The sequence below is a fragment of the Alteripontixanthobacter muriae genome (assembly GCF_013336795.1).
GTDB lineage: Bacteria > Pseudomonadota > Alphaproteobacteria > Sphingomonadales > Sphingomonadaceae > Pseudopontixanthobacter > Pseudopontixanthobacter muriae.
Genome location: NZ_JAAFZT010000035.1, coordinates 236413 through 293569, shown reverse-complemented (window position 1 = coordinate 293569; position 57157 = coordinate 236413). Strand labels below are relative to the sequence as shown.

General features: G+C 62.0%; 53 protein-coding genes and 3 pseudogenes (1 of these 56 cut by a window edge). 25 read left to right on the top strand and 31 right to left on the bottom strand.

Features of this window, described 5'->3' with window-relative positions:
- From spt to G7A66_RS11370, 5 genes are all read left to right on the top strand, one after another.
- Positions 1-845: the 3' portion of a serine palmitoyltransferase gene (spt, locus tag G7A66_RS11390; RefSeq protein ID WP_174295768.1), read on the top strand. The gene continues 409 nt to the left of window position 1, outside the view; the window shows 845 of its 1254 coding nt (coding positions 410-1254); the start codon falls outside the window, past its left edge; its stop codon occupies positions 843-845.
- Between the two features lie 402 nt (positions 846-1247).
- A complete protein-coding gene (locus G7A66_RS11385; protein ID WP_174295767.1) occupies positions 1248-1721 on the top strand; it encodes a hypothetical protein in 474 nt (157 codons plus the stop codon).
- Between the two features lie 53 nt (positions 1722-1774).
- On the top strand, positions 1775-2431 hold the full coding sequence (locus G7A66_RS11380; protein ID WP_174295766.1) for a YsnF/AvaK domain-containing protein: 657 nt from the start codon (positions 1775-1777) through the stop codon (positions 2429-2431).
- A gap of 88 nt (positions 2432-2519) precedes the next feature.
- Complete coding sequence (locus G7A66_RS11375; protein ID WP_174295765.1) at positions 2520-2921, top strand: YsnF/AvaK domain-containing protein; 402 nt, start codon at positions 2520-2522, stop codon at positions 2919-2921.
- A gap of 65 nt (positions 2922-2986) precedes the next feature.
- A complete protein-coding gene (locus tag G7A66_RS11370; protein ID WP_174295764.1) occupies positions 2987-3418 on the top strand; it encodes an OsmC family protein in 432 nt (143 codons plus the stop codon).
- 3 nt (positions 3419-3421) lie between these two features.
- Here G7A66_RS11370 and G7A66_RS11365 read toward each other — a convergent pair whose 3' ends face one another.
- Positions 3422-4063, bottom strand: a complete 642-nt coding sequence (locus G7A66_RS11365) for a YqaA family protein (protein ID WP_174295763.1) — start codon at positions 4061-4063, stop codon at positions 3422-3424.
- 249 nt (positions 4064-4312) lie between these two features.
- On the opposite strand from G7A66_RS11365, the gene G7A66_RS11360 reads away from it, so the two are divergent.
- The 5 genes from G7A66_RS11360 (at position 4313) to G7A66_RS11340 (ending at position 7625) form a co-directional block, all read left to right on the top strand.
- On the top strand, positions 4313-4831 hold the full coding sequence (locus tag G7A66_RS11360) for a hypothetical protein (protein WP_174295762.1): 519 nt from the start codon (positions 4313-4315) through the stop codon (positions 4829-4831).
- Positions 4828-5316, top strand: coding sequence for a terminase large subunit domain-containing protein (locus G7A66_RS11355; RefSeq protein ID WP_332310545.1), 489 nt, complete (start codon positions 4828-4830; stop codon positions 5314-5316). The genes G7A66_RS11360 and G7A66_RS11355 overlap by 4 nt, the downstream gene beginning before the upstream one ends.
- Positions 5279-5695 carry a DUF2793 domain-containing protein gene (locus G7A66_RS11350; RefSeq protein ID WP_174295761.1) on the top strand — a complete coding sequence of 139 codons (417 nt, stop codon included), beginning with the start codon at positions 5279-5281 and terminating at the stop codon, positions 5693-5695. The genes G7A66_RS11355 and G7A66_RS11350 overlap by 38 nt, the downstream gene beginning before the upstream one ends.
- A 182-nt stretch (positions 5696-5877) precedes the next feature.
- Entirely contained in the window at positions 5878-6999 is a 1122-nt protein-coding gene (locus tag G7A66_RS11345) for an OmpA family protein (protein WP_174295760.1), read from the top strand.
- A gap of 95 nt (positions 7000-7094) precedes the next feature.
- The gene (locus G7A66_RS11340) at positions 7095-7625 is read left to right on the top strand and encodes a superoxide dismutase family protein (RefSeq protein WP_174295759.1); all 531 of its coding nucleotides are present in this window, start codon (positions 7095-7097) and stop codon (positions 7623-7625) included.
- Here the strand turns inward: G7A66_RS11340 and G7A66_RS11335 are convergent.
- The 7 genes from G7A66_RS11335 to G7A66_RS14415 all read right to left on the bottom strand — a co-directional run bounded on the left by G7A66_RS11335 (position 7612) and on the right by G7A66_RS14415 (position 14592).
- The gene (locus tag G7A66_RS11335; RefSeq protein WP_174295758.1) at positions 7612-9198 is read right to left on the bottom strand and encodes an MFS transporter; all 1587 of its coding nucleotides are present in this window, start codon (positions 9196-9198) and stop codon (positions 7612-7614) included. The genes G7A66_RS11340 and G7A66_RS11335 overlap by 14 nt on opposite strands.
- Positions 9199-9229: 31 nt before the next feature.
- Positions 9230-9919, bottom strand: a complete 690-nt coding sequence (gene queC, locus G7A66_RS11330) for a 7-cyano-7-deazaguanine synthase QueC (RefSeq protein WP_174295757.1) — start codon at positions 9917-9919, stop codon at positions 9230-9232.
- Positions 9920-9979: 60 nt separating this feature from the next.
- Positions 9980-10429, bottom strand: coding sequence for a DUF3617 domain-containing protein (locus G7A66_RS11325; RefSeq protein WP_232366823.1), 450 nt, complete (start codon positions 10427-10429; stop codon positions 9980-9982).
- Positions 10430-10483: 54 nt separating this feature from the next.
- Positions 10484-11398: an Hsp33 family molecular chaperone HslO gene (gene hslO, locus G7A66_RS11320; RefSeq protein WP_174295756.1), complete on the bottom strand. Its 915-nt coding sequence runs from the start codon at positions 11396-11398 to the stop codon at positions 10484-10486.
- Between the two features lie 55 nt (positions 11399-11453).
- Entirely contained in the window at positions 11454-12383 is a 930-nt protein-coding gene (gene argF / locus G7A66_RS11315; RefSeq protein WP_174295755.1) for an ornithine carbamoyltransferase, read from the bottom strand.
- Positions 12383-13573: an aspartate aminotransferase family protein gene (locus G7A66_RS11310; protein WP_174295754.1), complete on the bottom strand. Its 1191-nt coding sequence runs from the start codon at positions 13571-13573 to the stop codon at positions 12383-12385. The genes argF and G7A66_RS11310 overlap by 1 nt, the downstream gene beginning before the upstream one ends.
- 188 nt (positions 13574-13761) lie before the next feature.
- Positions 13762-14592, bottom strand: coding sequence for a cold-shock protein (locus G7A66_RS14415; protein ID WP_174295753.1), 831 nt, complete (start codon positions 14590-14592; stop codon positions 13762-13764).
- Between the two features lie 248 nt (positions 14593-14840).
- Between G7A66_RS14415 and G7A66_RS11300 the strand changes: the two genes are divergently transcribed.
- Positions 14841-15662 (top strand): TerC family protein, encoded by an 822-nt coding sequence (locus tag G7A66_RS11300; protein ID WP_174295752.1) that lies wholly within the window; start codon positions 14841-14843, stop codon positions 15660-15662.
- The gene (locus G7A66_RS11295) at positions 15659-16099 is read left to right on the top strand and encodes a TIGR01244 family sulfur transferase (RefSeq protein WP_174295751.1); all 441 of its coding nucleotides are present in this window, start codon (positions 15659-15661) and stop codon (positions 16097-16099) included. Before G7A66_RS11300 ends, G7A66_RS11295 begins: the two co-directional genes overlap by 4 nt.
- Before the next feature lie 4 nt (positions 16100-16103).
- Here G7A66_RS11295 and G7A66_RS14660 read toward each other — a convergent pair.
- Positions 16104-17558: pseudogene (locus G7A66_RS14660) on the bottom strand (amidohydrolase).
- 78 nt (positions 17559-17636) lie between these two features.
- Here G7A66_RS14660 and G7A66_RS11285 point away from each other — a divergent pair.
- The 3 genes from G7A66_RS11285 to G7A66_RS11275 all read left to right on the top strand — a co-directional run bounded on the left by G7A66_RS11285 (position 17637) and on the right by G7A66_RS11275 (position 20660).
- Entirely contained in the window at positions 17637-18035 is a 399-nt protein-coding gene (locus G7A66_RS11285) for a hypothetical protein (protein WP_174295750.1), read from the top strand.
- Between the two features lie 5 nt (positions 18036-18040).
- On the top strand, positions 18041-18964 hold the full coding sequence (locus G7A66_RS11280; RefSeq protein WP_174295749.1) for a sterol desaturase family protein: 924 nt from the start codon (positions 18041-18043) through the stop codon (positions 18962-18964).
- A 106-nt stretch (positions 18965-19070) separates the two neighbouring features.
- The gene (locus tag G7A66_RS11275) at positions 19071-20660 is read left to right on the top strand and encodes a GMC family oxidoreductase (protein ID WP_174295748.1); all 1590 of its coding nucleotides are present in this window, start codon (positions 19071-19073) and stop codon (positions 20658-20660) included.
- Positions 20661-20765: 105 nt separating this feature from the next.
- Here G7A66_RS11275 and G7A66_RS11270 read toward each other — a convergent pair whose 3' ends face one another.
- The 9 genes from G7A66_RS11270 to G7A66_RS11230 form a co-directional block, all read right to left on the bottom strand.
- Positions 20766-22196 (bottom strand): ammonium transporter, encoded by a 1431-nt coding sequence (locus G7A66_RS11270; RefSeq protein ID WP_232366820.1) that lies wholly within the window; start codon positions 22194-22196, stop codon positions 20766-20768.
- Positions 22193-22531, bottom strand: coding sequence for a P-II family nitrogen regulator (locus tag G7A66_RS11265; RefSeq protein WP_174296020.1), 339 nt, complete (start codon positions 22529-22531; stop codon positions 22193-22195). The genes G7A66_RS11270 and G7A66_RS11265 overlap by 4 nt, the downstream gene beginning before the upstream one ends.
- Positions 22532-22680: 149 nt before the next feature.
- Entirely contained in the window at positions 22681-23379 is a 699-nt protein-coding gene (locus tag G7A66_RS11260) for an endonuclease/exonuclease/phosphatase family protein (RefSeq protein WP_206675176.1), read from the bottom strand.
- 23 nt (positions 23380-23402) lie between these two features.
- Positions 23403-23984, bottom strand: a complete 582-nt coding sequence (locus G7A66_RS11255; protein WP_174295746.1) for a pyridoxamine 5'-phosphate oxidase family protein — start codon at positions 23982-23984, stop codon at positions 23403-23405.
- Positions 23985-24026: 42 nt separating this feature from the next.
- The gene (locus tag G7A66_RS11250) at positions 24027-25601 is read right to left on the bottom strand and encodes a peptide chain release factor 3 (protein ID WP_174295745.1); all 1575 of its coding nucleotides are present in this window, start codon (positions 25599-25601) and stop codon (positions 24027-24029) included.
- A 74-nt stretch (positions 25602-25675) separates the two neighbouring features.
- Positions 25676-28078 carry a phenylalanine--tRNA ligase subunit beta gene (pheT, locus tag G7A66_RS11245; protein ID WP_174295744.1) on the bottom strand — a complete coding sequence of 801 codons (2403 nt, stop codon included), beginning with the start codon at positions 28076-28078 and terminating at the stop codon, positions 25676-25678.
- On the bottom strand, positions 28075-29202 hold the full coding sequence (gene pheS, locus G7A66_RS11240) for a phenylalanine--tRNA ligase subunit alpha (protein ID WP_174296019.1): 1128 nt from the start codon (positions 29200-29202) through the stop codon (positions 28075-28077). The genes pheT and pheS overlap by 4 nt, the downstream gene beginning before the upstream one ends.
- A 98-nt stretch (positions 29203-29300) precedes the next feature.
- Complete coding sequence (locus G7A66_RS11235) at positions 29301-30566, bottom strand: spinster family MFS transporter (protein WP_174295743.1); 1266 nt, start codon at positions 30564-30566, stop codon at positions 29301-29303.
- A gap of 58 nt (positions 30567-30624) precedes the next feature.
- The gene (locus tag G7A66_RS11230; protein WP_174295742.1) at positions 30625-33024 is read right to left on the bottom strand and encodes a TonB-dependent receptor; all 2400 of its coding nucleotides are present in this window, start codon (positions 33022-33024) and stop codon (positions 30625-30627) included.
- 165 nt (positions 33025-33189) lie between these two features.
- On the opposite strand from G7A66_RS11230, the gene G7A66_RS11225 reads away from it, so the two are divergent.
- Complete coding sequence (locus tag G7A66_RS11225) at positions 33190-33816, top strand: TetR/AcrR family transcriptional regulator (protein WP_174295741.1); 627 nt, start codon at positions 33190-33192, stop codon at positions 33814-33816.
- 64 nt (positions 33817-33880) lie between these two features.
- Here the strand turns inward: G7A66_RS11225 and G7A66_RS11220 are convergent, their stop codons facing one another.
- From G7A66_RS11220 to G7A66_RS11180, 9 genes are all read right to left on the bottom strand, one after another.
- Positions 33881-35737, bottom strand: a complete 1857-nt coding sequence (locus G7A66_RS11220) for a DUF885 domain-containing protein (protein WP_332310544.1) — start codon at positions 35735-35737, stop codon at positions 33881-33883.
- A 143-nt stretch (positions 35738-35880) separates the two neighbouring features.
- Positions 35881-36438, bottom strand: a complete 558-nt coding sequence (locus G7A66_RS11215) for a hypothetical protein (protein ID WP_174295740.1) — start codon at positions 36436-36438, stop codon at positions 35881-35883.
- Positions 36439-36570: 132 nt separating this feature from the next.
- Positions 36571-37149 (bottom strand): uracil-DNA glycosylase family protein, encoded by a 579-nt coding sequence (locus G7A66_RS11210; RefSeq protein WP_174296017.1) that lies wholly within the window; start codon positions 37147-37149, stop codon positions 36571-36573.
- A 69-nt stretch (positions 37150-37218) separates the two neighbouring features.
- Positions 37219-38208, bottom strand: a complete 990-nt coding sequence (locus G7A66_RS11205) for a Gfo/Idh/MocA family protein (RefSeq protein WP_174295739.1) — start codon at positions 38206-38208, stop codon at positions 37219-37221.
- A 2-nt stretch (positions 38209-38210) separates the two neighbouring features.
- Positions 38211-39176, bottom strand: coding sequence for an MDR/zinc-dependent alcohol dehydrogenase-like family protein (locus G7A66_RS11200; RefSeq protein WP_206675175.1), 966 nt, complete (start codon positions 39174-39176; stop codon positions 38211-38213).
- A gap of 4 nt (positions 39177-39180) precedes the next feature.
- Positions 39181-40287, bottom strand: a complete 1107-nt coding sequence (locus G7A66_RS11195; protein WP_174295738.1) for an inositol-3-phosphate synthase — start codon at positions 40285-40287, stop codon at positions 39181-39183.
- A gap of 22 nt (positions 40288-40309) precedes the next feature.
- A complete protein-coding gene (locus G7A66_RS11190; protein ID WP_174295737.1) occupies positions 40310-41227 on the bottom strand; it encodes a beta-xylosidase in 918 nt (305 codons plus the stop codon).
- Positions 41224-42042, bottom strand: a complete 819-nt coding sequence (locus G7A66_RS11185) for a TIGR04290 family methyltransferase (RefSeq protein WP_174295736.1) — start codon at positions 42040-42042, stop codon at positions 41224-41226. Before G7A66_RS11185 ends, G7A66_RS11190 begins: the two co-directional genes overlap by 4 nt.
- The gene (locus G7A66_RS11180; RefSeq protein ID WP_174295735.1) at positions 42039-42617 is read right to left on the bottom strand and encodes a histidine phosphatase family protein; all 579 of its coding nucleotides are present in this window, start codon (positions 42615-42617) and stop codon (positions 42039-42041) included. The genes G7A66_RS11185 and G7A66_RS11180 overlap by 4 nt, the downstream gene beginning before the upstream one ends.
- A 295-nt stretch (positions 42618-42912) precedes the next feature.
- Here G7A66_RS11180 and G7A66_RS11175 point away from each other — a divergent pair, with 295 nt between their 5' ends.
- The 9 genes from G7A66_RS11175 to G7A66_RS11135 all read left to right on the top strand — a co-directional run bounded on the left by G7A66_RS11175 (position 42913) and on the right by G7A66_RS11135 (position 51636).
- Positions 42913-44028, top strand: a complete 1116-nt coding sequence (locus G7A66_RS11175; protein ID WP_174295734.1) for an SDR family NAD(P)-dependent oxidoreductase — start codon at positions 42913-42915, stop codon at positions 44026-44028.
- Entirely contained in the window at positions 44025-45107 is a 1083-nt protein-coding gene (locus G7A66_RS11170; RefSeq protein ID WP_206675174.1) for an NAD-dependent epimerase/dehydratase family protein, read from the top strand. The genes G7A66_RS11175 and G7A66_RS11170 overlap by 4 nt, the downstream gene beginning before the upstream one ends.
- The gene (locus G7A66_RS11165) at positions 45104-46204 is read left to right on the top strand and encodes a glycosyltransferase family 4 protein (RefSeq protein WP_174295732.1); all 1101 of its coding nucleotides are present in this window, start codon (positions 45104-45106) and stop codon (positions 46202-46204) included. Before G7A66_RS11170 ends, G7A66_RS11165 begins: the two co-directional genes overlap by 4 nt.
- Positions 46201-47313 (top strand): CgeB family protein, encoded by a 1113-nt coding sequence (locus G7A66_RS11160; protein ID WP_174295731.1) that lies wholly within the window; start codon positions 46201-46203, stop codon positions 47311-47313. The genes G7A66_RS11165 and G7A66_RS11160 overlap by 4 nt, the downstream gene beginning before the upstream one ends.
- The gene (locus tag G7A66_RS11155) at positions 47310-48413 is read left to right on the top strand and encodes a CgeB family protein (protein WP_174295730.1); all 1104 of its coding nucleotides are present in this window, start codon (positions 47310-47312) and stop codon (positions 48411-48413) included. Before G7A66_RS11160 ends, G7A66_RS11155 begins: the two co-directional genes overlap by 4 nt.
- Positions 48410-49492: a CgeB family protein gene (locus G7A66_RS11150; RefSeq protein ID WP_174295729.1), complete on the top strand. Its 1083-nt coding sequence runs from the start codon at positions 48410-48412 to the stop codon at positions 49490-49492. Before G7A66_RS11155 ends, G7A66_RS11150 begins: the two co-directional genes overlap by 4 nt.
- A 159-nt stretch (positions 49493-49651) precedes the next feature.
- Positions 49652-50626 carry a helix-turn-helix transcriptional regulator gene (locus G7A66_RS11145; RefSeq protein WP_174296015.1) on the top strand — a complete coding sequence of 325 codons (975 nt, stop codon included), beginning with the start codon at positions 49652-49654 and terminating at the stop codon, positions 50624-50626.
- On the top strand, positions 50623-51243 hold the full coding sequence (locus G7A66_RS11140; protein ID WP_232366819.1) for an HD domain-containing protein: 621 nt from the start codon (positions 50623-50625) through the stop codon (positions 51241-51243). The genes G7A66_RS11145 and G7A66_RS11140 overlap by 4 nt, the downstream gene beginning before the upstream one ends.
- A gap of 123 nt (positions 51244-51366) precedes the next feature.
- Positions 51367-51636, top strand: coding sequence for a DUF2061 domain-containing protein (locus tag G7A66_RS11135; RefSeq protein ID WP_174295728.1), 270 nt, complete (start codon positions 51367-51369; stop codon positions 51634-51636).
- Here G7A66_RS11135 and G7A66_RS11130 read toward each other — a convergent pair.
- The 4 genes and pseudogenes from G7A66_RS11130 to G7A66_RS11115 all read right to left on the bottom strand — a co-directional run.
- Complete coding sequence (locus G7A66_RS11130) at positions 51611-52657, bottom strand: glycerophosphodiester phosphodiesterase (RefSeq protein ID WP_174295727.1); 1047 nt, start codon at positions 52655-52657, stop codon at positions 51611-51613. The two genes, G7A66_RS11135 and G7A66_RS11130, sit on opposite strands and share 26 nt — an antisense overlap.
- A 36-nt stretch (positions 52658-52693) precedes the next feature.
- Positions 52694-54379 (bottom strand): alkaline phosphatase D family protein, encoded by a 1686-nt coding sequence (locus tag G7A66_RS11125; RefSeq protein WP_232366818.1) that lies wholly within the window; start codon positions 54377-54379, stop codon positions 52694-52696.
- A 13-nt stretch (positions 54380-54392) separates the two neighbouring features.
- A pseudogene (locus G7A66_RS14655) lies at positions 54393-56554 on the bottom strand (TonB-dependent receptor).
- Between the two features lie 92 nt (positions 56555-56646).
- A pseudogene (locus tag G7A66_RS11115) lies at positions 56647-57157 on the bottom strand (hypothetical protein); the annotation flags it as partial.

Here is a 57157-nt window from a genome sequence, read left to right as displayed (position 1 = left end):
TGGGGATCATCTCCACCATCGCTGGCAAGGGCGATTACATCATCCTCGACATCGACAGCCATGCCAGCATCTGGGATGGCTGCGCGCTCGGCAATGCCGAGGTGGTGCCCTTCAGGCACAACGATATCGATGCCATGGAAAAGCGCCTCAAGCGCATCCCCGAAGGCGCGGGCAAGCTGGTGATCCTGGAAGGCGTCTATTCCATGCTGGGCGACATCGCTCCGCTCAAGGAGATGGTCGCCGTCGCCAAGAAGCACGGCGCGATGGTCCTGGTGGACGAGGCCCATTCCATGGGCTTCATCGGCGAGAACGGACGCGGTGTTGCCGAGGATGCCGGCGTCATGGACGATGTCGATTTCATCATCGGCACTTTTTCGAAGAGCGTCGGCACGGTCGGCGGTTTCTGCGTTTCCAATCACCCGAAGTTCGAGATCATGCGGCTGGTCTGCCGCCCCTATGTCTTCACTGCCAGCCTGCCGCCTTCAGTCGTGGCGACTGCGTCGGCCAGCATCCGCAAGCTGATGGCCGGCGCGGAAAAGCGGGCACACCTGTGGAAGAACTCGCGCCGACTGCATGGCGGGCTGAAAGCACTCGGGTTCGAACTCGGCACGGGTGAGGCCCAGAGTGCGATCGTCGCGGTCATCATGCCGGATCTCGAGAAGGGTGCCGCCATGTGGCAGGCATTGCTGCATGAGGGGCTCTACGTGAATTTGGCGCGGCCCCCGGCAACCCCTGCGAACATGACGCTGCTGCGCTGTTCGCTTTGTGCAGAGCATAGCGATGAAGAGGTGGAGACGATCCTCGGCATGTTCGAGCGGGCCGGGAAGACCGTCGGGATCATCTGAAACGCTTTCCGTAGCGGAAAGCAACAAGACACGACAGGTCGGCAAAATCTGCGCAAACGATTTGCGTTCATGCACGGTTCACTCGAATATTACGGCGTGAGAGCGGCTGTGATTGCGGATCAATGAAGAACGATGAAAGCATAAGCTGCGCTCTCAACTAAAATTATCAAGCTGCAGCCCTTATTTCGTATACAGAACAGGCGCAGATCGCTATATCTGTACTGTACTATGAAACAGCCGTTCGAAGATCTTCGGCTTTAACTCTTTTGCTGAGAGCTTCTTCTATAAGGAAGCTCTTTTCTAACATAAATTTGCCTTTCGGCGCTTGGAACCATCGTGTCGTCTGCTGCTTCTGTCTGTGTAGGATAAATAAATCCACAGGCAAAAACAGGTGAAAGACATATGGCTGAAATTCCGGTAGAAAAGAAATCCAGCATGGGATGGCTTTGGGTATTGCTTGCCCTGCTCATCCTCGCGCTCCTCGCATGGTGGCTGCTCGACAGTGACGACGAAGCCGTCGAATACGCTGAAACCGACGCCGTCGTGGCCGCACCGGTCGAGCCCGTAGCGGCAGGCGCAGGCATGCTGGCGGTTGGCGAAAGCGTCGATCTGGACAACATCCGCGTAACATCGCTTGCTGGCGACATGGCGTTCAATGCCGACGTGAACGGGCAGAACATGCTCGTCCTGTTCGACCAGACGCCCACCCCCGGTGACGCGACCGAAGGCGAATATGACATCAACCCGGGTTCGATGCTGAACATCGAAGGTTCGGTACGTTCGGCCAGCGATCCGCTTCCCGAAGGTGTGATGGCGGAAATTCCGGCCGGAACCGACCGCTATATCTATGCCGACAGCATCGAAATGGTGAGCTGATCTTTCCACGCTGAAAGACACTCCACCCGAAACAAATCAGAAGGAATATTTTTATGCGACACGACTCACGCTATGACGATCTCGACACGCTCGATCACTATGAACTCGAGCACAAATCGCAGGACATCCGCGGCCGGCCTCTGGTAAGCCCCGAAGGCAAGAAGTTCGGCATCATCAAGGACCTGCTGGTCGATAAGAGCCACAACCGCGTCACCGCCATTCGTCTTGACGATGGCCGTGCCTGTGCCGTCGAACCGCTGGTCATCCATGACAATTCGGTTGTCTATGGCGAAGCAGCGGTTGCCCATGCTAAGACCGGCGGATCCGCGGTTTCGGAAGAAGTCGTCCCCGTCGTCGAGGAACAGGTTGCCATCGGCAAGCGCGTCGCCGACCATGGCCGCGACATCACTGTCACCTCGCATGTCGTGAAGGACAAGGTGAGCGAAGACGTGCACCTGCGTGACGAACACGTCTCGGTCGACAAGCGCCCGGTGAACCGTGACGTGACCGGCAAGGAAGCCGACGCCCTGCTGAAGGGCAAGACCGTCTCCATGACCGAACGCGACGAAGAAGTCGTCGTCGGCAAGAAGGCCGTGGTCACAGACGAAGTGGTGGTCAAGAAGACCGCCGACGACCGGGTGGAACATGTGGACGAAACCGTTCGCCGCACCGAAGTCGACGTCGACAGGGACGGCAAGACCCGCCGCTGATCGGCAGGTAACTCGCTGACACTATCGGGGGCCGGTTGCCATTGCGTGACCGGCCCCTTTTGTATTCAACATTCAAGGAACACAGATCATGGCAGACAGAAAAGACCCCCGGAACGAACCGGGCGGCAAGCTGGTCGAGGAAGTGGCCATCCCTGTCGTCGAAGAACGGGTGGCAATCGACAAGCGGATCATCGAAGGGCAGACCGTCACCGTCACCACGCGGCCAGTAAGCAGCAATGAAACCGTCTCCGAGCAAGTCACGAAGGAAACGGTCTCCGTCGAACGTGTGCCGGTAAATACCGTCGTCGATGCCATTCCCGAGATCCGGCGCGAGGGCGATCTGACAGTCATTCCGGTGGTCGAAGAACGTCTCGTCGTCACCAAGCATCTTGTGCTCAGTGAAGAGATTCACCTGCGCAAGACAAGCGAAACTGTTACGGATGAAAAGACTGTCGAACTGCGGCGTACCGAGGTGGATATCGGCAAATGAGGCGGAACAGGCAGCGCGCCTGACCGTCCTTATGTCGAGAAAGACCCTGATCTGGAGTAATCAAGATGGCAACGATCCGCAGCGGTAGCGCAAAATACGATGGGCTCGGCAAGGATGGCAAAGGCCATGTGTCGACCGAGAGCGGAGTGCTGAACAGCCAGCCCTACGGCTTCAACACCCGTTTCGAAGATGCCCCAGGCACCAATCCCGAGGAACTGATCGCGGCGGCCCATGCGAGCTGTTTCACCATGGCGCTGTCCTTTGCCCTGGCGAAGGCTGGCCATGAGAAAGGCAATCTGGAAACAAGTGCGAAGGTCAGTCTCGAAAAGGACGGCGACGGGTTCAAGATCACGAGATCGGCCCTGACGCTGACCGGCAAAGTCAACGGCATGGACAAGAGCAAGTTCGAGGAGCTGGCCAGGGAAGCCAAGGCAAACTGCCCGGTATCGAAGCTGCTGGACGCCGAGATCACTCTCGACACAAGCTTCACCAGCTGAAACCTACAACCGGCCGTCGGGGCTGGTTACAGTATCGCATGGGGACGGCTCTGCGCTGTCCCCATCGCCCAATTGGGTCAGAACCAGGAAGCCGCCCACCACCAGCAGCACGAAAGCGGCCGTGACCATTCCGAGATACCGGTCGATGAAGCGCTTGATCGGCGCCCCGAACAAGCGGAACAGCAGGCCGACCGTGATGAAAATCATGCCCCGCCCCGCTATGCTGGCCAGGATGAAGGGGATCAGCGCCATTTCGATGAAGCCGGCGGTGATTGTCAGAAGTTTGAACGGCACCGGAGTCGCACCGGCAATGAGAATGACCTCCACGTCATATTCGCGCAGGTAACAGGCAGCGACCGGGAAGCTTTCCGTCAGACCCAGAAATGTGATGATTTGCGCTCCAAGGGCATCGTACAACCCATAGCCGATCGCATATCCCAACAACGCCCCGGCCACGGATGCAGCCGTGGCGATGATGCCGAAGCGCAGCGCCTTCTTCGGTTCCGCCAGGCACATCAACCCCAGCAGCGGATGCGGAGGAATGGGGAAGAAGCTCGATTCGATGAAGCAGATGAAGGCAAGCCACCAGACCGCATGGCGATGCGCGGCCTTTTCCATCGTCCAGTTGTAAAGGCTGCGTAGCATGTCGGCTCGATCGGTTAGCGGGAAAGGCGCTGCTTAGACGCGGGACCAATCCGCCGCAACGCTCATTATTTAACCTCTATGGTTATTTTATGTTGACACCGTGACGCTCTTTGGTTAGGGAAAAGGAACATCGCGATAGTCCGAATCGAAACGGCCCCTCGGCAGCAGGCTTGAAGCCGCGCTCTCGGCCCAGACTTCGGTATGCTCTCGCGACGCTAATCGACAATCAGCAACAGGGATGGGTGGCCGATGGTCAAGAAATCCGCTGCCGGTGCAGCGCGCCGGCGGCCCGGTCCGCAGTGGCGCAAGGGCTTCCTCGATGCGCTGGCCCAGACATCGAATGTGGCCGCCGCCGCACGGCGCGCCAAGGTCGATGTCAGCATGCCGTATCGCCTTCGCAGGCAGGATCCGGAATTCGCCGCCGCCTGGTTCGACGCCTTGTGCGAGGGTTATGATAACCTTGAGATGGACCTGCTGCACCGGCTGCGGGTCGGAGAACTGGAGGGCGGCGACAAGGCAAAGGCACGCGCCAAGCGCAAGTTCGACAACGGAACCGCCTTCCGTCTGCTTGCCGCTCACCGCGAGACGGTGAAGCGGCAACGCGCCATTCGGGAGATCGAGGACGAGGAGGCGATCTTCGCTTCGATAAATGCCAAGCTCGACGCGATGCAGGCGCGCGAGCAGACCATCACCGCCCTTGTCGAGGAAGACGGGGTATACCGGGTGAGCGGCGGTGAACAGCCGGACGGCAGCGAGCCTTTATCGTGAATGCGACCGGGCGGCTGCGCTTCTTGCTGACCCTGCCGCACGAGGAACGCATGATCTTCCTATCCGGACTGTCGGACAAGGAACGGGACGATCTGCGCTGGCACTGGAGCTTGTGGGCCCGGCCCGAGCAGTTGCCGCCACCGGGCGACTGGAGCATCTGGCTGATCTGCGCCGGGCGAGGCTTCGGCAAGACGCGCGCAGGCGCTGAATGGGTGCAGCAGGTCGCCCGGCGCAATCCGGACGCGCGGATCGCGCTGATCGGAGCCTCGATCGGCGAGGTGCGGCAGGTGCTGGTCGAGGGCGAAAGCGGCATACTCGCCGCCTGCGCGCCGCATCGCCAGCCGGAGTTCGAACCTTCGCGCAAGCGGATCGTCTGGGCCAATGGGGCACAGGCAACCATCTATTCTGCCGCCGAACCGGAGAGCCTTCGCGGGCCGCAACATAGCCATGCTCGCCGGGCAGGCGCAGAAAGAATTCTTTGTTAACGAGGCGCATGCGCTGGCGGATATTCTCCTGCATGCTTGCGTCGAAGGTGAAAGCGCCCTTCCGCCCGCCGAGCCACGCGAAGGCGAGTGCTGGATCGTCGGGGCTTCCGCCAGCGGTTCATGGCACGGGCATGACGGCGAAATTGCAGGGTATCAGGCAGCTAACTGGCTCTTCATCAAGCCCGCCCCCGGCATGCAGATCCACGATCACGCCGCGTCACAGAACCTGTTTTATTCGAACGGGTGGCGACGGGTTCCGGCAATACCGCCAGTAGAGGGCGGCACCACCATTGATCTTGAGGCTCGGAATACTATCGCCAGGCTCATCGAAGCACTGGAAACAGCGAAACTACTGCCCCCGCCCGCCGGGAACAATTGACAATCCGCTTCGTTACGGCGCCACAGGAGGGTTTATTCACGGCACCTTTTTTGCAGCGGCTTCGCCATTCGATGCTTTCTTGCAACAGTTCTCGAAGAATGCCCGCTTGCCACCCTCCGGTGGAGAAGTTAGAAAACACGCCACTCGGTGGAATTAGTTTCGCTATAAAGGGGATTTATCTAATGCGGAAACTCGTCATAGGAATGGCGATGGCTTCGACGGCCCTTGCGTCGCCAGCCCTCGCGCGCGACGGACAATGGTACGTCGAGCTCGATGGTGGCGCAATGATCGTCGAAGACATCGATCTTGATGTCGATGGTGGTGCAGACACCATCACGGCTGACACGGACTACGGCTACGACGCCGGCGGTATCGTCGGTTACGACTTCGGTCCCGTTCGTCTCGAAGCTGAAGCCAGCTATCGCGATGCGGATATCGACAATCTGATCGTCGGCCCCGGTGGCGTTCTCGTCGGCAACGGGACCTCCGGCGCAGGCACCTTCGCCTCGGACGGTTCGGTCAACGCCCTCAGCTTCATGCTGAACGGCCTTGCTGATTTCGGCGATGATGACAGCCTTCAGGGCTTCGTGGGTGGCGGTGTGGGCGTTGCCCGTACCGATCTGGATTCTTCTATCCAGGTTTCGGCTCCGGATGCGTTCAATGATTCCGACACCGGCTTCGCCTGGCAGATTCTTGCAGGCGTTCGCGCTCCTCTGAATGACAGTGTGGATGTCGGCCTCAAGTATCGCATGTTCACGGCGGAAGATGTTCAGCTCATCGACGCTCTGGGCCGGGATATCGACGGTAAGCTGCGTACGCATTCCATTCTGGGAACGCTGACGTTCAACTTCGGTGGCGAAGAGATCCTTCCCCCGCCGCCCCCGCCGCCGCCGCCGCCCCCGCCGCCGCCTCCCCCGCCGCCGCCTCCCCCGCCGCCCCCGGCTGCGGTGCAGTGCAACACGGGTCCGTATATCGTCTTCTTCAACTGGGACGAATCGACGATCACGCCGGAAGCGGCTTCGATCCTCGACAATGCGGCAACGGCATATCGTAATTGCGGTAATGCATCGGTCATGCTGGCTGGTTACACCGATCGTTCGGGTACCGTCGCTTATAACCTCGGCCTTGCTGAGCGTCGTAACGACTCGGTCCGCGCTTACCTTACCGGTCGCGGTCTCCCGACAAGCAACATCAACAGCGAAGCTCTTGGTGAAGCAAACCCCCGCGTTCCGACCGCCGATGGTGTTCGCGAACTCCAGAACCGTCGTGTGGAAATCACATACGGTCCGGGCTCGGGCATGTAATTTTCGCGGCAAGCGAAAAGAAAAAGGAAAGGGGCCGGAGAAATCCGGCCCCTTTTTCGTTGGTCATATAGTTCCGATTATAATCAGGAGAGATCATGACCCGTAATCTAGCGACAAGCCTCGCCGCTGCGACACTGATGTTGGCAGGCTGCTCTACCTTCAGCGACATGACTGAGCAGACGATCGCAACAGCCGACCTCATCAACGCAGACGGTACACAGGTAGGCACCGCGCGACTGCTGGAGCGAGGCGAAACAATGTCAATCGCCGTGACTACCACTGCCGTTCCCGCTGGCGTGCACGGCTTCCACCTGCACACGACTGGACAGTGCGCCCGCCCGGACTTCACATCAGCCGGCGGGCACCTGAACCCGACTGATCAGGAGCATGGAACGCTCAATCCCGCTGGCGCGCACCTTGGAGACCTTCCAAATCTCCGCGTGGAGCCGTCCGGCAGGGCTTCCTTGACCGCCGATCTTACCGGAACTCGTGCGCAAGTGCTGAATTGGATCTTCGATGCAGATGGCACTGCAGTGATGATTCACAGCGGCCCCGATGACTATCGTACCGAACCGGCTGGTGACGCAGGCCCACGTATTGCGTGCGGGGTCCTTACCCGTTCGTAATGTCTTCTTCCCCGGCGTCGCGTGCAATCCGGACCATGTTTGCACTCGCCGCCGGGACTAGCCTGATAGCTGCCAACAGCAATACGAAGCCGATTGGAGCAGCCCACAACGTTGCGAGCACTCCTTTGCCAAGATCATCACCGTTCAAAGCCGACACATAGCCAGCCGTGAACGGTCCGAGAGCGAGTCCCACCAAGGTTGTCGCCAGAAAGAACGTCGCGGTGGCAATGCCGCGCATCCTCGGCAGGACCAGTGCCTGGCTTGTAGCGGCAGCAGCGCCCAGCGCCGATGCCGACAACATCTGGGCCATGAAAGCAAGAATGTAGAAGAGCGTCAGATCGTCAGTATTAAACATCAGATATGCTACGGGCACCGGCGTGAGCAGCCCGAACATGATGACGAAGACGCGGCCTGAAGCATACCGCTCGAACAGGTAATCGGCGACACGGCCGCCGAGAATAACCCCGAGGAAACCGGCCACAGCTGCCGGAGCGCCGATCGCCAGGCCCAGTTCGGTTTTGGGAACCAGGAAAACACGTTCAGCATAAGGAGCGGTCCAGTACGACATCGTATAGGCCGTGAACGCCACCATGCCATAGCCGAGGATCGTGCACAGAAAGGCCGGCGATGCCCACGTAAGGCGGAACGTGGGCAGGTCGCGCGAGTGCAGGGCGACGACCCAGCTGAAGATTGCATAATACCCCACGCCGAGGAAGACCCACTGGTCTCGAACTCCGGTGAGCACAATCAGTGCCCAAGCGACACATGCAATTGCAATCCCGCCGGCTATGTTGATTGCCAGAGCGCCCATTCCTCGCATGCCAGCACCGATCAGGGTGAAAGGCGGAATGATCTGCAGCAATTCCTGAAAAAATCCGCGAAATGGGTGCGGGTCGTGCTTGGTCGGCAATCCGTCTATTGCTCCGCGGATAGGCTCGCGCAGCGTAAGAACCCATATGGCCAGCAGCAGGCCTGGCAGACCCACAGCGATGAAGGCGACCTGCCAACCGGCCAGATCGAACGGTCCACCTCCCGGATAGCTCTCGTTCCACTTCTCGACGATCAGACCGCCGATCAGCAGGGAAATGCCGCCGCCGATGTAAAGCCCTGAGGAGTAGATGGCGAGAGCCGTCGCCCGTAGCCTTGCCGGGAACCAGTCGGAAATCAGTGAGTAGGCAGAGGGGCTTGCCGTGGCCTCGCCGATCCCCACCCCTGCGCGGGCAAAGGTCAGCACTGCGCCATTCTTCGCAAAGCCAGACAGCGCCGTCATCGTCGACCACAGCGCCAGTCCGATGCTCATCAGTCGAACCCGTTTCCAGCTATCCGCCAATTTACCCAGGGGAATACCGAAAAGCGCATAGAATACGGCGAATGCCGTGCCGTAAAGGAAGCCGAGGTAGTCATCCTCCACTCCCAGATCGGCCTTGATGTCATTCGCGAGTATCGAAAGTATCTGGCGATCGATGAAATTTAGAACGTAGACCAGGACCAGGACGCTGAGGGCATACCAGCTATAGGCCGCTACCGGTTGGTTTGCATCCGCTGTGACCGGTGGAGCCTGCTCTGCGTTCAATCGATCTCTCCCGTCCGCCCTAGTTCGCCGGCTATTCTTCGGCGTAGGCAGTATTGTCCATCAATCCCGCTTCGGTAAAGCCCTTTCGGCGCAGGCGACAACTGTCGCATGTGCCGCAGGCCAAGCCCTCGGGCGCGGGATCGTAGCAGGACCAGCTCCAGGCAGGATCAAGCGAGAGGCGCGCCGCTTCGCGGGCGATGTCCGCCTTGCTCATATGCTGCAACGGAGCGTGGATGCGAAACCCTTCACCTTCGACCCCCGCTCTGGTCGCCAGGCGTGCCGTTTTCTCGAAAGAAGCGATGAATTCCGGCCGGCAATCGGGATAACCGGAATAGTCCAGAGCGTTCACCCCGATGAATATGTCCGAAGACCTGCTCGCTTCCGCGAACGCAGTGGTCAGCGCAAGAAACACGAGGTTCCGTGCCGGAACATAGGTGACAGGGATCCCCTCCGCCACACCGGATTTCGGAACGGCGATGTCAGCCGTCAGGGCAGAGCCGCCGAAGGGCCGCATATCCAGCGGCATCACGATATGGCGCGCGGCGCCCAATTTTTCCGCTATGAGTTTTGCAGCTTCGATCTCGCAGGCATGGCGCTGCCCGTAATTCACCGTGAGAGCATGGATCGCGAAACCCTGCTCCGCGGCGAGTGCAGCCGAAACCATGGAGTCCAGGCCGCCCGAAAGCAGCACGACCGCGATGCTGTCCTGTGTTGACTTCATGTCACTTGCGCTAGGGTGAAGGCCTGCAGCCTACAACGCATTTCTTCCGCGCAGCTATCTCTAGCGGCACGCCCCTGTCCGGCGAGCTTCCGCCGAAAGCTCGAACGGCATGCCGCCTGATATGCCCTGGCTATCGATCTGTACGAGACTTGCTGTCTCCTTACGGATGCTGGTCCGCCCGTATCCATTCCCCTGGCATGTATACTGAACGGTCACCTGCTTCGCCCCATTCTCGACCACGAACCGGCTGCAATCGCTTCCGCCATGCTTCAGCTTGATCAATTCCTGCCCGCTTCTCACGCAAACGTTTCTCGGACCAGAACCGCTACGGTACCGCAGCTGCCAGAGTCCGCGCTCGACACTGCTCAACATCGGCAATTCGGGTGCCTGCGCAATCGCTGGATACCCGGAGATCGCCACGGGTAGGGCGAGCAGTGCTGCCAATAAACGCATCATGCCGAAAGAGCCGACACGCTCCGATAAATCACGGATCATCATCTTCTTTTCCATTCCTAAGCAGTGGCTGGCGTTCGGACGAGAGGCGACCGGGCATAAGCTGGCGCGTCAGGTAATCTCGAACGTCTTCGAGCAGAACGCACAGTCCACCATTATTTTCCCGTCGTCGTCCCTCATCTCATCCTGTTCCGCTGCAGGGAAGCGAGAGATGATGGATCGGTAATGCTCAACCGAGCAACGGCACCCTCGTTCCAGCCTGGTGCCCGTCTGTATCCTTACTTCATCCTCCTCGTGAAACAGTCGCCAGACGAGAGCTTCAAGAGAAAGATCCGCATCTGCCAATTCGTCATGCCGGATACTGCCCGCCATGACCGCAACGTGATCCCACTCGGGATGGTCGAGGCGTACGTGCAGCCGTTCCCGGCCTTCTTCGCCGTCTGCAAGGTGCTGTACGAGAAGACCGCCAGCGACGCAGCCGTTCGGTCCGGCCTGCACGGCTACTCGTATCAGCGTCGGAACCTGCTCGGATTGGACGAAATAGGACTCGCAAGCCTCCCCCAGAGTTTCACCCTCAAGCGGTACGATACCTTGATAGCGGCCTTTCCCCCCCGAACGATCGAAGGTCATGGCCAGATAACCCTCGCCAAACAGAGATTTCAGCGAAGGGTTGGCACCCAATTCGTTCAGCCGATCCGCATCAAAATCTATGTAGCCGCGCAATTCGCCGCCCTTATAGTCGCAGGCGAGCAGCCGGATTACGCCACCCTGTGTCTGGGCCTGCATCGTCATCTGACTGCCTTCTTCCTTGAGAAGGCTGCCGATCAGTGCGGACAGAACCAGTGCTTCGGCCAGGCAGTGGGTGATTGCCGGCGGATAATCGTGCGCCGCAAGGATCGCATCTATGGATCTGTCGAGTCTAACGGCACGACCGCGTGCGTTTCGCGACGCGATCGTGAACCCCATTACCTGGTCTGCATAGGTTTCTTCGGAACTGCGGGAAGGCGTGCGGATAGCTTGTGTCATCCGCACTCATATGGGTAAGCGTGTCCCAATTCAAAGACCTTGGGACTGCTGCGGTTCAGAGCTTTCCGAAACACCAGAGCAGAATCGATTTCTGTGCATGCACGCGATTTTCGGCTTCGTCGAACACCAGCGATTGCGAGCCTTCGAAGACTGTTTCGCTGACTTCCTCGCCGACATGCGCGGGAAGGCAGTGCAGGAACACCGCATCCGGTCTGGCTTTCGCCAGCAGGGTGTTGTCGACCTGATACGGAGCCATGGCCGCCAGTTTCGGCGCGGCGTGGTCCTGCCCCATCGAGACCCATGTATCGGTCACGATCACATCGGCATCGCTGGCCGCTTCGACCGGATCGCGCGTGACTGTCACACGCGCGCCGTTCTTGCGAGCTGCCGTTACGAACTCCGCGTCCGGATCGTACCCTTCCGGAACGGCTATCCGGACGTTGAACTTCAGCAAACCGGCAGCTTCCAGAATGGAATTCAGAACATTGTTCCCATCGCCCAGCCAGGCGAGTTCAAGACCCTGAAGCGTCTTGCCATGTTCCACCAGGGTCAGCAGGTCGGCCATGATCTGACACGGATGCGACCTATCCGTTAGGCCGTTGATTATCGGCACCGTGGCGTAATGTGCCAGTTCCTCGATCTTGGCGTGATCGTCGGTGCGGATCATGATGGCATCGACCATCCGGCTCAGGACGCGCGCCGTATCTGCAACGCTCTCCCCTCTGCCGATCTGCGTCGATCCAGCCTCCATGATAAGCGCGCTGCCACCCAATTGCCGCATGGCGACGTCGAAACTGACCCGCGTACGTGTCGAGTTCTTTTCGAAGATCATCGCCAGCAGATTGCCATCGAGCGGCCCATCAGGATCCCGTGCTCCCTTCGGCAGGTTTGCGCGCGCTGATTTGCGAGTAACGGCATCGTCGATCATTGCCGCCAGAGCATCGGAGCCGGCGGCGGATAGATCGAGGAAATGCCGGATGCTCATCAGGCCGCGTCCGGGATGACGTAGTCGTCGGCTCCGGCGGAGAGCTTGGCGAAAAACTCTTCGATTTCGGCATCGTCCAGGACCAAAGGCGGCAGCAATCGCAAGGTGTTGTCCCCGGCAGCAACGGTCAAAAGCTGGTGATTGTCACGCAGGTGGACGAAGAATGGACGGCTTTCCACCTTCATCTTCAGTCCCAGCATCAGACCCGCACCGCGTACGGATTCGAACAGGTCCGGATAATTCCCAATGAACTGTTCGAGCCCGCTGCGTAGCCGTTCGCCTTTGTCCCGGACACTTGCCAGAAATTCCTCATTCGCGACCGCTTCCATGACGGCGCTGCCGGCAGCCATTGCGAGGGGGTTGCCGCCATAAGTCGATCCATGGGTGCCGTAAGTCATTCCGCGCGCGGCCTTTTCCGTTGCGAGGCAGGCGCCCAGCGGAAAACCGCCGCCTATGCCCTTTGCAGTCGCCATGATGTCGGGAGTGACCCCGTACAATTCGTGGGCATAAAGTCTGCCGGTGCGGGCGACGCCGCATTGCACTTCATCCATGACCAGCATGAGATCGTGCTCATCGGCCAAAGCTCTTAGCCCGGACAGGAACTCCTGGCTTGCAGGGCGGATGCCGCCCTCTCCCTGGATCGGCTCGACAAGAAAGCCAGCGGTATTCGGACCCATCAGCGCCTTGGCCGATTCCAGATCGTTCCACTCAGCATAGCGGAAGCCCGGCAACAGCGGCTGGAATCCCTTATGCATTTTTTCCTGATTGGACGCGCTGATCGTGGCCATCGTGCGTCCGTGGAATGCGTTGGAAAAGGTGATCAGCTCCGTTCGGTTCTCGTCACCCCCGGACTGGTGATAGGCGCGCGCCGTCTTGATGGCGGTTTCGACCGCCTCGGCACCAGAATTGGTGAAGAAGACCGTGTCGGCGAAAGTGTTGTCGACCAGTTGCCGAGCAAGCCGCTCGCCTTGCGGGCTGCCATAGAGGTTGGAAACGTGCATGAGCGTTTCCGCCTGGCGCTGAATGGCGCCAATCAGGCCGGGATGGGAATGGCCGAGCAGATTGACTGCAATGCCGCTGGCGAAATCCAGATAGCGGGTGCCGTCTTCATCGATCAGGTGACAGTTCTCGCCACGTACCGGCCGCACATCGCAACGGGGGTAAACGGGCATCAGCGGGGTGATCGTCATGCAGGGTCATCCTTCGGACATTAGGTGCTTTGAACGCCGCGGTTAACGATGAATTCGGCGAGGTAGACCACCGCCTAAAACGACAAATGGCGGCTACCGTCAAGGAAGCCGCCATTGTCAGCGCGCATTGTAAGCGGCGTTGTTCAGACGAGATGGCAGGTCAGAAACCCCCGCACCTGCCCAATTTATCAACTCTGGATCGGCACCAGATTTACTGCGGAATGCTTGCCGCGGCGATCAACTTCAAGGTCGAACTCGAACTTGTCGCCTTCATTGATCTCGCGCAGACCCGAACGTTCTACCGCGCTGATATGTACGAAAGCATCAGGCTGACCGTCGTCACGAACGATGAAGCCGAAACCCTTCATGGCGTTGAAGAACTTGACCGTGCCGGTTGCCTTCTCACCGGTCAATTCGCGCTGCGGGGCTCCGCGCTCGGGGCGATCGCCGCCTGCGTTGCCACCACCGCCGCCGGAGACAGGAATCACATCGCCCACGACCTGCAGGTCCTGAGCGGAGATCTTGCCGCCGCGATCAACGAGGTTGAATTCGAGTTCCTGCCCTTCGGCAAGCCCTTCGAGACCCGCACGTTCGACAGCGCTGATGTGAACGAAAACGTCCTCGCCGCCGCCTTCCTGCGCAACGAAGCCGAAGCCTTTCTGCGAGTTGAAGAATTTGACGGTTCCCTTGCCGGTCCCGACGACCTGCGCCGGCATGCGGTTGAACCCGCCGCCTCCAGCACCGCCGCCCGGGCGTCCACCGCCAGCGCCGCCACCGAAGCCGCCGCCGCGATTGCCGCCACCGCCGAAACGGTCACCGCCGCCTCCGCCGCCGAAGCGATCACCACCGCCTCCGCCACCGAAACGGTCACCGCCGCCGAAGCGATCGCCGCCTCCGCCGAAACGGTCACCGCCGCCACCGAAATTATCACCGCCGCCACCGAAGGGGTCGAAGCTGTCTTCCCCGAATCCGTCGCGCTTGTCCCTGCCGCGGCCACGGCGGCCTTTATCGTAACCCATAGTCCAGAACGTACCTTCGTCTCGCCGTCCTCTTCCCCGAACCGGCTGCGTGGACGGACCGCGCCGGAGCTGGTGCGACACGAATTATTTCGCATCCCCACCTTTCAAACCAGTATCATAGCGCAAAATACTTGGTCACGCGAATGATTTAAGGGTTTCGCCCCTACTGAAACGAAAATGTGACATTTTAGCATGGCGGTTGCACCATGCTCTTGCGCCATGATGCGCGACTGGGCAGGAGCAGCAGCATGGATATACTCGCACTTTTTTCGGACCCAGCTGCGTGGGCGGCCCTTCTCACGTTGATCGTTCTGGAAGTGGTTCTGGGTATCGACAATCTCATCTTCATCGCGATCCTGTCGAACAAACTGCCTGCGCATCAGCAGGAAAAAGCCCGCCGTATCGGTCTGCTCCTCGCACTTGTCATGCGAATCGGTATGCTGATGCTCATCGGCTGGCTGGTCACCCTGCAGACGCCGTTATTCGATCTTGGCATCGAAGGAACGCCTAACGAATATGGCGCGCCGACGTTCGAGACGGCTTTCTCGGGTCGCGACCTCATCCTGCTTGTCGGCGGACTGTTCCTGCTGTGGAAGGCGACCAAGGAAATCCATCACTCGATGGAGCCGGAGGACAAATCCGGTGACCTGCTGGACAAGACCAGCGGCGCTGCCGAAATCACCTTCACCGCAGCCATCGCGCAGATCATCGCCATCGACATGGTCTTCTCCATCGATTCGATCCTGACGGCGGTCGGCATGACGGACGAAATTCCCATCATGGTAATAGCCGTCGTCATCACCGTTGGTATCATGCTGGTGGCCGCCAATCCGCTGTCCCGCTTCATCGACCGTAACCCGACGCTGGTCATGCTGGCGCTGGCCTTCCTGGTCATGATCGGCCTCGTGCTGATTGCGGATGGCTTCGGCTTTCACGTTCCCAAGGGCTATATCTATGCGGCGATGGGTTTCTCGGTGGGGGTCGAGCTGCTCAACATGGTGCAGCGCGACAGGCGCGCCAAGCAGCGCGCGCTGGCCGAGGCCGAGCCGTTCGAGGCTCCCTCGACATGAGCGACTTCAGGAAATTGTCGGACCGGGTCCTGGCGAGTCCGCAAATCGATGCGGCTGCAATCGTGGAGGCGGTGGAGCAGGGCGTGACCCTGATCGTCAACAATCGCCCTGACGGGGAAGAGGCCGGCCAGCCGGCAGGCGCGGCGATCGCCCAGGCCGCGCGTGCCGCGGGCCTAGAGTATTTAGCCATCCCGATCGGGCAGGCAGGTTTCGGACCCGAGGCAGTCGAAGCGATGGCTGCGGCTCTGAAGCAGGCCGAAGGCAAAATCCTGGCCTATTGCCGCAGCGGCACACGCTCGACGTTGTTATGGGCGCTGGCCCGCGCGTCCGAGGGAGATGACCCAGCCGCCATTGCAGAAAGTGCGGCGGCGGCTGGATACGACATTGCGCCGGTCCGCCCGGCCATGGAAGCCCTCGCCGCCCGCAGCGCTGGCTAATTCGTCAGTCCCGGTAGTCGAGCGGCGGATCACGGTCGCCGAGAAGCGACTTGTACTCGTAATCCGCACCTCTGGCCGCTTCGAACTCCGCTTTCGCCGCTGCGCGCAACTGCGGGTTCGTGAAGAGTTCGACCGCCGCCAGGGTCAAGGTCTTGGCGGCAACCTGCGCGCCCTTGAAGCCGATGGACGAACCGCTCGCCGCCGCCGATTGCCAGCTATGCGCGCTGGTGCCCGGAACCCAAGTGGCGGTGCGCAGCCCGACCGTCGGCGCGGCATAGGAAACATCGCCCACATCGGTCGATCCATAGCCCAGCGACGAGGTATAAGGTTCGATCCGCTGCGCCTGCTCAAGCGGCTGCGCTGCATCGCCAAGGCTCACGGCCAGACGTTCGGCGAAGGCGCGTTCTTCCGGCGTATATTCGACGCCGCCCACTTGCCGCAGTTTCCCGTCCATCATCCGTGCCAGCGCCTCGTTCACCAGCAGCGGATTGTTGCCGTGGATCACCTCCCAATCGACTTCGACACCGGTTCCCATCGCGGCGCCGCGCGCGGCCTGTTCCAACCGGCTCCAGATCGCCTCCACCCCGGCGGGATCGGGATGGCGAACATAATAGAACACTTCGGCAAAGTCGGGCACCACGTTCGGCGCGTTGCCGCCTTCCGTTATGACCTAGTGGATGCGCGAGTCCTGCGGGACATGTTCCCGCATCATGTTTACCATCATGTTGAAGGCTTCGACTCCGTCCAGCGCCGACCGCCCGCGATCCGGTGCGCCGGCAGCATGAGCGGACTGGCCGCGGAAGCGAAACTTGGCGCTGCGATTTGCGAGAGTCGTGCGGGCAGCGGCGCTGTTCTCGTCGTCGGCGTGCCAGTGCAGGGCCACGTCCACATCGTCGAACAGGCCTTCGCGCACCATGTAGACCTTGCCCGAACCGCCTTCCTCGGCCGGAGCGCCGTAGAGCCTGACGCGGCCCGGCGTGCCCGTCGCTTCCAACCATTGGCCCACGGCAATCGCAGCCGTTAGCGATCCAGCACCGAAAAGATTGTGTCCGCAGGCGTGGGCGGCGTGCCGTCCGGCAACTTCGGTCCGGACCGGATCGTCCGACTGGCTGAGGCCCGGGAGCGCGTCGAATTCCGCGAGAATGGCGATGACCGGGCCGCCGCTGCCATATTCCGCGACGAAGGCGGTGGGAATGCCTGCTACGCCCTTGCGGATGGAGAAGCCTTCTTCAGTCAACTGGCTTTGCAGCAAGGCACTCGAACGCTCTTCCTGATAACCGACCTCGGCGAATTCCCAGATATCGCGCGCGACCTGCGCCGTGCGGTCGGCCTGCGCCTCTACGGCGGCAATCGGATCGAACGCGGTGGTCTGGGCTTGTACACTTGCAGAACCGGCGGCGAGCGCAAGCGCCGACACGAGCACTGCAAATGACGAAGTTGCTCGGCTAGCTGTTTTCATGGCAATTCCCCTCATCTGAGCGCTAATAGGCTCAGCCCGGCACGAAACGCCAGTGCGAGATTGAAGGAAAGCCGCGCAATGCCCGACCAGCTTCTGCAATTCGGCGGATCGCTGATGGCGGTCGCGATGCTGATCTGGCTTGTGCGCAAGCTGGAATTAGGCCCCGAGCGTGAAATCCGCGACGAAGCCGAGGCACGACGCCTTGCACAGGAAGCCGACCATTCCTTCCAGCCTGTAGAGGTAGCGCTGGACACGAGCGGCCATGCGGCCCTTCTTGCCGACAAGCGCGGCAGAACCATGCTGCTGCGGGTTCATGGTACGCATCATGCTGCGCGAATACTTACCTTCGGAGCAGTTGTAGGCAGCCATGAAGGACGGCTCACGATAGATGCGGCGGACAGGCAATTCGGCACGGTCACGCTCGACCTGGGTGCCGAAGCCGACATCTGGGAAAAACGGATCGGAGGGAGCAACTGAGCGCCATGCCCGATTTCTCTCCCGTCGATTACGCCGTGCCCGCCTTCGTGGTGCTGGTGCTTGCCGAGATGATCTGGGCTCGGCGCCGGGCGCGGCATGCATATGAAACGCGCGATACGGCGGTCAGCCTCGCCTTCGGTCTCGGCAGCACCGTGGCGGGCGCGCTGACGGGGGGGTTGATTCTCGCCCTGCTCTTCCTCGCCTATGACATACGCCTGACCACGATCGGCTGGGCGTGGTGGGCCTGGCCGCTCTGTTTCGTGCTGGACGATCTCGCTTATTACTATTTCCACCGCAGCGCCCATCGCATCCGCTGGTTCTGGGCCAGTCATGTCAACCACCATTCCAGCCAGCACTACAATCTGTCGACCGCGCTCAGGCAAAGCTGGACCGGCTTCATCGCGATGAGCTTCGTCTTTCGCCTCCCGCTGGCACTGGCAGGGTTCCACCCGACCATGATCATCTTCTGCGGCGCGCTGAACCTGATCTATCAATTCTGGATTCATACCGAAGCGGTGCGCAGGATGCCCAGATGGTTCGAGGCGGTGATGAACACGCCCAGCCACCACCGGGTACATCATGCGACCAATCCCATCTATCTCGACCGGAACTTCGCCGGCACTTTCATTATCTGGGACCGGATGTTCGGCACATTCGAGCGCGAAAGCGATGTGGAGCAGCCGCGTTACGGCATCGTCAGACAGCTTGGCAGCTTTAACCTGATCTGGGCGGTGCTGCATGAATGGATCGGCATGGCACGTGACGTTTACGCAGCACCCTGGCGGCACAAATTGTCGTACCTCTGGCGCGAACCCGGCTGGAGCCACGACGGTTCGCGGAAGAGCAGCGCGGTAATCCGGCAGGAATGGCTCGCCCAGCAAGAGGCTCCGATAGAAATTCACGACAAAGATGGCGAAGGTTCGCCTTAGCGGTGCACGACCTGCCCGCCATGCAGAAGGCGATTGCAGCGCGTCCGTCGTCATCCTAACCTCACCCGCAAAGGCCAGAACAACCGGCTGCAAGGGAGAGGGACATATGGACGAATTCGACATCATCGTCGTGGGTGGCGGCAGCGCCGGCAGTGCGGCGGCAGGCCGTCTGGCCGAGGATGGCACCCGCAAGGTCTGCCTGCTCGAAGCGGGCGGGCGCAACAACGACATGCTGGTGAAGACGCCCGGTTTCATGCCGTTCCTGCGCGGCAGCCAGAACTATCGCTACGAAACCGTCCCACAAAAGGGCCTGAACGGCCGCGTCGGATATCAGCCGCGCGGCAAGGGGCTTGGCGGTTCGAGTGCGATCAACGCGATGATCTATATCCGCGGCAACAAGTGGGACTATGACAATTGGGCGGCGCTGGGTTGCACCGGCTGGTCCTATGACGATGTGCTGCCCTGGTTCCGCCGCAGCGAACATAATGAACGCGGTTCCAGCCAGTATCACGGCGGCGACGGCCCGCTCCACGTATCCGACCAGCACTGGCCGAATCCCGGCAGCCGCGAATTCGTCGAAAGCGCCGCCGCCCTGCAATTGCCGGTCACCGACGATTTCAACGATGGCGATCAGGCGGGCTTCGGCATTTTCCAGGTCACGCAGAAGGATGGCGAGCGCTGGTCGGCCAGCCGGGCCTATGTCGAACCGCTGCGCAGGCAGCGCAATCTGGACGTGCGGATCGGCGTGACGGTCGAGAAGCTTGAGATCACCGACGGGCGGGTCACCGGCGTCACCTATCGCGCGGGTAGCCGCCGCCGCACCGTGACCGCGCGCGGAGGCGTGATCCTGAGCGCGGGCGCGTTCAATTCCCCGCAATTGCTGATGCTGTCAGGCATCGGCCCCGCTGATCATTTGCGGGACCACGGGATCAGGGTCGTATCCGACCGTCCGGCAGTGGGGAGCGACCTGCAGGACCACATTGATTACGTGTCGAGCTGGGAAACCGACAGCCGCTCCTTCATCGGCAACTCGCTGGAAGGCACGCTGAACATGGTGAAATCCATGATCGAGCATCGCCGCAAGCGAACCGGCGTGATGACGACGCCTTATGCCGAGGCAGGCGGCTTCTGGACGGTGCAGCCCGACGCGCCCGCACCCGATGTACAATGGCACTTCGTTCCCGCCATGCTGGAAGACCACGGGCGCACCAGCGTGAAGGGTCATGGCTTTTCCCTCCATGCCTGCGTGCTGCGGCCGGAAAGCCGGGGCACCGTGCGGCTTGCCTCTGCGGATGCGGCAGATGCTCCTGCAATTGATCCCAACTTCCTCGATGATGACCGCGACATGGCCGTCTTGCGCTCAGGCGTGCGGCTTTCGCACAGGATCGTCGAAGCCCCGCCCCTCGCCCGGCACGAACCGCGTGACCGGCATCCCGTGAACCTCGAGAACGATGCCGAACTGGACGACATGATCCGCAGCCGCGCCGATACGGTTTATCATCCGGTCGGCACCTGCCGCATGGGAGCTGACAGCGACAGCGTCGTCGACCCTCTCCTGAAAGCACGCGGCGTGGACGGCTTGTGGGTGGCCGATGCCAGCATCATGCCGCGCCTCGTCAGCGGCAACACCAATGCGCCCAGCATCATAATCGGCGAACGCTGTGCCGACTTCGTCAAGGCTGCCCTGAACGCGTGAAAAAAGGGCCGGAGCGGCACGCCCCGGCCCCTAAAGGCGTTGTTCGCAGGAGGAACAGCATCGACGGGGCCGGAGGGAGAGATTCCGGCCCCGTCAATTCAGGTGTCAGTTATAGGCGCGCTCGCCATGCTCGCCGATATCGAGGCCTTCGCGCTCGACATCCTCGGTGACGCGCAGCCCCACGGTAGCCTTGACGATGAGGGTCGCGATGGTGGTGCCGACCGCAGCCCAGACAATCGCAACGGCAACCGCCCAGATCTGGATGCCGACCTGTTCGGCTAGAGCGACCGATCCATCGCCAGGGCCGCCGAATTGTGGCTGGTAGACGATGCCCGTGCCGATCGCGCCAACGATACCGGCGACACCGTGAATGCCGAACACGTCCAGCGCATCGTCATAGCCGAGCCGCGCCTTCAGCTTCGCCACGGCAAAATAGGCGATGACAGAGGCGATGATGCCCAGCACGATTGCTCCGAACGGCCCGCTGTTGCCAGCTGCCGGGGTCACGGCCACAAGACCCGCGATCACGCCGGAGCAGAAGCCGAGCGCGCTACCCTTATGCCCGGCGAAGCGCTCCATCAGCATCCAAGTCAGCGCACCAGCCGCAGTCGCGACGAAGGTGTTGATCATGGCCAGCCCCGCAATGCCGTCCGCCTCCAGTTCGGACCCTGCGTTAAAGCCGAACCAACCGACCCACAGCAGCCCCGTACCAACCATCGTCAGCGTCAGGCTGTGCGGCGGCATGGGTTCGGAAGGATAGCCCCGCCGCTTGCCGAGGAACATGGCGAGGATCAGCGCCGATACACCGGCATTGATGTGCACCACGGTGCCGCCTGCGAAATCCAGCGCGCCATCGTCGAACAGCAGCCCACCACCGGCCCAGACCATGTGGGCGATGGGAAAATAAACGATCGTCAGCCAGATCGCGGTGAACAGCATCAGGGCCGAAAACTTCAGCCGCTCCACCGTCGCCCCGGCAACTAGTGCTGCGGTGATCGCGGCGAAGGTCATCTGGAAACTGATGAAGACATATTCGCTGATGACCTCGTCGCTGAAGGTCGCCGCAGTGGAGTCCGGAGTCACGCCGGACAGGAACAGATTGCCCCAGCTGAAGAATGCATTGCCTTCGGGGCCGAAGGCGGTGGAATAACCCCACATCACCCAGATCAGCATGGCCAGCGTTGCAGCGCCGCCCACCTGCGTCATCGTTGAGAGCATGTTCTTGGACCTTGTCAGGCCGCCATAGAACAGGGCGAGACCGGGAAGGATCATCAACAGGACGAGGATCGTCGCCGTCATCATCCAGGCATTATTGCCCGGATTGGCGACAGCCACGATGGTCTCGACCGCAGGCGGGACCAGCGGATCGACCGTGACACCTGCAATGGGGCTTCCTTCCGCCTCATCGGTCAAAGCCTGAGCGCTGGCGCTAGCCGTGACCGCGAGGGAGACGCAGCTCGCCAGGCCAGCCGCAAGAACCCGGTCGAGCGGACCTGCAAGGCGTTTCGGAATGTGCAACTTGTGGGCCGGTATCATAGCGCGGTCTCCCCTTTTTCTCCGGTGCGGATGCGGGTCGCGTCGGCCAGCGAAAGTACGAAGATCTTGCCGTCGCCGATGCTGCCCGTGTTGCCGACCTGCTGGATCGTCTCGACGATTTGCGGCGTCATCGCCGAACTTGCGGCGATCTCCAGCTTCACCTTCGGCAGCATGTTGGTGGTATATTCCGCACCGCGGTAAATCTCGGTCTGGCCTTTCTGCCGCCCGAAACCCTTGACCTCCGTCACGGTCATGCCGGCGACGCCGACAAGGCCGAGCGCCTCGCGCACTTCGTCCAGCTTGAACGGCTTGATGATGGCGATGATGTAATCCACCGAAACCCCCTCTTTCCTGTCCGGACGTGCCGGCAGGAGGTTCAATGCAACGAGCGTGCCAGATTACCTGTCGCTGCCGTTTGACGCATCATTTCGTCCCATATCCGCTGCAGGTGCGAAGGATTGTTGCACAAGCACTGTGCCTCTGCCTAAATCTTAGGCATCTCGAGTTCCGCCCAGACCGGCAGATGGTCGGATGCGACTGCTGCCAGTGCGCTGTGATGCACGCCCTTGTCCCTGCAGTGCCATCCAGCACTGACCACGATGCGGTCCAGAGTGGCGATTGGCTGCCGACTTGGAAAGCTGCGCCCGCAATCCACCGCATGCCAGTTGTCGCCAAATTCCTTCATGGCCCCGCGCCGAGTGCCCCACTGGTTGAAGTCGCCCATGATGATAGCCGGGCAATCGCCGTCACAGCCGACCAGTTGGTCGATAATCGAGCGCACCTGTTCCCGGCGCCGCAACCCTGACAAATCGAGGTGCGTACCCACCACGCGCACAGGCATGCCCTCCACCACGATGTCGCAGCAGATCGCGCCCCTTGGCTCCAGCGTCGGCAATTCCAATGCCCTGGCCGGACCAATTTCCATGTCGCGCCGGACCAGAAGGGCATTGCCGTGCCAGCCGATGCTGCGATGACGCCGGGCGACGGGCGCGGCACGCCATTTCGTGTCGTCGAGCGCTGCCCGGGGGAGTACGCTGGCCCTGTCGCCAAGGCGCAGATCGGCTTCCTGCAAGGCGATGACGTCCGCATCAATCTCGCGCAGGACGGCGATAATCCGTTCTGGGTCTCGGCGACGGTCTGTTCCGACGGCCTTGTGGATGTTGTAGCTGGCGAATTTGATCATCACGTCACCAGCACTAACGACTTCTAGCGCGTTTCGGTCCCCGGCGGAAAAGCCCCGGCGATGAAGCGATCGGTCTGGCGGACCGGCAGGCCGTCGATGCTGGTGGCGGGCCCTGCCACCTGATCGACCCAATCGGCGGGATCTTGCTTCGCATGAAATTTAAGCAGCGTGGCGCGCTCTTTCTCCAGCGCCATGACCGGAACGCCCCAGCCGCAACTCGTCTGAACGCTCTCCACCTTGATGTCGAATATCTGCCGCGTGCCGGGCAGCAGCGTGAAATGCGTCGCCAACCCATCCCATGCATCGTCCTGCGGCAGCACGGGAATGCCCGTGCCATAGATGCGCAGGATCAACGCGGGCTGCTGGAAATTGCAGAACATGATGGTGATGCGGCCATCGGCCAGCAAATGAGCGTTCGTCTCGTTGCCCGAACCGCCGAGATCGAGATAGGCGACCCGGTCGGGTGCCAGGATACGGAACGCATCATAACCCTTGGGCGACAGGTTGATGCGACCCTCGTCAGCCGCTGTCGCGGTGAAGAAGACCGGCTGGCCTTCGATCATCGCGATGTGATCGGCACTCAAGCGTTCGGAAAAATCAGCCATGCGGCGATGCTAAGCCGCAGAACGCCACCTGTCACCGCTTCTTCAACGCTCCTTGGTGCTGCCGAACTTCAGGTCGGTATGCTTTTCCGCCTGATAACCAACGTCCCACTCGGATTTCGCCATGAACACGAGATCTCCATCGCGGTCCTTCGCGAGATTGGCGCGATTGAAGTTCTCGAAATCGCGCAAGGGTTCCTCCGGTCCGGTCACCCAACGCGCCGTGGCGAAGGGCGCAGGCTCCAGAACGGCCTCGACCTTATATTCGGCCGACAGGCGTGAGATCAGCACTTCAAGCTGCAATTGCCCGACGACGCCGACGATCCACTGGCCGCCGATCTCGGGGTAGAACACCTGAATGACGCCTTCTTCCGAAAGATCGTCCAGCGCCTTCCGCAACTGCTTGGTCTTGGTCGGATCCCGCAGGACGACCCGCCGCAATATTTCCGGTGCAAAATTGGGCAGCCCGGTGAAACGAATGCCGTTCTTTTCCGACAGAGTATCGCCCACGCGCAAGGTGCCGTGATTGGGGATGCCGATGATGTCGCCCGCTTCGGCTGTGTCGGCAATCTCGCGATCCTGGGCGAAGAACAATATGGGCGAATGGATGGCGATCGGCTTGCCAAGGCCCGATGGCGTCAGTTTCATGCCGCGCTTGAAGGTGCCCGACACCTGCCGCATGAAGGCGATGCGGTCGCGGTGGTTGGGGTCCATATTGGCCTGCACCTTGAAGATGAAGCCGGTGACCTCGTCCCGCCCCGGTGTGACCTGCTCCTCGCCCGCAGGCTGCGCGCGCGGCGGGGGCGCGAACTGCGAGATCGCCTCGATCAACTCGGTCACGCCGAAATTCTTCAATGCCGATCCGAAATATACCGGCGTCAGATCGCCATTCCGGTAGGCATCGACGTCGAATTCGGGATAGCCGACTCGTGCCAGTTCGGCTTCCTCCGCCCATTGTTCCGGCAGGGTGGCATCGGCATCGCGCTTGCCCAGGAATTCGCGGCTCGGTCCTTCGGGCCGGGCGATGGCGCCGGTTGTGAAGTCGAGAATGCCTTCGAACTGCCCGCCCATGCCGACTGGCCAGTTCTGCGGGCTGACATCCAGCGCCAGCATGTCGGCCACTTCGTCCATCAATTCAAAGCCGGGTCGCCCTTCCCGGTCCACCTTGTTGATGAATGTGATGATCGGCACCGAGCGCAATCGGCAGACCTCGAACAATTTCCGCGTCTGCGGTTCGATGCCCTTGGCGGCGTCGATCACCATGATCGCGGAATCGACCGCCGTCAGAGTGCGATAGGTGTCTTCGGAGAAATCCTCATGCCCCGGCGTATCGAGCAGGTTGAAGATGACGGATGTGCCATCGGAATCCGTGCGCTCGAACGTCATGACCGAACTGGTCACCGAAATGCCGCGCTGCTGCTCGATCTTCATCCAGTCGGACCGGGCACGCCGGGCCTGCCCGCGCGCCTTTACCTCGCCCGCCAGGTGAATGGCGCCGCCGGTCAGCAGCAGTTTCTCCGTCAGCGTGGTCTTGCCCGCATCGGGATGGGAAATGATGGCGAAGGTGCGGCGCGACGCGTTGCCGGAGGCAGCGGGCGAGTTGGACGTGTTTTCTGGCATGATGGCGGGCGATTACTATGCGCCCGCCCATGCGTCCAGCGTCAGCGACGATGCTGACCTAAGTCCATCAACGTCTAGCCGCGCAATTGCGCACCGATCTTTTCCGCCGCTTTTACCACGCGGTCCGAAATCGCCTTGATCTCGGCATCGGTGAAGCTTTTCGCTCCCGGTTGCAGGGTAATCTCCACCGCCAGCGACTTCTGTCCTTCCGGCACGCCCTGCCCGGTGAATCGATCGAAGATGCGCGCATCGACAATCGCTGCCTTGTCGGCTCCGCGTACGGCGCGCAGCAGATCGCCCGCAGCGACATCCTCCGGCAAGAGGAGGGCGAAGTCGCGAGAAATGGCCTGCAAAGCGGGCGGAGCGAAAGCGGCGCGGGCGAAAGTCGCCGCACCCTTCTGGGCAGGAATTGCCTCCAGGAAGATTTCCGCAGCCATGACCGGCCCCTGAATGTCGAACCTGTCCAGCAGACCTGGGTGGAGCGCACCGAAGCGCGCCAGCACGTTCTTTGGACCGAGGCGCAGCGTGGCGGACTGGCCAGGGTGGAACTGGCCACCCGCCTCGCACATCACCATCAGCTTGTCGACAGGCGCACCCGCTTCTGCCAGCAGGTCCAACGCAATCGCCTTGGCGTCGAAAGCATCGAATGTCTGCGCCTTGCCGGTCGCCCAGCCGCGCGATGCCTTTTCACCCGCCAGAACCACGCCCAGCGTCGCTCGTTCGTCGCTGGACCCATCGGCAGCGCGGAAGTAGCGGCGGCCAAGTTCGAAGATGCGCGTTCCCGCAGCGCCGCGATCCGCATTCCGCTTCGCCGCAGCAATCAGGCCGGGCAGGAGCGACGGGCGCATCGCCTTCAGTTCCTCGCTGATCGGATTGTCCAAAACCCAGAGAGCTTGATCGTCATCCGCGAACAAAGTCGCCTGCTCTTCGGGAAGGAAGGACCAGGTAATGGCCTCGTGCAGCCCCCTTGCAGCGGCAGCGCGGCGAAGGCGGCGTTCCATCTGCTGTTCCGGCGTGGCGACCGGTTTGGCCACGCCCTCGGCGCGCGGGAGCGCTACGCTCTCGACGCGGTCGATCCCGTGGATGCGAACCACTTCCTCGACTAGATCGGCGGGTCCTTCCACATCGTGGCGGCGCGGCGGAACCGTGACGCTCCAGCCTTCATCAGCGCGCTCAACCGCGAAATCCAGGCTTTCCAATATGGTGGCCTGCTCATCGGGAGCAAATGAGACACCGCCTAGGCGACTTGTCAGATCGGGATCGAAAGCGAGTATCATCGGCTCGGTCGGCGCTTTGCCCGCCCGCACGATCTGCGACGGCGTTCCGCCGCAGCTTTCCACGATCAGACCGGTGAGCAAAGCCAGACCATCGTCCAGAAAAGCAGGATCCACGCCGCGCTCGAACCGCGTACGCGCATCGGAGGTGAGACCCAGCCGCCGCCCGGTCCGGCCAATGGCCTCAGGATCGAAATAGGCGATTTCCAGCAGAAGATCGGTCGTGTCGGCAGAGACACCCGACTCCTCGCCGCCCATGATCCCGGCGATGTCGTGAACGGCGCGCTGGTCGGCGATGACGGTCATCGTGTTATCGAGAGTATAGGTCTTCTCGTTCAGCGCCTCGACCGTCTCACCCTCGGCAGCGCGGCGGGCGACCATGGGGCCGGAAAGCTTCGCCAGATCATAGGCGTGCGCCGGGCGCCCATAGGCGAGCATCAGGTAATTGGTGATGTCCACAACCGCGGTAATCGGGCGCTGACCGGCGGATAGCAGGCGCTGCTGCATCCATTCGGGAGACGAGGCGTTGCTGATCCCCTTGACCGTCCGCGCATACAAGGCGGGGCAGCCTTCCGGGTCCGAAACCTCGATCCCCATCTCGCAATCGCCGCTTGCCGCCACATCAGGCGTGGCAATGGGTTTCAACTTGCCCAGCCCTGCCGCCGCGAGATCTCGGGCGATGCCATGCACGCCCATGCAATCGGGGCGATTGGGCGTGATCGCAACATCGAACACCGGACTGGCGCCGCGATAATCGGCGAAGCTCGTGCCGACGACGGCATCCTGCGGCAATTCAATAATGCCGTCATGTTCGTCGCCAAGTTCCAGCTCGCGCACCGAACACATCATGCCGTTTGATTCGACACCGCGAATGGCGCTGCGGCGCAGTTCCATGCCGTTCGCGGGCACCACTGCGCCGGGGAGGCCCAGAACACCCTTCATGCCGGCCCGCGCATTGGGCGCGCCGCAGACTACCGTCAGCGGATCGCCGGAACCGGCATCCACTGTCAGCACCTGTAGCTTGTCGGCATCGGGGTGCGGAGCGGCGGTCAGAACCTCGGCCACCCGGAAGCCGGAAAGCCTTTCGGAGGGATCCTCAATCCCCTCGACCTCGATACCAATCGCGTTCAACTTTGCCGCGATGGTTCCGACATCAGCGTCGGTTTCCAGATGATCCTTGAGCCATTCGAGAGAGAACTTCATGCTCGTGCCCCCACGCCGCTGGAGAGGGTCGGCTGGTCAAAGGCGCTGAAGCCGTAATGATGTAGCCAGCGGGCATCCCCGTCGAAAAAGGCGCGCAAATCATTCATCCCGTATTTCAGCATCGCCAGGCGGTCGACGCCGGTGCCGAAGGCGAAGCCCTGCCATTGCGCCGGGTCGAGGCCCGCAGCTTCCAGCACACGGGCATTCACCATGCCGCTGCCGAGCACTTCCATCCAGCCGCTGGTGCCGCCATCGCCGCCATCGGGATCGGGCGATCCGCCAACAACGCGGCGGCCGTTCTCCATTATCCAGCCGAGATCGACCTCGACGCTGGGTTCGGTGAACGGGAAATAGGAGGGGCGCAGGCGCAGAACGATATCGTCCCGTTCGAAGAACGCCTTGAGGAAGGTCTCCAGCGTCCATTTCAGATGGCCGAGGTGGATGTCGCGGTCGATCACCAGCCCTTCGATCTGGTGGAACATGGGCGTATGCGTCGCATCGCTGTCGCTGCGATAGACCCGCCCCGGCGCGATGATGCGCAAGGGCGCGCCTTCGGCCATCATCGTGCGGATCTGTACGGGCGAGGTATGCGTGCGCAGCACCATGCGGCGGGATGTGCCGTCGCCTGCCTCCAGCCGGTCGGGGAAATAGAACGTGTCGTGCATTGCCCGCGCCGGGTGACTTTCGGGCATGTTGAGCGCGGTGAAATTATGCCAGTCATCCTCGATTTCAGGGCCGGTCTTCACGGCGAAACCAAGGTCGGCGAAGATCTCGGCCAGTTCGTCCATCACCTGCGACACGGGATGCACGCTGCCCTGCGGTGTTTCGGGTGCGGGCAGCGACAGATCCACTCGCTCGCTGGCCAGCCTGGCGTCGAGCGCCGCTGTCTCCAACGCGGCCTTTTTCGCCGCTGTCGCGTCGGTGACATCGCCGCGTAGACTATTCAGCCGTGGGCCTTCGCTTTGCCGTTCCTCAGGGCTCATCTTGCCCAGGGTCTTCATCAGCAGCGAGATGCTGCCCTGCTTGCCGAGGAACGCGACACGTGTCTGGTCTAGCGCTTCAAGGCTGTCGGATGCGGCAATCTGCGCCATGGCATCGGCGCGAAGCTGGTCGATATCGGCCATCATGTCTTTCGTTTTGTCAGCGGTCATCGGCGTTTGCTCTGTCTAGCACCGCCGCGACAAAGGGCAACACGATGGATGGTGCTGACGGATCGGCTGCCTCAATCCACCCAGTCGCCTCGCAGGTGCTTCGCCGCGATCGCCATGAACAGGGCGGCCAGAAGGTAGAAGCCCAGAGCGCCAATCATCGAATAGCGCAATGCTTCCGCCCCATATTCCGCCGTCATCGCGTCGGAAACCGCGCCAAGGATCAACGATCCGAAGCCAAGGCCGATCAGATTGTTGATGAACAGGAAGCTCGCCGAAGCCGTCGCCCGCATGGTCGCTGGCACCAGATGCTGCACGGCCGACAGGACCGGTCCGAGCCAGACATAGGCCAGCGCCTGCGGCACGAGGAACAGAGCGAGAGCGAGAGGCACCGAAGACGTCATCAGGCCCGCAGCGAACAGAGGCACCGCAAGAACGAAGGCAATCGCGGGAACCCGCGCGTAGGCTGCCTTGTCGCGCCCGCCCATCCGGTCGCCCAGCCAGCCGCCGCCGAGCACGCCGGCGCAGCCGCCGATGAGCAGCACCACTCCGATAAACTGTGAAGTCTCAATCAGGGTCAGGCCAAAACTCCGCTGCATCAGGCTGGGTAGCCAGAAGGCCAGGCCGTAGCCGCAGATGGAGCTGAACGAGGCTCCGAAGGCGAGGAGCCAGAAGCTCGGCTTGCGCGAGACGATCCGGAAGACTGTGCCAAAGGCCGGCCGCGCGAGATCGGTGCCAGCATCGCCGAACCCGCCGCGCGGTGCGTCTTTGACTATCATCTTGAAAGGAACCGCGATCAGCACGCCTGCAAGTCCCACCACGATGAAGGCGGTACGCCATTCCACCGCCGTGGCGATATAGCCGCCGAACAACACGCCCGCCGCCGACCCGAGCGGTATGCCGAGCGAATAGATCGACAGCGCCCGCGCACGCTGACTCTGCGGGAAGTAATCGGCTATCATCGCATAGCTTGGCGCGACGCCGCCCGCTTCGCCAACGCCGACGCCAAGGCGGAACAGGAACATCTGCCAGAAATTACTGGCCAGTCCGCACAGGGCGGTAAAGCCGCTCCAGACCGCGAGCGAAACCGTTATGACCCAGCTGCGGCTGGTCCGGTCCGCCAGCAGCGAGAGCGGAATGGCAAGCGTGGAATAGAGAAATGCGAAGGCGATGCCGCCCAGCGCGCCGAGTTCCGTGTCGCTCAGGCCGAGATCCGCCTTGATCGGCACTGCCAGAATGGAAAGGATCTGCCGGTCGAGGAAGTTGAAGATGTAGACGAGCAGCAGCATCGCCAGCACGCCGGCGCGGCGGCCGGACGACGGAAGGGCGGCACTGGCCATGTGAAGTTTCCTTGGAATGGGGCCGCGCCCGCTGGCTGCGGCCCCAGGGATCAGATATTCAGAACTTGACGCCTGCGGTTACGAACACCTGACGCGGGCTGCCGTAATAGGCGGTCAGGATGCCCTCTGCGCCAAGCGTGGAAGTATAGGGGCTGCCGGTCGCCGGATTGGGGATGAACTCGCCAGTGTCGGGGTTCTGCGCCAGGAAGCTGTAGCCTGAGACGATGTAGCGTTCGTCGAACAGATTGCGTCCATGCAGCCCGAGCGTGAACTGATCGCCCGGCGCATGCCAGACGATGTTGGCGTTGAACAGCGCAAAGCCCGGTTGGTCGAGCAGCGGATTGCGCAATTCGAACTGCTGCGTGCTACTGCGATAGGACACCGTCGCACTGGTGTCGACATAGCCTTCGCCCACCGGAAGAGACACAAGCGCGGTGCCGCTGGCGGTCCATTCCGGCGTGTTCTGGAAGGCCCGATTATCTGCAACGTCAATGCCGCGGGCATCGATGAACTGGAGATATTCGGCATCCAGATAGCCTGCCGTGCCTGACAGACTGAAGCGGCTCGCCGGTCCGGCGAAGTCCCGTGCTACGACCGCGTTCGCTTCCACTTCGACACCCTGAATGCGCGCCTCGCCCGCATTGGTGGTGATGCCGGCAAAGGTCTGCTGGCCGTTCACTACCGTGCCAACCGATCCGGGGATCTGCACGTCGGTATAGTCCGAACGGAACGCTGCCAGCGCGACATTGACGCGGTTGGCAAACAGCGACGCCTTGTAGCCGATTTCGTAGGAATCGACGGTTTCCGGCTCGAAAGTGAAGAACTGGTAGATATCGTCGTAATCGCCTCCGGCACCGCCAATGCCATCACCATCGAGATCGGGTGCGGCGATGCCGACACCGCGCGGATCGAAGCCGCCGCCCTTGAAGCCCTTCGAATAGCTTGCATAGAACAGATGGTCCTCTGTCGGTTCGTAGCTGAGCGATGCGCGCGGGGTGAAGCGCTTGAAATCGCGGGTGCCTTCGAAGTCGGTCTGCTGCACGAACAGGAAACCATTTCCGCCGAAGAAAGGCGATGCCCCACCAAGATAGAGAGCGCGATCGACCTGGGAGGTGCGTTCGTCCCAGGTATAACGGGCGCCTACCGACAGGCTGATCTGCGAAGTGAAATCATAGGTCGCATCGGCGAAGATCGCGTAGGTTTCGGTATCCACGTCGCCCGCCGTCAGTGCAGTGACGCCGCCCGGCAGGCGCACGTCAAACACGGTGCGTGCGTTGGCATTCAGGTAGTAAGCGCCAATCAGCCCGTTCAGCGAGCCATATTCGAACAGCGCCTGCAATTCCTGGCTGAACTGTTCGTTGTTGTAGAAGGCGGGCACGTCGACATCGATTGCGGGCAGCGCGTCGAAGTCGATTGGCGTGCCGCTGTCATCCTTGCGGAAGCCGGTGATCGAACGCAGCGACACGAAATCGCTCGCCTGAAGCTCGACGAACAGCGAACCGCCATAGGCAACGACATCCTGCTCCGGCTCCTGCAGACCGCCACGCGTGTCGTACACATCGTCGAGCGGCTGGATACCGCTGGCGAGACCCGGGATCAGGCGGTGGCCGCCGCGCGCATTGCTGTTGTCGTCCGTGTAATCACCCGACAACCGCACGAAGAGCGGTCCGCGATCATATTCGACTGTGCCGCGTACGGCGCGGATCTGCTTGTCGTAATTTTCCTCACCCGTGGTGAGATTGGTTCCGAAGCCTTCGCGCGACAGGACCGCGCCGCCGCCGCCAATCGCGAAGCCGCTGTCCCCGATGGGCAAGGCGAAGCTGGCGGTCAGATCGGCCTGATCATAGGTACCGTAGGTCGCACGCAGGTTCAGCCGGGGCGTGTCGCCCAGACGGCGACTGACATATTTGATCGCGCCGCCGATGGTATTGCGCCCGTAAAGCGTACCCTGCGGTCCGCGAAGCACTTCGATACGCTCGAGGTCGTAAATTTCGAGCACCGCGGCCTGCGGACGGTTGAGATAAACATCGTCGAGATAGATGCCGACGCCTGCCTCGAAACCGGCGACGGGATCCTGCTGGCCGACACCGCGAATGAAGGCTGTCAGCGTGGAATTGGTACCGCGCGAAGCCTCCAGCGTAACGCTCGGCGTAGTCTGCGCGATATCGGTGATGTCGAGAGCGCCGGATTGCTCCAGCTGTTCGCCGGAATAGGCGGTGATCGCAATGGGAACGTCCTGCAGCTGTTCCTCGCGGCGGCGGGCCGTGACGACGATGACGCTGCCGGCCTCGCTGGCCACGCGAACTTCCGGCGCTTCCACGGGGTCGGAGGATGCGGACACCACTTCCGTCAGCTCATCCTCGGGCAGCACCTGCGCCGCGACGGGCATAGCCGAAAGAGCAGTGATTCCCGCGCCGGTCAGCAGGACCGCGCGCCATTGTGCTGTCGAAAGAGCCATCAGAATTCCCCTCTGCAAATAGATCGGACGGATCGAAACCGTCTCTCTGACACCGGTCATAATGAAAGTTGAACCATCTTTCAACTATCGATAGGCAGGAACTTGTGGCCGGTGTGACCGGTAGGACACGAAGTCGGATCGACGGGTCCGCATCGGGGGTAAAGCATGGACGACAAACTGGACGGTGCAGAGGCCAAGCAGCCGAGAACCGACCGTGGCCGCCGTACGAAGCGCAAACTGCTGGATGCAGCCGCGCAGGAATTTGCCGAGAAAGGCTTTCACGAGGCTTCGATCAGTTCGATCACCCGCTTGGCAGGAACCGCGCTCGGCACGTTCTACACCTATTTCGACAGCAAGGACGCGATCTTCAGGGCGCTGGTCCGCGACATGTCTCGGCAGGTGGGCCGCCGGGCGGTAGCGACGATCGGCGAGGAAACCGGGGCGCTCGCGATCGAACGGCTCGCCTTGCGCAGTTTCCTGGAGTTCGCGCGGGAGCACAAGGAAATCTACCGCATCATCGACGAAGCCGAATTCGTCGATCCGACAAGCTACCGCCGGCATTACGAAACCATCGCCAGCCGAATTGAGGGTCGTCTACGGGCCGGCGCGAAATCGGGCGAACTGCGGGATGACATTGGCGAGATGCACGCCTGGGCGATCATGGGCATGAACGTGTTTCTGGGGCTGCGCTATTTCGTCTGGGGGAATGACGGCGACCCGGAAGACCTCGCAGCCCGCGCCAACCGCTTCATCGCGGCAGGCATTGCCGCGGAAGGTGCGCACCGCGCCTGAGTAATGCGCCAGGGAAGCACGGCTCGACAGCAGCAGTAAGCCGCCACCGAGCCGTTCCAATCCGCTATCTGGCCTGCGCGATATACGCGTCGACCCGCTCTTCCAGCAAATCCAGCGGAAGCGCCGCATCGGCAAGCACGACTTCATGAAAATCGCGAATGTCGAAGCGATCGCCCAGCGCCTGCTCTGCCTTCTGCCGCAGTTCCACGATCTTCAACTGCCCCATCTTGTAGCTGGTCGCCTGGCCCGGCCAATTGATGTAGCGTTCAACTTCCTTGACGATATCCCGCTCCGACAACAGCGAGTTCTCCTGGAAGTAACGGATCGCGTCCTCGCGCGACCAGCGTTTGGCGTGAAGGCCGGTATCGGTCACCAGCCGCACCGCGCGCCAGAGTTCGAGGCTGAGATGCCCGAATTCGGAATAGGGGTCCTGATAGAAGCCCATCTCGCGGCCCAGCCGTTCCGCATAGAGGCCCCAGCCTTCGGAATAGACCCCATAACCACCGAACCGGCGGAACTTCGGCAATCCTTCAAGTTCCATCGCGCGGGCGATCTGGAAGTGATGGCCCGGCGCGCCTTCGTGATAGCTGATGCCTTCGATCTGGGGCTTCAGCACCTGCGTCATGTCGGCAAGGTTCACGTAATAGATGCCGGGGCGTGACCCGTCCGGTGCCGGGCGGTTGTAGAAGGCAACCGGCGCCGTCAATTCGCGCCAGTCTTCTACGGCACGCACTTCGAGATCCGCTTCGGGCAGGCGGTGGAAATATTCCGGCGCCTTGGCCATGACCTGCGCGACGAAACCGCGCGCATCCTCCAGATATTGTTCCCGCCCGGCTTCCGTGTTCGGATATTTGAACTGCGGATCGGTCTTGATGTATTCGAAGAACTGCTGGAGCGTGCCTTTAAACCCAACCCGCTCCATGATCGCGCGCATCTCACCCTGGATCCGCTCGACCTCGTTCAACCCGATGCGGTGGATTGCGTCGGCACTTAATTCGGTTGTCGTCGAATTGCGCAGATTGTTCGCGTAATATTCGGCTCCGCGCGGCAATCGCCAAGCGCCATCATTGCTGGTCGCCAGCGGTTCGACCGCATCCATCGCGGCGAAGAAAGTGTCGTAGCCGCGCCGAAACGGTCCGGTCAGCGCCTCGCGAGCGGAAGCGATCAGGCGCGACTTTTCGGCTGGAGGTGCGGAAAGCGCCTCCACCTTGGTGGTGAAATCCTGGAGCAGGGTTCCGGCTTCGCCATCGTCAAAGGGCGCGCCCTTCAGCACGTTCTGCGCATCGGCCCGCACCGGCTCGAACACGAATTGCGGCGGCACGATGCCCATTTCGGCTTGCGTGCGGATATTCGCCGCAATTTCCGACATCACCCGCTCAACCTCGCGCAGGCGCGAGACGTACGCCTCGGCATCGGCGACGCTGTCCACGCGATGCTGGTTGATCAGGAAGGCCGGGATATCACCCGTTGGGCTGCCGTTGGTCGAGAATACGAAATCATGCCAGCGCCATTCCAGATTGCGGCGGCTGCGTTCCGCTTGCCGCTTGAACAGGTCATAGGTGAGCTGCCCATCGGTAGTGAGGGCGTCGTAATCGATCTCCGCCTGCAATCGGGCGAGATAGGCTTCCGACAGCCGGGCATCTTCAAGTCTGGCGGCATCGGTGTAATCGTCCAAACGCCCGTAATCCTGCCTTATTCCGAGGCTGGTCATGAATTCCGGGCTGCGCGCGACAGCCTCGTCGAAAGCGCTATCCACCAGCGTCAGCAGTCGGGCATCTTCCGCAGTCTGCTGCGCTGCAACCGGTGCAGGCGCGGTCGCCATGACGGGTGCAGCAGGAACGTACGACGGCTCCCTCCCGCCTTGGGCTGCGCAGCCGGCGAGTGCAGTACCGACGAGGAGCAGGACGGCCAGGTTCTTCACGTAATTCTCCCATGGATCGAGCGCTCTTTTGCAGAGGCTTTATAAGATCGTAATAGCGAAGCACGCTCGTCACGCCATCATCTTCTGCAGACAAAAAGAAGGGCGCCGTCAGGACGCCCTTCCTTGTTCGCTGCCAGCGCAGTTTAGGATTCTTCGCCGGGCCAGTAAGGCAGCGGCCGCTCGACGTTCGGCCCACGCCGTCCGGCGGCATAGGGGTTAATGCAGCTGTCGTCCTGGTCGCTGTTGCAGACCGGATATTCCGCCGGCTGGGTTGCCATCGGCGACAGATTGCCCTGTACAACCGGTCCGCTGACATATTGAATGTTGCCGCTAGCCGGATAGGAAGAGGTGGTTCGCGCGGCGGTTGTTGCAGCCGGATTGGTCATCCCCGCCATTTGCGCGTTGATCGAATTCCACGCTGCAGTCCGCTGTTGGGGCATCATCGCATAAAGCCGCATGCGCTGATCGTTGTTGAGTGCCCACCAGCCCGCCTGTTCGTTCGGCTGCAGGGTCCAGAAATAGAGCTGCATGTCGCGGTTCATGGCATCGTAAGTGCGCTGCTGTTCCGCCGGCCAGCTGTCGTAAACGGCGCGCTGTTCGCTCGCCATCGTGGCGCTCGAGCCGGTCGTGGTCTGCGCGATTGCCGCCGGAGCGAGCGCAATGCCGAGAGCGGCCATGCCGCCCAGTAGTGCCTTCTTCATCTTGTGTCTCCTTGCGATTTCAACCGCCTTATCAATGCGATGCGCAACGCAGAGTTCCGAGCGCAGATGCAGGCAGCCGTGCGGAGTGCACTGTTGAACCGTTTAAAGCGGTGCCGTTCGGGAGAGCCGCAGCTAGGTTCCTTGCAGAGCGTTGCGTACCCGGTAGCGCAAGGCCGGCAGAACGTCCGTTGCAAACCATGGATTGTCGCGCATCCAGATCGTGGACCGCCAGGAGGGATGCGGCAGCGGAAAATAGCGGGGCAGGAAGCCGCGAAAATTCCTGACCCGGTCCCGCATCCGCCCGGGGCCAAGGACGTGCTTCTGCGCATGGGTGCCGACCAGCAGGGTCAGGCCAACCTGTGGCATCTGCGCCAGAAGCTTTTCGCGCCAGAGCGGGGCGCATCGGGCGAGCGGCGGGGCGTCTCCTCCTGCCGCCTTTCCGGGATAACAGAACCCCATGGGCAGAATGGCGATATTCTCCGCATCGTAGAACTGATCGGAGGTGATCCCCATCCATTCCCGCAGCCGTTCACCCGAGGCATCCGAGAAGGGAACGCCAGAGGCATGAACCTTGCTGCCGGGTGCCTGGCTGGCAACGATCAGTCGCGCTGTGGGTGACATCTGCACGACCGGTCGCGGTTGGTGGGGCAACAGGTCATGGCAGGCCCGGCAGGCGCGCACATTTGCGAGAAGATTATCGAAGTCGTTCATTGTGGTGTCGCTGACCAAGTCGCCATACCACTTCAGCGACAATCCTTCACCGCAGCAGGCGGCACAGATCTAGCGCAAGTCGCGATAGAGTCGGTCGATCACGTCGAACACCTGCAAGTGCTTCTCCCAAGTGGGATCGAACCGGGCGCCTTCAGCCAGCCGCTCGGCGAAATGTGCCGCTTCCCGACCGCCCCAATCGTCTGGCGGTGCGCACAGATTGTCGTGCGAAGTCCCATCGTTCGCTTCCGCCTCGAAATCGTAGAAACTGCCGCCCACATTGCGGAACGCGGTTCCGCCTTCGGTCCCGTGAAACATGCCTCCGATCAGCGCATCCTGCCCGGCATGCAGATGCCATGAGCAGGTGATCTGGATGGTTCGCCCATTAGCTACATCGATGCGAGCGAGGGCGTAATCCTCCACTTCGGCATCGCTCTCGCGAAGCGGCTTACCTTTCGCGTAAAGGCGCCCGGAGGCATCCTCGATCTCAGGCCAGTCCAGCGCCCAGAGGGCGAGGTCGATCAGATGCACGCCGAGATCGATCAGGCAACCGCCGCCGGACTTCTCGGCATCGTAGAACCAGTCCTTGTCGGGGCCGTAAGCGTTGTGAAAATGCAGATCGGCGGCGAAGATGTGGCCCATCGCTCCGCTGCGGATGCGCCGGGCGAGAGCCTGCGCAAAGGCGGTGCGCCGATAGGACAGGTCCACCGCCAGCAATCGGTCGGCACGGCGCGCTGCTTCGATCGCGCCGCGCGCCTCATCCAGGTCCCGGCCGAGCGGCTTCTGGCAGAAAACCGCCATGCCGCGATCCAGCGCGACGATGGCCTGACTGGCGTGCAGGGCGCTTGGGGTAGCAATCACCACAGCGTCGAGATCGCTGTTCAGCATCGCATCGAAAGACGAGAGTACTTCCGCGTCGGGCGCGATCTGACGCGCCTCGGCCAGGCAATCTTCCGAAGGATCGACCAGCGCGGCCGCCTCGACCATGCCAGTGTCCAGCATGGCTTTCATCCGGTGGCGCCCGATCCAGCCGGTGCCGAGAAATCCGATTCTTGGGCGCATGGTCAGTAGGTCACCAGTGCCTTGACGAAACCCTGCGGCTTGTCGCGCGTGGCGTCGAGAGCTTCGTCCAGTTGGTCGAGCCTGTATGTGTGGGTGTAGAGCGGCGCAGGATCGAAAATGCCCCCTGCCACGGCATCCACCGCTTCCTGCACGCCCTGCAATTGAACGGCTTCGTCACGCTCATGCGCGTTGATGACGTCGATGCCTTTCCAGTTCCACATCTGCATGTTCACCTGGCGCGGCCCGTCCTGGTGATAGCCGGCGACAACCAGCCTGCCGCCGAAGCCGACCAGCTCTCCCGCAAGGTCGAGCGGCCATTGCTTGCCCACGCATTCCACCACGCGTTCGCACATGTCCTCGCCGGTCAGCGCCTTCACCTGTTCGATGATCGTGTAATGATCATCCATGACGATCGTCTCCGCCGCGCCGTAGTGGCGGGCGAGATCGAGCGATTCCTGCCGCCGCGAAATGGCGATGACCCGCGCGCCCGCCTTGCTGGCAAGATGCGTAACGACAGCGCCCAGAAAGCCGATCCCGATGATGGCGACGGCCTGCCCTGCCTGAATATCGCTGCGCCGAAAGATGTTGAACGCGCAGCCCAGCGGTTCGCCCGGAAAAGGCTGCCCGTCGAGCTCCGGGGGCAGCTTCACCAGCCTGCCCGCTTCGGCAATGTCCCTCTCGGCATAGGACCGGCCCGAAAGCGCCGCCACGCGGTCACCGGCGGAAAGCCCGGTCACGCCCGGTCCGACTTCCTCGATCACGCCCCAGCCTTCATGACCGAGGTCACCGGGAGGCGTCGGATATTCCATCCATTCGGGGCCATCCCAGGGGGGAACATTGGATGCGCAGACGCCGCATCCCTCCAGCTTCAGGCGCACCTCGCCTTCGCCCGGCCGGGGCACGTCCACTTCGCGTATGGCGAATTGCCGCGGGCCGATCAGTACGGCCGCCTTCATCGTCTCGGACATGACGTCAGCTCTCTTCGATGAAATTTTCGAGCGCTGCCCAGGCCGCATCATCGGTCATCTGTTCGGGCGGATGCTTGCAGAAATAGGCGGCGGCGGGAAGCACAGGTCCGCTCAGGCCCCGATCGCGAGCCAGCTTGGCGCAACGGATCATATCAATCGCCACGCCTGCCGAATTCGGGCTGTCCTCCACCGACAGGCGCATCTCGAGGTTCATGGGAACGCCGCCGAACAGCTGCCCTTCCATGCGCAGGAAGCACACCTTGTTGTCGTTCTGCCAGGCGACATAGTCGGAGGGGCCGACGTGGATGTTCTCATCCGCCATGCGCGTCGCGGCGACCGACTGGACGGCCTCGGTCTTGGATATCTTCTTGGAGGCGAGCCGCTTGCGCTCCAGCATGTTGAGGAAGTCGGTATTGCCGCCGGTGTTCAGCTGATAGGTGCGGTCCAGCTTCACGCCGCGCTTGCGGAACAGATCGGTCAGCACCCGGTGGACGATGGTGGCGCCAAGCTGCGCCTTGATGTCGTCGCCGATGATCGGCACGCCCGCCTTGCGGAAGCGGTCGGCCCATTCGGGATCGCTCGCGATGAAGACGGGAATGTTATTGACGAAGGCGACGCCTGCTTCCAGCGCGCATTCGGCGTAGAACTCGCTCGCTTCCTGCGAGCCAACGGGAAGATAGTTCATCAGAACGTCGGCTTCGCTTTCGCGCAGAGCGGTGACGACCTCGTCCTTGTCGGCCTGTGCCTGATCGGCGACGATGAAGCTGCGGCCTTCCGGATAAGCGGCCATATGCTCGGCCACCCCGTCGAGAACGCATCCCATGCGGACCTTCGCGCCTGTATTCTCCACCGTTTCGCAGAAGACGGTCGTGCAGTTCGGGGCCTCGAAGATCGCTTCCGAAATATCGCGCCCGACCTTGCGCCGGTCCACGTCCCAGGCGGCGACGAAGCGAATGTCGCCCGGAACATAGCCGCCGAGATCATGGTGCATCAGGCCGATCAGATCGTTCGTCCCGGCGCGGTAATGCGACACGCCCTGCACCAGCGAACTGGCGCAATTGCCGACCCCCACGAGCGCGACATTGATGGATCTGGAGCTGGTGGTCAGCATGCAAGCGTCCTTCCTGTATTCGTCATGCCCGCGACTTTACCGCACTGGAGGCAGGCGCATAGCGCTCCACCGCCCAGGCGCAGAAGTCGGCGAATTGCTGCGGGTCTTTCGCGCAGCTGGTGTGATGCGCCTCGACGCCGAGATGTTCGGGCGTGAAGCAGAAGGTGACCAGCACCTCGAAATCGGACAGCGCCTCCATCTGGCGGTCGAACCATTCGGTAGCGCCGGGGCGGAAGCTGTCGGCCCATGACAGGCCGGTCCGCAGCTTCTTGACGCCGAGATCCTTCATCCATTTCACCGCCTCGTCCAGGCGCGGATCGTGGAAGTGGAACCACTGCATGAGGCCCATGTCGGCAGCATGCTTCGCATAATGATCGAGCGCAGGCTTCGGCGTGCCGTCCTCACGGATGAGGCCCATGTAGAAATGGCGGAAATAGCTGGAGCCTTCCGCCTCGCGGTGGCGGGTTTCCGCGCCCCAGCTCTGCGGCAGGTCGAACAGCGAATACCAGTAGATATTGGGCACGAGGCCGACGAGCAGTTCGGCGGTCTTGTCGACGCCGAAGACCTGGACTTCCTCCGCGCCGAAACTGCCGACGCCGACCTCGGTCGCCCAGATCGGCTTGTCGGGAACGACTGCCTTCATCTCGGCTATCTTGTCGGGCCAGGCGTGGATCGGCCACAGATTCCAGTCGATGGGAAAACCGTGCACCGCCACGACATCGACCTCGTTCAGCGCGCCGTGGCCGCGCATTTTCTCGACCCAGTGCGGGTCGATCGGCGACATGCCGCCCAGCACCCTCGTCAGGTCAGGATTGACGTCCGCAATCGCCTTGCCGGTTCGGATGACCGTATCGGCATAGATCGACCAGTCGGGGTCAAGCTCAGGATTCCAGTGCGACTTGTTGTTCGGCTCGTTCCAGATCATCGCCCCTTCGATCATGCGGATTTCCCCTTTTGCGGATAGACGGCCGCGGGCCCGAGATCCGCATAGGGAACCGGCGCGACGCGGCAGAGATAGACTTCGGATTCGGGCTGCGCCACGATCGTGAAGCCCGATGCGCGCAGCATGGCCTGGCTGCAGGCGGCGTTCGGCGCCCACCAGTTCGTCCAGTCATGCGCATATTTGCGTTCGATGAAATGCATTTTCGGATAGGCCGGATCGTCGAACATCTCCGGCGGATCGAAGGTGCCGGGTTTGTGAAAGGGATGATCTTCCGGCACGTCCATCACCGCGTCGCTGCCCTGCTGCATCGTTTGGAACAGCATCAGATCGCCCGCGACATGTTCGCGGATCAGGTCGAGCGCAAGCAGCGGATGGCGTAGATGATAGAGCACGCCCATGAAGATCACGAGGTCGAACTTCTCTCCCAGCGCAGCCACGTCATAGACTGAATGATTGCGGTATTCGATATCCCCGAAACCCAGGGTTTTCGAGGCAAGCCGCGCCTGATCGAGATAGCGGTCGTCGCTGTCGATACCGAGGACGCGCCCGGCACCGCGCTTCTTCATCTCGATTGAGTAGAACCCGGCATTGCAGCCAATGTCGAGCACCGATCCGCCATTGAGATCTGCCGGCAGAGCATCCGCGAAGCGGCGGTACTTGAACGCGGGATAATCGCCCAGGAAATGATCGGGAGCAGTGCGGATGCCGTTGCCGAGATCGAGGTTCTGGAACCACGGCGCCAGTTCTTCGACTTCGGCCCGAAGGTTCTGTTCGGCGTTGTCGCTCGGCGCGTGGGCAGTATTCGTCTTCATGCAAACCTCTCGTTCAATCTCGTCAGCCTTGCGCCCCAGTCGCCGGCTTCCACGCGCGTCACCGATGCCGGCCCCACGTCGAAACGCAGGATGTTGTCGAGCGTCAGCCCGAGGATAGCGGCTACAAGAGCACGGATGATGTCGCAATGGGTGACCATCACCAATGTTTTTCCACGATAATCTCGCGCCATTGCCGCAACATGGGCGCGGACCCGGTCCTGCGCTGCCTTCATGCTTTCGCCAGACGGCGTGCTGGCCTGAGAACGATGCGTGTTCCAGAAGTCCCAGTCAGGATCGCCTTCCAGATCGTCAAAATAGCGGCCGGTCCAGTCCCCGAAATCCACTTCCTCCAGCGCGTCCGCGATGCCGACGCCATGGCCGCAAGCGTCCGCGACGGCTTCCGCAGTCTGCCTGGCCCGCAACACCGGGCTGGACTGGATCGCATCCGGCATTTCGGCGGCAATTCCGCGTGCCAGCGTCTCCGCCTCAGCCCGCCCCGCCATGCTCAAGGCAAGGTTCGGCAGGCGTCCGGAAAGCCTGCTGCCGATATCCTCATGCGACGCATGCCTGATCATAAGGATCGTTGCGCTGTCGATCGTGAAATCCCCCTTCTGTCCGTCGCCCTATGAGAGGCCGGCGGACCCTTGCAGCTACAAAGCTTGGGGGCAAACATCGTTCCATATCCGTCGCATAGGAGCACCAGGAGAGCATCAGGGGTGGAACTTAGATGATGTTCATGCATTGAAACTGCCACCGGGCTGAGGCTACAGTCCGGCGGGGCTGATCTACAGCCTTATCAAAAGTTTACAATGACCAGGGCCGTCAGGCTGGCGCTGAATCGCCAGGGCGAACTGGCAAAGGGGGATATGAATGACCGAACACGTGCTCGTCACCGGTGGCGCAGGATTCATCGGCAGATCGGTCTGCAGGGAGTTACTCGAACGGGGCAACAAGGTACGTGTGCTCGACAGCCTGATCGAGCAGGTCCACGGCGACGGGGGCCGGCCGGAGGATCTTTCATCCGAGGTTGAGTTGGTGGAAGCCGACATCCGTGATGGCGATGCTGTATCTTCTGCCCTGAACGGCATCGACAGCGTGATCCACCTGGCGGCAGAGGTCGGCGTCGGCCAGTCGATGTATGAAGTGGAGCGCTACACCTCCACCAACGATGTCGGCACGGCAGTCTTGTTCGAGAAGCTGATCCAGCAGCCGGTACGGCGCGTGGTCACGGCTTCGTCCATGAGCATTTATGGCGAAGGCCTGTACCAGACCGCCGATGGCGAGATCATGCAGGATGCGCAGCGCAGCACCCTGCGCGACGGTCAGGCGAACTGGGAGCCGAAGGACGCCGAGGGACGGCCCCTGACCCCACTGCCCACGCCCGAGTGGAAGCAGCCGAACCTGTCCTCGATCTATGCGCTCAACAAATACGTGCAGGAACGCACGACGCATATCATGGCAGCGCCCTATGGCATGGAAGGCGTCTGCCTGCGATTGTTCAACGTCTATGGGCCGGGACAGGCGCTCTCCAACCCCTATACCGGCGTGCTGGCGATCTTCGCCTCGCGTCTTTTGAACGGGCAGGCACCGATGATATTCGAAGACGGCAAGCAGCGCCGCGATTTCGTGCAGGTGCGCGATGTCGCCCGCGCCTTTGCAGAAGGACTAGTTCATCCGGATGCCGCCGGGGGCACGTTCAACATCGGTTCGGGCCAGCATCGCTCCGTCAATGATGTAGCGACCGAACTCGCCCGCGCGATGGGGCGCGAGGATATCGAGCCCGAAATCGTGGGCAAGGCGCGCACCGGCGACATTCGCCACTGCTATTGCGACCCGCGGCTTACCCGCGAGGTACTCGGCTTCGAAGCGAAGGAAGATTTTCAGGAAGGTCTTGCCGACCTTGCCGAATGGGTGTCGCGCCAAGAAGCCGACGACCGCGTCGGCAAGGCACGCAGCGAATTGGAAGCGCACGGGTTGGTGGCATGAAGGCGGTTTCGGAAAAGCCCGTTCTGGTCACCGGCGGTGCCGGCTTCATCGGCTCGAATCTGGCGGACAGGCTGGCCAGCCAGGGGCGCAAGGTGCGCATTTTCGATGCCTTGTCGCGCGCAGGCGTCGAACAGAATCTGGAATGGCTCACGCAGCGCCACGGCGACCTGATAGAGATCGAGATTGCCGATCTTCGCGACGAACAGCGCCTGCGTTCTGCCATTCGCGGCAGCGACGGGATCTTTCATTTCGCTGCGCAGGTCGCCGTGACGACCAGCATGACGGACCCGGTGCTCGACTTCGAAGTGAACGTCGCCAGCACCTTTCGCCTGCTCGAGGCCGTGCGCGAGTTGACACCGCAGGCGCCGGTGATCTTCGCCTCCACCAACAAGGTCTATGGCGATCTGGAAGACGTGACATTCCAGACGACGGATCGGGGATGCCGTCCCGCATCGGCGGAACTGGCCCGCAACGGCGTGTCGGAAAGCCAGCCTCTCGACTTCCATACACCCTATGGCTGCTCCAAGGGTGCCGCCGATCAATATGTGCTCGACTACGCGCGCAGCTACGGCGTGAAGGCCGCCGTCCTCCGCATGAGCTGCATTTATGGGCAGCGGCAGCTCGGCACCGAAGATCAGGGGTGGGTGGCACACTTCCTCATCCGTGCATTGAATGGCGAGACGATCACATTGTTCGGCGATGGCGAGCAGGTGCGCGATGTCTGCGACGTGGCCGATACCTGCGATGCCTATCTCGCTGTCTTCGACAATATCGATGCGATCTCGGGCCGCGCCTTCAACTGGGGTGGCGGGCCGGACAATGCGATCAGCCTGCTTTCGCTGCTGGAAGAGATCGGCACGATCACTGGCCACATGCCCAAAATCGAATTTGCCGCATCTCGTCCGGGCGACCAGCGCTGGTTCGTTGCCGACACGTCTGCCGCCGATCGGGCGCTCGGGCTCGCGCCGCGCAAGCCCTGGCAGCAAGGCGTACGAGACCTCGCTCACTGGCTGATGGAGAACCGCAACCTTACTCAAGGTGAAAGGGTCGACGCTGCACGCCAAGTGGCGACATTGTGACCGCACGGAACCTGCGTATATTGATGACCGCCGATGCGGTCGGCGGCGTCTGGCAGTATGCCGCGGACCTCGCCGGTGCGCTGGTGGGCTCGGGCCACGATGTCCTGCTCGCCACGCTCGGACCTGCGCCCTCGGCCGATCAGATCGAGTGCCTCCGCGAGACAGATGTCAGGATCATCGATACCGGACTCGCTCTCGACTGGCTGGCGCAGGATTCCCGGCCTGTGCGGGAATCGGCAGAGCGGATCGCTGCTCTGGCAGCCGACGAACGCGCCGATATCGTGCATTGCAATTCACCTGCATTGCTTGGCGCGGCGGGTTTCTCAAAGCCCACCCTGGCCGTGGCGCATGGCTGCCTCGCGACGTGGTGGCAGGCAGCGCGGGATGAACCGCTCGCTCCCGAATACCACTGGCACCGCCATCTGGTCGGACGCGGCCTGCAAGCCGCCGATGTCGCCGCCGCGCCATCGCACAGTTACGCATTGCTCCTGAGGCAGATCTATGGACTCAAGAACACGCCGCAAGTCGTACATAATGGCCGAAGCCCGGCAGGGTTGGTTGCGAGAAGCGAGAGACTGGCGCACCATGTGCTGACTGCAGGCCGGTTGTGGGACGATGTGAAAGGCGCGGCCATAATGGACAAGGTTGCCGGGTTGATCGACGTGCCGTTTTACGCGGCCGGAGCGGCTCGGGGCCCCCATGGTGAGGAGTTCACGCCCTCGCACCTGCAACTTCTCGGGCAACTTGCGGGCGAAGAATTGGCTGCGGAGCTTGCGTCAAGACCGGTCTATGTTTCGGCCGCGGCATTCGAACCTTTTGGCCTGTCGGTGCTGGAAGCGGCGCAGGCGGGTTGTCCGCTCGTGCTGTCCGATATCGCCACGTTCAGGGAGCTTTGGGAAGGCGCGGCGATCTTCGTCGATCCGTGTGATCCCGGACAGTTTGCAGAGGCTGTCACCCTGCTTCTGGCCGATGAGGATGCCCGCGCCAAACTCGGGCAGCTGGCGCAACAGCGCGCAGGACGTTTCACGGTTGAGCGCATGGTGCGTGAAACCGAGGCGATTTATGTGAAGCTCGGCGGGTTACGGCAAGCGGCATGAAGATCGTCTATTTTACGCATTCGCTGAAATCCTGCTGGAACCATGGGAACGCGCATTTTCTGCGCGGCGTTCTGGACGAGCTGATCGCGCGAGGTCATGAGGTCCAGGCCTTTGAGCCGGCCAATGCCTGGAGCCTTGAAAACCTGCTCAAGGATCATGGCGAAGCTGGGCTTGCTCCCTATCGCGAGAAATACCCTCGCCTGACCTCCACCACTTACGCGCCGGACGCCGACCCGGGCGCCTTGGCAGGCGGCGCGGACCTCGTCATCGTGCATGAATGGAACGAGCCGGAGCTGATCGCCCGCATCGGCGCATTGCGCAAGCGCGGTGCGCCCTTCACGCTCCTGTTTCACGATACCCATCACCGTGCGGTCAGCGCGCCCGAGGAGCTGGACGAATTCGACCTGTCCGGCTTCGATGGCGTGCTCGCCTTCGGCGAAACGCTGAGCGAGGTCTATCGCCAGCGCGGCTGGGGAGATCGCGTCTGGACCTGGCACGAAGCCGCGGACCTCACGCGCTTCCATCCGCCTGTGCAGGATACGAAGCGGGAAGGCCTCGTCTGGATAGGTAACTGGGGTGATAACGAACGGACGGAGGAACTGGAGAAATTCCTGTTCGCTCCGGCAAAGGCTGCCGGTCTTCCGCTCGACATCTTCGGTGTCCGTTACCCCGACACCGCGCGGCACATGCTGCGAAGCTATGGCGCGGACTATCGCGGCTGGGTGCCGAATGCGCAGGCGCCGGAGATCTTCGCCAGGCATCTGGCAACCGTGCATGTGCCGCGCCGCTTCTATTCCACGATCCTGCCGGGGATCCCGACCATCCGCGTCTTCGAAGCGCTGGCTTGCGGCATCCCGCTCGTTTCCGCGCCGTGGGACGACAGCGAAAATCTTTTCCGCCCGGGAACGGACTTCCTCGTCGCTCGAGACGGCGCCGAGATGGAGCGGCACCTGAAGGATCTTGCGGCCGATCCGGCCTTGAGGGACTCGCTGGCCGCACACGGTCTGGAAACGATTCGCGCCCGGCACAGCTGCGCGCACCGTGTCGACGAATTGCTGCACATTCTGGCGCAGCTCAACTGCCAAATCGAAACGGGACACGACAATTGAAGATCGCATTTTACGGGTCCAGCCTGCTCTCCTCCTACTGGAACGGAGCCGCCACCTATTACCGCGGTATCCTGCGCGCTCTCGCCGACCGGGGGCATGACGTCACCTTCTACGAGCCGGACGCCTTCGACCGGCAGCAGCACCGCGATATTGACCCGCCGGAGTGGGCACGGTCGGTCGTCTATCCGGCGACTGAAGAGGCGTTGCACGAAGTCTTGCGTGAAGCGCGGCACGCCGATCTGGTCGTGAAAGCCAATGGCGTCGGCGTGTTCGACCGCGAATTGCTGCAAGGCATCTTGCGCGAGGCGCGGCCCGATGCGCTGACCGCCTATTGGGATGTCGATGCCGCCGCCACGCTGGACGAGATGCGCAGCGACGAAGATCACCCCGTTCGCCACGCCCTGCCGCAGCTGGACCTGGTCTTTACCTATGGCGGCGGCCCCCCGGTGGTGAATGCCTATCGTGATTTCGGCGCCCGCGAATGCGTGCCCATATATAACGCGCTGGACACCAGCACCCATCACCCGGTTCCCGCCGATCCGGCTTTCAACTGCGACCTCGGCTTCCTCGCCAACCGGCTGCCCGACCGGGAGGCGCGGGTGGAGGAGTTCTTTCTGAAAGCTGCATCGCTGCTGCCGGACGCCAAGTTCCTGATTGGCGGGAATGGTTGGCACGACAAGCCCATGCCGAAGAATGTGACGCCCATCGGACATGTCGGCACGGCATCGCACAATGCCTTCAACTGCACGCCGCTTGCGGTACTGAATGTCGCCCGCGATTCCATGGCGGAAGTCGGCTTCTCCCCGGCCACGCGAGTGTTTGAGGCAGCGGGCGCCGGCGCTTGCCTGATCACCGATTACTGGGAAGGCATAGAGCAGTTCCTCGAACCGGACGAGGAGGTTCTTGTCGCGCGTGACGGACAGGATGTTGCCGACCACCTCGCCTCGCTGACCAGGGAACGCGCGGAGGCGATCGGCCAGGCTGCGCTGAAGCGTGTTCGCAAGGACCACACCTATGAACTGCGTGCCGCCGAAGTGGACGAGGTGCTGGACCGCACCCTGGCGCAAAGTGAACGGGCAGCAGGGAGCGTCGCACGATGAAGCTCGTCGTTCTCGGCCTCAGCCTGTCCTCCAGCTGGGGCAATGGTCATGCCACGACCTTTCGCGCGCTACTGTCCGCCTTCGCCGAACGGGGCCACGATATCCTGTTCCTGGAACGCGACCAGCGCTGGTATGCCGAAAATCGCGATCTGCCCGATCCCGATTTCTGCCATCTTGCCTATTACGACAGCCTTGCCGATCTGGAGCAATGGCGGGACGAGGCGAGCGAGGCCGATGCCGTGATCGTGGGCTCCTATGTGCCGGAAGGGGTGGAGGTCGGCCGCTGGGCGCAGCAGGCGGCGCCCGGCCGCACCTGCTTCTATGATATCGATACGCCGGTCACCCTGGCCAAGCTGGAGCGCGGCGATTACGAATACCTCTCGCCCGAAATCATCCCCGGCTACGCGATCTACTTTTCCTTCACCGGCGGGCCGACGCTGACCCGGCTCGAGCATCAATATGGATCGCCGAGCGCCCGGCCGCTCTATTGCTCGGTTGACACGGAGCAGTATCGCCCGCTCGACGTGGAGCAGCGTTGGGATCTCTCCTATCTCGGCACCTACAGCCCCGATCGCCAGCCCACGCTGGACAAGCTGCTGCTGGAGCCGGCGCGGCAATGCCCGGACCGCCGCTTCGTGGTTGCCGGCCCGCAATATCCGGGCGACATCGACTGGCCATCAAACGTGGAGCGTATCGATCACCTCCCGCCCGCCGAACATGCCCAATTTTACGCCGCTTCCCGCTTTACACTGAACGTCACGCGCGCGGACATGATCGCGGCAGGCTGGTCGCCATCGGTCAGGCTGTTCGAGGCAGGCGCTTGCGGCACCCCCATCATCTCGGATTGCTGGCAGGGCATCGAGGAGATCTTCGAGCCGGGCGCCGAGATCGTCCTTGCCGAGGGGACCGAAGATGTAGTGGCTGCTCTTTCCGCTTCGGCAAGCGATCTCGGCGATGCTGCCCGGCGAACCGTTCTGGCGCATCACAGCGCCCGCCGCCGCGCCGAACAGCTTGAAGCCGATTTCGGCAGCCTGAACGAAGCGTCGGAACCGAGGCAATCCAGCAGCGCAATTGCATGAGATGAAGATATGCGCCCGGTATTTCGAGGAATAGCGCGGCAGATCCGTCCGATATGAACCCAATTGAACAAGAAGACTGTCAATCGGATCAGAATTGCTTCAACATCATGACAGTACCGGTCGGGCCGACTGTACTTGGGGAGCAATCAATTGGCCAGGATGGCAAAACTCGACCGCCTGCTACGGCTGGTCAATGCACTTAACGACACTGTCGAGGGGCTGACACTGGACGAAATGGCCGCGGCAGTCGACGCCGATCGCCGCACGGCCGAGCGGCTGAGGGATGTCATCCGCGATCACTTCGATCTCGATGAGGTGCAGGGGGACGACCGCCGCAAGAAGTTCCGCATCCGCGAATCCCTCCGGCGCCATTACACGCGGCCCAATGCGGGTGAGATCGCTGCGCTTCAGGCTGCAGCCGAGGCTGCACGGCGGTCAGGTTCGGCACAGGCGCCCATGCTCGAAAACCTGCTGGCGAAGATCAAGGGGTCTCTCGACACGGTCGAAAAGAACCGCCTCGCACCCGATCTTGAACCCCTGGCTGCCCTGCAGCGCCGCTATGTGCCTGCCGGTCCCCTGCTGGACATCGACAATGATGCATTGGCGCATGTTCAGGGCGCGATCATGGCTGGCCAGTGTCTCGAATTCGAATACCGCCGCGACGGCGCGAATGCGACGAACTGGCGCCGCGTGATCCCCGTGGGCCTGATCCACGGGCCTGTAACCTACGTGATCGGCAAGCTGCCCGGCAAGGACATGGAACCCGTGCCTTACCGCCTCGACCGCATGAGCGAGATTCGTGCGAGCAACGAACCGGGCTGCGTCGATGCAGACTGGGATCTGGACAGCTGGATGGCCGGCAGTTTCGGCATCTGGCGCGAGGATGCGCAGGATATCGTCCTGCGGGTGGACGCAAGCGCCGCCCAACGCGCACGGCAATGGCGCTTTCATCCGGAGCAAGTGATGGAGGACGGCGACGATGGCCAGTTGATCGTCCGCTTTCGGTCAGGAGGCCTGCGCGAAATTGCGGAGCATCTGTTCACCTGGGGCGGAGAAGTCCGGATCGGATCGCCTCACGAATTGCGCGAGACCATGCGCCAGAGGATCGAAGCCGCAAAGGGGACGCTGCAATGACCGGTTCTGTCGCTCCGCCGGATCAGGGCTGGGACATGGAAAACCCGTCCTCGATCCTGACCGACCGATTCGACCATGCGCTCGCCTATGCGAGCCGCATACACCGCCTGCAGACCCGCAAGGGTTCGCAGGTGCCCTATGTCTCGCACCTTCTGGGTGTCTGCGCGATTGCGCTGGAGAACGGTGCGGACGAGGATCAGGCGATCGCTGCATTGCTGCACGATGCGGTGGAGGATCAAGGCGGGGCCGAGAGGCTCGCCGAGATCGAGCGGATCTATGGACCCCGCGTTGCACGTATCGTCGCCCACTGCACCGATGCCGAAACGGAACCGAAACCGCCGTGGCGCGAGCGGAAGGAAGATTATCTCGCCAGCCTCGCTGCAAAGCCGGTGGAATCCCTGCAGGTAAGCCTGGCCGACAAGACCCACAACGCAGGCGCCATCGTCGCGGATTTGCAGGTTTATGGCGAAGCGGTCTGGGAGCGCTTCACCGGTGGGCGCGAGGGAAGCCTCTGGTACTACCGCGCTTTGGCAGATGAATTCACCCGGCAGCTACCCGGCGCCAGCAGCAGGCGTCTGTCGCGGCTGGTCGCCGAGATGGAAAAGCTTTCCAGATAGGAGAGCACCGGATTTCATGGTGGCTTGCCGAAAAGGCAAAGCCGGCCTTTAATCGAGGGAACCGATGACTGATCGAACTATTGATTGTTAGAACCGCTAACAAACTCTGGCTATCGAGCTTCCATGTCCCGCGACCTGTCCAAGACGCTATCGTTTCTCGTTCTCCACCTGCTGGTGGGTTTCACCGTGGCCTATGCCGTGACGGGATCGATTGCGATGGCCGGAGGCATCGCGCTGATCGAACCGAGCGTGAATGCGGTCGTGTTCTTCTTTCACGAAAAGATCTGGAATCGCCAATCGGGCGAGAACCCTCGCATTCTCGATCTTCTGCTGCACCGTCACGCCACCAACCGAGCGGATTACAATCTCAGCAGCGGTTTGCCCGAGCGCTGACAGCATCCTCCACCGAATCTGAAAACACGCCGTCCAGCCCGGTGACCAGAAAGGTGCGGATTTCCTCGCAGGCACGCCCGCGAGCGCCGGGAAAGCCTTCGCTTCGGTAATCGGCCGGAAGAAAGGCATTTTCGGGGCGGAAGGTCCATGCATGGATTACCAGACCGGCATGATGCGCATCATCGACCAATGTCGTCGGTGCAAGCAGCCGCCCTTCGGCATCGCGCGGGATGACAAGGTTCTTTTCGACTCCCACGCCATCTGCATAGGTGGCCACTTCGGCCAAGCCGTCCGGCGTCAGCATATCGGCGTAACGTAGATCGGTGCGGTCCGCCGGGCCGCCCTCGGCGCTTGCCAATTGCACGAGTCGCAGATCGGTCTGCGGACGCAGCCGCTGCAGATTGCCCACTTCGAAGCTCTGCAGAAAGACAGGGGCATCCTCATCATCCAGTCCGGCGCTCGCAAGAATCTGCAGCAACCGTTCTTCGACAGGCAATCCGATGGAGCGGAAATAGCTCGGGTGCTTGGTCTCAATATAAAGGCCGACCGGCCGTCCCGCTTGCTCTACCAAAGCGAGGATCTCTTCCAGCGTCGGTATCGGCTCCTCGCCGTCGAAAAGGCTGTTCCCCGGCCGCAATTCGGGCAGGCGCTCACGCGTCCGGAGGCGCTTCAGTTCGGCAAGGGTAAAATCTTCAGTGAACCAGCCCTCCACCCTCTGACCGTCGATGATCTTGCTGGTCCGCCGGTCTGCAAATTCGGCATGGTCGGCGACATTGGTGGTGCCGCCGATCTCGTTTTCGTGCCGCGCGACGAGGTGCCCGTCACGGGTCGGGACGAGATCGGGTTCTATGAAGTCCGCGCCTTTGGCAATGGCAAGCGCATAGGCGGCCAGCGTGTGCTCGGGCAAATTTGCCGAATCACCGCGATGTGCGATGACCAGAGGCGCGCTACCGGGAGCGGCCACAAGAGGCGCAGCAAAGCCAGCTAGCACGGCGGTGAAGAGAGCGATTCCAGACTTCATCGTGCGCCCTTATGTGCGGAAAGGATCATCGGGCAATCACGCGCCAACCGTTCTCCAGGGGCCGAACGCCTGCCCGGCGGCAGTGACGAAGCTCCGGTCTGTGTCCGCCTCGAATTGCCGGTCGATCACGGTGCTGACGGTGACGAAATCCGCCCGCGCGCTTTGAGGCGAGAGCGTCAGCAGCGTATAGCCCTTGCGGTCCTGATTGCAGTAGGCGACTTCGCTGTTGGCCTGTTCGATATAACGCCCGATGCCCGGCAGAAGGGCCCCATAGGACGGACTGGTGACAGCCGTACAACCAGCTTCCAGCGCAACGAGGTCGCCGGATTCGTCACGCAGATTGTTGGCCCACCCTGCGTGACTGTCGCCCGCCAGCACAATGGGTTTGGCGCCGCTGGCCCGGAAAGTGTCGTACAGCCGGCGGCGGGCCGCCGGATAACCATCCCACGCGTCGAGATTGAAGGGCACGCCAGCACGATAACCGGCCTGAGCAGCCATGACGCGGCCGTTCCACTCCGACGGCAGTTTGGCGAGGAAGGCGGCGTAAGGCTGCGGCCCCATGCCGCCTTCCAGATCGGGTCCGGAAACCTGCGCCATGACTACCTGATTGCCGATCACCTGCCAGGGCTTGCCTTCGTTAACCGAAGCCGACAGCACGCCTTGCAGCCAATCGCGCTGCTGCGGGCCGATCAACTCGCGATCCTCCTGCGCAATGGCCGAGACGAACTGCGCATAGGCATCGGCATCGCCGACCTCGCCTGCGAACTCCAGCTGCTCCGTTCGGGCGAGCAGGCGCGTTTCCAGCATGGCCAGCGTTGCGAGGTCGCCGAATTCGAAGCTGCGGAAGATCGCCTCGGCAGGCCGTCGCGGGTCGGGTGTGCGGATCGGCATCCATTCGAAATAGGCCTGCATCGCGGTTGCCTTGCGGGTCGCCCAGTCACCCTCGGTCGCGGGTTGGTGATTTTCCGCCCCGCCTATCCAGCCGTCATTGGTGACTTCATGATCGTCCCAGACGCAGATGAAGGCGGCGCGGGCATGGGCAGCCTGCATGTCGGGGTCGGATTTCACCTGCGCATGGCGGCGGCGGTAATCGGCCAAGGTCACCGTCTCATGCGGCGGGTCGGGCAAGCGGCCGAGCCGGCGCCCGATGTCGCTGCCATAGCCCTCCTCGCCATATTCATAGATGTAATCGCCGAGCATCAGCACGGCATCGAGGCGCTCCTGCCGTGCCATGTGTGCATAGGCGTTGTAATATCCGCCCGGATAAAGCTGACAGGACGCTACGGCGAACACGACATTCTGCACCGCGCCGACAGGCAATGTGCGGAAGCGGCCTTCGGGAGAGATGCTGCCGTCCGGTCCTTCGAAGCGATACCAGTAATCGCGCCCCGGTTCGAGGCCGGTGACCTCGACCTTCACCGTCCGGTCGGCAGCTGCGCTGGCCATTGCCGTACCGCTGCGTGTCGGCTGCGCGCCCGGAGCAGCGGCAACATGCCAGCGGACGGGAATATCTCCTGTGGCACCCTCACCCGTACTGATGCGAGTCCAGATCACGGCTCCATCGGCAGCCGGGTCGCCGCTGGCGACGCCATGCCCAAAGCTTACTGGCCCGGAGTAATCGGCACCCATCGTGGCAGCCGTGGTGCAGCCGGGCAGGACCACAGCGCTCGATGCCCCGAACAGGCCCATTGCGCCGCGCCGGTTCATTTTCATATCGTGCATCGCCAGTTCCTCCTCAGCCGCCGACCCGGGCGGTCAGTTGAATACCGTAAAAACGCGGCTCTGCGGGAATGAAAGTGGGGATGCCGAACGCTCCGCCGGTATTGCCCGCGTCCAGCAGATAATCCTCGTCCGTGGCATTGCGGATGAACCCGGCGACTTCGAACCGATCGTCGGCGAAGCTGACCCCTGCCCGGGCGTTCAGCAGCGTCACGGCTTCCTGCGAAATCAGCGGATCGTTGGGCACCTCGAAGAAGATGCGGCTGCGATAGGTCACCGAAGGCGTTGCGAACAACCGCACGCCGGGGCTAATCGGAGCATCGATGGTGAACCCTGCAGCGGCCTGCCATTCGGGTTGCAGGCGGAAGCGGGCGCCGGAGAATTGCGGCGCAAAGTCGTTGCCCTCGTCAATGCCGCCGTTGATGTAGCCGACTGTGCCGAACAGGTGCAGCCAGTCGTTCGGCCGCACGTTCACTTCCGCTTCGACGCCCAGATTGCTCGCGGTGCCCGCGCTTTCGGTGCGGGAAGTGCCGTCGTCCTGCAGCACGCTTACCTGGAAGCCGTCATACTTCTGGTAATAGACACCGAGCGAACCAGATATGAACGGCGTGCCGAGCTTCAGGCCCGCTTCGTAGTTCCAGACGGTCTCTTCGGGCACCAGCTGCAGATTGGGTGCCGACGTGCCGTCAGCCAGCCGTCGCGCGCTGAGTTGCACCACCGGCGAACGGCGACCCTTCGAGACCGTCGCGAACACGTTGAGATCGGGCGTGAGGCGATAGAGCGCGTTGAAGCGCGGCAGAATTGCCGTGTAGTCGCGCTCAGCCGTGTAGGTTTCACCGAAAGTGCTGACCTGACCCGGAATGAGCGAGGGACCGCCGCTGAGCACCGAGGCTGGAATCTCCGCGAAATAACCGGATTCCCGCTGTTCGATCAGCAAGCGCGCGCCTGCCGTCAGTTCCAGCATGTCCGTCGGGATCCAGGTGGCATCCGCGAAGACCGAATAGGAATCGTTACGGCCCTGATTTTCGAATTCCGAGCGATAGGGAATGGCGGTAATCGCACCTTGGGTGAGGAAGCCGGTGACCTGACTTGCCGGCACGCTGCCATCGGGTGCAACGCAGGGGATGCCGGGAATCAGCGGCCTGGGTGTCGCCACTGTGGTCAGGCACTGTAGGAAGGTGCCTTCCTCGGTGGAGAAAGGTACGCTCTGCCGCCCCTCTTCCTTGAAGTAGTTCCAGCCGAAAGCGGCCCGCCACACACCTCGCGGTTCAGGCCAAGCTGATCGTCGCCGAGCGCTTCTTCCGAATAAGGCGAGCCGCCGAGATTCGCGGGACCGAATGGATTTGCAGGCCCCGCTTCGGTCGGGAACGTGCCGGAGATGAAAGGCGTGCCGCTGTTCCGCTGGCGGTCGAAAGTACCGATCAAATCGACCAGCAGCCTGTCCGTCGGCGCGAAACGCAGCGACGCGCGCACGCCGAACTGGTCCTGCGCATAAAGATCTTCTTCCTGCGATCCCGCGAGGTTTTCGATATATCCATCACGCTTGCGCCATTCGAAAGCCACGCGCCCGGCCAGCACATCAGAACCAGCGTTGATATAACCCGACAGCAGCGTCTGGTCGAAATTACCGTAGCCGCCGGTCAGTTCGGCAGCGAAACCGGGTCTGGAGCGTGCCGAGACGAGGCTGATCGCCCCCACTGCCGAGGCCGTGCCGAACAGCGTCGCCTGCGGTCCCTTGATCACTTCCACGCGATCAAGATCGTAGATCGCCTGATAGGATCCGCGCGAGCGGGAGATGTCGACGCCTTTGTAATACAGCGTGACGCGTGGCCCCTGCTGGGCGGATCCGGAATCCGAAGTGATGCCGCGGATGACGATGCCGGGATTGTTGGCGCTCTGCTCCTGGATGTTGAGGCCGGCGACATAGTTGGACAATTCGTCGAGATCGCTCACGCCCAGCCGCTGGATCTGCTCCCCATCGATGGCGGAAATCGTGATCGGCACGTCCACGGCGCGCTGTTCGATCTTCTGCGCGGTAACGATGATCTCATTGTCCAGCAGCGTGCTGTCGAGGTCGGTATCCCCCGGCTGCACGGCGGATTGCGCCTGCGCGGCTTGATAGGGAAGGGTCGAAGCTGCGGTGATGATGGCAAGCTTCAGGATCGAATTCGTGTTCATATTGGCCCCGTCTGTTTTGTCTGACCGGGCCTGTGGCGAAGGAGAGTGAAAGCTGCGCGACGATTTGAAGACAGAACCGTGAACGGCCGGATTTAGCGCTTCCGGTAGACGGCCGGGCCGAGCGCCGGGGTCGCTGTGTCGAGGACCATCTGTCGGGCGCGCAGGACGGCATCGAGGAACGGCATGTCCAACCTGAGAAACCTGCGGGCGGTCATCCCCAGGAAACGTTCGGAATCGCGAAGGAAATGCGAAGCGTCGGTGTAATATTCGTCTATGGCATCGTAGCTTTCCGCACCCCGCGCCTTCAATGCCATGAGCGACCGCAGGAAACGTGTGCGCGTCAGCAGCAACTTGGGCGGAAATCCGAAGCGGCGGAGCGACAGGCGTCGCAATTGGTGCGGCGGCATGCCCAGTGCTTCGCCCAGTCCCCTCACTGTCTGCACATCCTCATCGAGCAGCAGCCGGTTCAATTCCATGATGCGCGGTTCGTCGCGATGCGGCTTGCCCATAAGACGCATGAAGAAGCGGTCGAGTATCGCCTTCACGTCCGGCCCCTGGTCCGACGCGCGCAGTTCTCGTATCAGCGCGTCAGGGCTCTCCGGC

Bases quoted from the DNA above. Each gene is read 5' to 3' on its own strand.
- G7A66_RS11385 (WP_174295767.1), top strand. From the start codon at position 1,248: ATGGCTGAAATTCCGGTAGAAAAGAAATCCAGCATGGGATGGCTTTGG.
- G7A66_RS11380 (WP_174295766.1), top strand. From the start codon at position 1,775: ATGCGACACGACTCACGCTATGACGATCTCGACACGCTCGATCACTAT.
- G7A66_RS11375 (WP_174295765.1), top strand. From the start codon at position 2,520: ATGGCAGACAGAAAAGACCCCCGGAACGAACCGGGCGGCAAGCTGGTC.
- G7A66_RS11370 (WP_174295764.1), top strand. From the start codon at position 2,987: ATGGCAACGATCCGCAGCGGTAGCGCAAAATACGATGGGCTCGGCAAG.
- G7A66_RS11365 (WP_174295763.1), bottom strand. From the start codon at position 4,063: ATGCTACGCAGCCTTTACAACTGGACGATGGAAAAGGCCGCGCATCGC.
- G7A66_RS11360 (WP_174295762.1), top strand. From the start codon at position 4,313: ATGGTCAAGAAATCCGCTGCCGGTGCAGCGCGCCGGCGGCCCGGTCCG.
- G7A66_RS11350 (WP_174295761.1), top strand. From the start codon at position 5,279: ATGCTCGCCGGGCAGGCGCAGAAAGAATTCTTTGTTAACGAGGCGCAT.
- G7A66_RS11345 (WP_174295760.1), top strand. From the start codon at position 5,878: ATGCGGAAACTCGTCATAGGAATGGCGATGGCTTCGACGGCCCTTGCG.
- G7A66_RS11340 (WP_174295759.1), top strand. From the start codon at position 7,095: ATGACCCGTAATCTAGCGACAAGCCTCGCCGCTGCGACACTGATGTTG.
- queC (WP_174295757.1), bottom strand. From the start codon at position 9,919: ATGAAGTCAACACAGGACAGCATCGCGGTCGTGCTGCTTTCGGGCGGC.
- G7A66_RS11325 (WP_232366823.1), bottom strand. From the start codon at position 10,429: ATGGAAAAGAAGATGATGATCCGTGATTTATCGGAGCGTGTCGGCTCT.
- hslO (WP_174295756.1), bottom strand. From the start codon at position 11,398: ATGACACAAGCTATCCGCACGCCTTCCCGCAGTTCCGAAGAAACCTAT.
- argF (WP_174295755.1), bottom strand. From the start codon at position 12,383: ATGAGCATCCGGCATTTCCTCGATCTATCCGCCGCCGGCTCCGATGCT.
- G7A66_RS11310 (WP_174295754.1), bottom strand. From the start codon at position 13,573: ATGACGATCACCCCGCTGATGCCCGTTTACCCCCGTTGCGATGTGCGG.
- G7A66_RS14415 (WP_174295753.1), bottom strand. From the start codon at position 14,592: ATGGGTTACGATAAAGGCCGCCGTGGCCGCGGCAGGGACAAGCGCGAC.
- G7A66_RS11300 (WP_174295752.1), top strand. From the start codon at position 14,841: ATGGATATACTCGCACTTTTTTCGGACCCAGCTGCGTGGGCGGCCCTT.
- G7A66_RS11295 (WP_174295751.1), top strand. From the start codon at position 15,659: ATGAGCGACTTCAGGAAATTGTCGGACCGGGTCCTGGCGAGTCCGCAA.
- G7A66_RS11285 (WP_174295750.1), top strand. From the start codon at position 17,637: ATGCCCGACCAGCTTCTGCAATTCGGCGGATCGCTGATGGCGGTCGCG.
- G7A66_RS11280 (WP_174295749.1), top strand. From the start codon at position 18,041: ATGCCCGATTTCTCTCCCGTCGATTACGCCGTGCCCGCCTTCGTGGTG.
- G7A66_RS11275 (WP_174295748.1), top strand. From the start codon at position 19,071: ATGGACGAATTCGACATCATCGTCGTGGGTGGCGGCAGCGCCGGCAGT.
- G7A66_RS11270 (WP_232366820.1), bottom strand. From the start codon at position 22,196: ATGATACCGGCCCACAAGTTGCACATTCCGAAACGCCTTGCAGGTCCG.
- G7A66_RS11260 (WP_206675176.1), bottom strand. From the start codon at position 23,379: ATGATCAAATTCGCCAGCTACAACATCCACAAGGCCGTCGGAACAGAC.
- G7A66_RS11255 (WP_174295746.1), bottom strand. From the start codon at position 23,984: ATGGCTGATTTTTCCGAACGCTTGAGTGCCGATCACATCGCGATGATC.
- G7A66_RS11250 (WP_174295745.1), bottom strand. From the start codon at position 25,601: ATGCCAGAAAACACGTCCAACTCGCCCGCTGCCTCCGGCAACGCGTCG.
- pheT (WP_174295744.1), bottom strand. From the start codon at position 28,078: ATGAAGTTCTCTCTCGAATGGCTCAAGGATCATCTGGAAACCGACGCT.
- pheS (WP_174296019.1), bottom strand. From the start codon at position 29,202: ATGGCCGATATCGACCAGCTTCGCGCCGATGCCATGGCGCAGATTGCC.
- G7A66_RS11235 (WP_174295743.1), bottom strand. From the start codon at position 30,566: ATGGCCAGTGCCGCCCTTCCGTCGTCCGGCCGCCGCGCCGGCGTGCTG.
- G7A66_RS11230 (WP_174295742.1), bottom strand. From the start codon at position 33,024: ATGGCTCTTTCGACAGCACAATGGCGCGCGGTCCTGCTGACCGGCGCG.
- G7A66_RS11225 (WP_174295741.1), top strand. From the start codon at position 33,190: ATGGACGACAAACTGGACGGTGCAGAGGCCAAGCAGCCGAGAACCGAC.
- G7A66_RS11215 (WP_174295740.1), bottom strand. From the start codon at position 36,438: ATGAAGAAGGCACTACTGGGCGGCATGGCCGCTCTCGGCATTGCGCTC.
- G7A66_RS11210 (WP_174296017.1), bottom strand. From the start codon at position 37,149: ATGAACGACTTCGATAATCTTCTCGCAAATGTGCGCGCCTGCCGGGCC.
- G7A66_RS11205 (WP_174295739.1), bottom strand. From the start codon at position 38,208: ATGCGCCCAAGAATCGGATTTCTCGGCACCGGCTGGATCGGGCGCCAC.
- G7A66_RS11200 (WP_206675175.1), bottom strand. From the start codon at position 39,176: ATGTCCGAGACGATGAAGGCGGCCGTACTGATCGGCCCGCGGCAATTC.
- G7A66_RS11195 (WP_174295738.1), bottom strand. From the start codon at position 40,287: ATGCTGACCACCAGCTCCAGATCCATCAATGTCGCGCTCGTGGGGGTC.
- G7A66_RS11190 (WP_174295737.1), bottom strand. From the start codon at position 41,227: ATGATCGAAGGGGCGATGATCTGGAACGAGCCGAACAACAAGTCGCAC.
- G7A66_RS11185 (WP_174295736.1), bottom strand. From the start codon at position 42,042: ATGAAGACGAATACTGCCCACGCGCCGAGCGACAACGCCGAACAGAAC.
- G7A66_RS11180 (WP_174295735.1), bottom strand. From the start codon at position 42,617: ATGATCAGGCATGCGTCGCATGAGGATATCGGCAGCAGGCTTTCCGGA.
- G7A66_RS11175 (WP_174295734.1), top strand. From the start codon at position 42,913: ATGACCGAACACGTGCTCGTCACCGGTGGCGCAGGATTCATCGGCAGA.
- G7A66_RS11170 (WP_206675174.1), top strand. From the start codon at position 44,025: ATGAAGGCGGTTTCGGAAAAGCCCGTTCTGGTCACCGGCGGTGCCGGC.
- G7A66_RS11160 (WP_174295731.1), top strand. From the start codon at position 46,201: ATGAAGATCGTCTATTTTACGCATTCGCTGAAATCCTGCTGGAACCAT.
- G7A66_RS11150 (WP_174295729.1), top strand. From the start codon at position 48,410: ATGAAGCTCGTCGTTCTCGGCCTCAGCCTGTCCTCCAGCTGGGGCAAT.
- G7A66_RS11145 (WP_174296015.1), top strand. From the start codon at position 49,652: ATGGCAAAACTCGACCGCCTGCTACGGCTGGTCAATGCACTTAACGAC.
- G7A66_RS11140 (WP_232366819.1), top strand. From the start codon at position 50,623: ATGACCGGTTCTGTCGCTCCGCCGGATCAGGGCTGGGACATGGAAAAC.
- G7A66_RS11135 (WP_174295728.1), top strand. From the start codon at position 51,367: ATGTCCCGCGACCTGTCCAAGACGCTATCGTTTCTCGTTCTCCACCTG.
- G7A66_RS11130 (WP_174295727.1), bottom strand. From the start codon at position 52,657: ATGAAGTCTGGAATCGCTCTCTTCACCGCCGTGCTAGCTGGCTTTGCT.
- G7A66_RS11125 (WP_232366818.1), bottom strand. From the start codon at position 54,379: ATGCACGATATGAAAATGAACCGGCGCGGCGCAATGGGCCTGTTCGGG.